This window comes from Eubacterium multiforme (assembly GCF_030813415.1).
Classification (GTDB): Bacteria; Bacillota; Clostridia; order Clostridiales; family Clostridiaceae; genus Clostridium; species Clostridium multiforme.
In genome coordinates this window covers 57,672-115,342 of sequence record NZ_JAUSUF010000004.1, presented here as the reverse complement: position 1 = coordinate 115,342, position 57,671 = coordinate 57,672, and the positions used below count along the sequence as shown (strand labels likewise).

The 57,671-nt window shown below is 23.6% G+C and carries 62 protein-coding genes (1 of these 62 only partly in view); 8 read left to right on the top strand and 54 right to left on the bottom strand.

Annotation, left to right across the window (positions count from 1 at the left end; translation table 11 throughout):
- Window positions 1-1,792: the 3' portion of an ABC-F family ATP-binding cassette domain-containing protein gene (locus J2S18_RS07915; RefSeq protein WP_307485429.1), read on the top strand. The gene continues 140 nt to the left of window position 1, outside the view; the window shows 1,792 of its 1,932 coding nt (coding positions 141-1,932); its start codon lies off the left edge, out of view; it ends in the stop codon at window positions 1,790-1,792.
- A gap of 28 nt (window positions 1,793-1,820) precedes the next feature.
- Here J2S18_RS07915 and dut read toward each other — a convergent pair whose 3' ends face one another.
- The 3 genes from dut to J2S18_RS07900 form a co-directional block, all read right to left on the bottom strand.
- Window positions 1,821-2,258, bottom strand: coding sequence for a dUTP diphosphatase (gene dut, locus J2S18_RS07910; RefSeq protein WP_307485426.1), 438 nt, complete (start codon window positions 2,256-2,258; stop codon window positions 1,821-1,823).
- 92 nt (window positions 2,259-2,350) lie between these two features.
- Entirely contained in the window at window positions 2,351-2,725 is a 375-nt protein-coding gene (locus tag J2S18_RS07905) for a SpaA isopeptide-forming pilin-related protein (protein WP_307485424.1), read from the bottom strand.
- Window positions 2,726-2,842: 117 nt separating this feature from the next.
- Window positions 2,843-4,120: a uracil-xanthine permease family protein gene (locus J2S18_RS07900; protein WP_307485421.1), complete on the bottom strand. Its 1,278-nt coding sequence runs from the start codon at window positions 4,118-4,120 to the stop codon at window positions 2,843-2,845.
- A 355-nt stretch (window positions 4,121-4,475) separates the two neighbouring features.
- On the opposite strand from J2S18_RS07900, the gene J2S18_RS07895 reads away from it, so the two are divergent.
- Window positions 4,476-5,177, top strand: a complete 702-nt coding sequence (locus J2S18_RS07895; protein ID WP_370873781.1) for a polysaccharide deacetylase family protein — start codon at window positions 4,476-4,478, stop codon at window positions 5,175-5,177.
- 101 nt (window positions 5,178-5,278) lie between these two features.
- On the opposite strand, the gene J2S18_RS07890 is transcribed toward J2S18_RS07895, so the two are convergent.
- The 3 genes from J2S18_RS07890 to J2S18_RS07880 all read right to left on the bottom strand — a co-directional run bounded on the left by J2S18_RS07890 (window position 5,279) and on the right by J2S18_RS07880 (window position 7,504).
- Window positions 5,279-7,039, bottom strand: coding sequence for a putative bifunctional diguanylate cyclase/phosphodiesterase (locus J2S18_RS07890; protein WP_307485419.1), 1,761 nt, complete (start codon window positions 7,037-7,039; stop codon window positions 5,279-5,281).
- A gap of 21 nt (window positions 7,040-7,060) precedes the next feature.
- Window positions 7,061-7,183, bottom strand: a complete 123-nt coding sequence (locus J2S18_RS07885; protein ID WP_307485417.1) for a hypothetical protein — start codon at window positions 7,181-7,183, stop codon at window positions 7,061-7,063.
- Window positions 7,184-7,309: 126 nt separating this feature from the next.
- The gene (locus tag J2S18_RS07880) at window positions 7,310-7,504 is read right to left on the bottom strand and encodes a DUF4250 domain-containing protein (protein WP_307485415.1); all 195 of its coding nucleotides are present in this window, start codon (window positions 7,502-7,504) and stop codon (window positions 7,310-7,312) included.
- 229 nt (window positions 7,505-7,733) lie between these two features.
- On the opposite strand from J2S18_RS07880, the gene J2S18_RS07875 reads away from it, so the two are divergent.
- Window positions 7,734-8,603 carry a Cof-type HAD-IIB family hydrolase gene (locus J2S18_RS07875; RefSeq protein ID WP_307485413.1) on the top strand — a complete coding sequence of 290 codons (870 nt, stop codon included), beginning with the start codon at window positions 7,734-7,736 and terminating at the stop codon, window positions 8,601-8,603.
- Window positions 8,604-8,663: 60 nt separating this feature from the next.
- Here J2S18_RS07875 and J2S18_RS07870 read toward each other — a convergent pair whose 3' ends face one another.
- The 3 genes from J2S18_RS07870 to J2S18_RS07860 form a co-directional block, all read right to left on the bottom strand.
- Window positions 8,664-9,530 carry a tRNA 2-thiocytidine biosynthesis TtcA family protein gene (locus J2S18_RS07870; RefSeq protein ID WP_307485410.1) on the bottom strand — a complete coding sequence of 289 codons (867 nt, stop codon included), beginning with the start codon at window positions 9,528-9,530 and terminating at the stop codon, window positions 8,664-8,666.
- A gap of 88 nt (window positions 9,531-9,618) precedes the next feature.
- Window positions 9,619-10,185: a DUF3867 domain-containing protein gene (locus J2S18_RS07865; protein ID WP_307485408.1), complete on the bottom strand. Its 567-nt coding sequence runs from the start codon at window positions 10,183-10,185 to the stop codon at window positions 9,619-9,621.
- A 646-nt stretch (window positions 10,186-10,831) separates the two neighbouring features.
- Window positions 10,832-12,163 (bottom strand): IS110 family RNA-guided transposase, encoded by a 1,332-nt coding sequence (locus tag J2S18_RS07860; RefSeq protein WP_307485406.1) that lies wholly within the window; start codon window positions 12,161-12,163, stop codon window positions 10,832-10,834.
- 772 nt (window positions 12,164-12,935) lie between these two features.
- On the opposite strand from J2S18_RS07860, the gene J2S18_RS07855 reads away from it, so the two are divergent.
- The 4 genes from J2S18_RS07855 (at window position 12,936) to J2S18_RS07840 (ending at window position 15,562) form a co-directional block, all read left to right on the top strand.
- Window positions 12,936-13,166: a hypothetical protein gene (locus J2S18_RS07855; protein WP_307485404.1), complete on the top strand. Its 231-nt coding sequence runs from the start codon at window positions 12,936-12,938 to the stop codon at window positions 13,164-13,166.
- Window position 13,167: 1 nt separating this feature from the next.
- Complete coding sequence (locus tag J2S18_RS07850) at window positions 13,168-13,443, top strand: hypothetical protein (RefSeq protein WP_307485401.1); 276 nt, start codon at window positions 13,168-13,170, stop codon at window positions 13,441-13,443.
- Between the two features lie 68 nt (window positions 13,444-13,511).
- Window positions 13,512-14,273 carry a ParA family protein gene (locus J2S18_RS07845; RefSeq protein WP_307485399.1) on the top strand — a complete coding sequence of 254 codons (762 nt, stop codon included), beginning with the start codon at window positions 13,512-13,514 and terminating at the stop codon, window positions 14,271-14,273.
- Between the two features lie 92 nt (window positions 14,274-14,365).
- The gene (locus J2S18_RS07840; RefSeq protein WP_307485398.1) at window positions 14,366-15,562 is read left to right on the top strand and encodes a ParB/RepB/Spo0J family partition protein; all 1,197 of its coding nucleotides are present in this window, start codon (window positions 14,366-14,368) and stop codon (window positions 15,560-15,562) included.
- 909 nt (window positions 15,563-16,471) lie between these two features.
- Here the strand turns inward: J2S18_RS07840 and yqeK are convergent.
- The 8 genes from yqeK to J2S18_RS07800 form a co-directional block, all read right to left on the bottom strand.
- Complete coding sequence (gene yqeK, locus J2S18_RS07835; protein WP_307485396.1) at window positions 16,472-17,341, bottom strand: bis(5'-nucleosyl)-tetraphosphatase (symmetrical) YqeK; 870 nt, start codon at window positions 17,339-17,341, stop codon at window positions 16,472-16,474.
- 788 nt (window positions 17,342-18,129) lie between these two features.
- On the bottom strand, window positions 18,130-18,984 hold the full coding sequence (gene dapF / locus J2S18_RS07830; protein ID WP_307485393.1) for a diaminopimelate epimerase: 855 nt from the start codon (window positions 18,982-18,984) through the stop codon (window positions 18,130-18,132).
- Complete coding sequence (locus J2S18_RS07825; protein ID WP_307485391.1) at window positions 18,981-20,195, bottom strand: MFS transporter; 1,215 nt, start codon at window positions 20,193-20,195, stop codon at window positions 18,981-18,983. Before J2S18_RS07825 ends, dapF begins: the two co-directional genes overlap by 4 nt.
- Window positions 20,196-20,226: 31 nt before the next feature.
- Window positions 20,227-21,444 (bottom strand): ATP-grasp domain-containing protein, encoded by a 1,218-nt coding sequence (locus tag J2S18_RS07820; protein WP_307485388.1) that lies wholly within the window; start codon window positions 21,442-21,444, stop codon window positions 20,227-20,229.
- Window positions 21,445-21,473: 29 nt separating this feature from the next.
- Window positions 21,474-22,427 (bottom strand): ATP-grasp domain-containing protein, encoded by a 954-nt coding sequence (locus tag J2S18_RS07815; protein WP_307485386.1) that lies wholly within the window; start codon window positions 22,425-22,427, stop codon window positions 21,474-21,476.
- Between the two features lie 28 nt (window positions 22,428-22,455).
- Window positions 22,456-23,349 (bottom strand): NAD(P)-dependent oxidoreductase, encoded by an 894-nt coding sequence (locus J2S18_RS07810; protein WP_307485385.1) that lies wholly within the window; start codon window positions 23,347-23,349, stop codon window positions 22,456-22,458.
- Between the two features lie 27 nt (window positions 23,350-23,376).
- On the bottom strand, window positions 23,377-24,366 hold the full coding sequence (locus J2S18_RS07805; protein ID WP_307485383.1) for a radical SAM protein: 990 nt from the start codon (window positions 24,364-24,366) through the stop codon (window positions 23,377-23,379).
- Window positions 24,367-24,736: 370 nt separating this feature from the next.
- Complete coding sequence (locus J2S18_RS07800) at window positions 24,737-25,132, bottom strand: hypothetical protein (protein WP_307485380.1); 396 nt, start codon at window positions 25,130-25,132, stop codon at window positions 24,737-24,739.
- 600 nt (window positions 25,133-25,732) lie between these two features.
- On the opposite strand from J2S18_RS07800, the gene J2S18_RS07795 reads away from it, so the two are divergent.
- Complete coding sequence (locus J2S18_RS07795; RefSeq protein ID WP_307485378.1) at window positions 25,733-26,446, top strand: hypothetical protein; 714 nt, start codon at window positions 25,733-25,735, stop codon at window positions 26,444-26,446.
- 1,147 nt (window positions 26,447-27,593) lie between these two features.
- Here the strand turns inward: J2S18_RS07795 and J2S18_RS07790 are convergent.
- The 37 genes from J2S18_RS07790 to J2S18_RS07615 form a co-directional block, all read right to left on the bottom strand.
- Window positions 27,594-28,382 carry an ABC-2 transporter permease family protein gene (locus J2S18_RS07790; RefSeq protein ID WP_307485376.1) on the bottom strand — a complete coding sequence of 263 codons (789 nt, stop codon included), beginning with the start codon at window positions 28,380-28,382 and terminating at the stop codon, window positions 27,594-27,596.
- Entirely contained in the window at window positions 28,366-29,241 is an 876-nt protein-coding gene (locus J2S18_RS07785; protein ID WP_307485373.1) for an ATP-binding cassette domain-containing protein, read from the bottom strand. Before J2S18_RS07785 ends, J2S18_RS07790 begins: the two co-directional genes overlap by 17 nt.
- Window positions 29,242-29,245: 4 nt before the next feature.
- Window positions 29,246-29,482 carry a helix-turn-helix transcriptional regulator gene (locus tag J2S18_RS07780; RefSeq protein WP_307485372.1) on the bottom strand — a complete coding sequence of 79 codons (237 nt, stop codon included), beginning with the start codon at window positions 29,480-29,482 and terminating at the stop codon, window positions 29,246-29,248.
- An 8-nt stretch (window positions 29,483-29,490) separates the two neighbouring features.
- Window positions 29,491-29,802, bottom strand: coding sequence for a DUF6442 family protein (locus J2S18_RS07775; protein ID WP_307485369.1), 312 nt, complete (start codon window positions 29,800-29,802; stop codon window positions 29,491-29,493).
- 24 nt (window positions 29,803-29,826) lie between these two features.
- A complete protein-coding gene (locus J2S18_RS16400; protein WP_370873783.1) occupies window positions 29,827-30,555 on the bottom strand; it encodes a CPBP family intramembrane glutamic endopeptidase in 729 nt (242 codons plus the stop codon).
- Window positions 30,556-30,987: 432 nt separating this feature from the next.
- Window positions 30,988-32,025: a site-2 protease family protein gene (locus J2S18_RS07770; RefSeq protein ID WP_307485368.1), complete on the bottom strand. Its 1,038-nt coding sequence runs from the start codon at window positions 32,023-32,025 to the stop codon at window positions 30,988-30,990.
- Window positions 32,026-32,119: 94 nt separating this feature from the next.
- Window positions 32,120-32,308 (bottom strand): hypothetical protein, encoded by a 189-nt coding sequence (locus J2S18_RS07765; RefSeq protein WP_307485365.1) that lies wholly within the window; start codon window positions 32,306-32,308, stop codon window positions 32,120-32,122.
- A 78-nt stretch (window positions 32,309-32,386) separates the two neighbouring features.
- Window positions 32,387-32,542: a hypothetical protein gene (locus J2S18_RS07760; protein WP_307485362.1), complete on the bottom strand. Its 156-nt coding sequence runs from the start codon at window positions 32,540-32,542 to the stop codon at window positions 32,387-32,389.
- 60 nt (window positions 32,543-32,602) lie between these two features.
- On the bottom strand, window positions 32,603-34,447 hold the full coding sequence (locus tag J2S18_RS07755) for a YcaO-like family protein (protein ID WP_307485360.1): 1,845 nt from the start codon (window positions 34,445-34,447) through the stop codon (window positions 32,603-32,605).
- Between the two features lie 260 nt (window positions 34,448-34,707).
- Window positions 34,708-34,830 carry a hypothetical protein gene (locus J2S18_RS07750; protein ID WP_307485358.1) on the bottom strand — a complete coding sequence of 41 codons (123 nt, stop codon included), beginning with the start codon at window positions 34,828-34,830 and terminating at the stop codon, window positions 34,708-34,710.
- 183 nt (window positions 34,831-35,013) lie between these two features.
- A complete protein-coding gene (locus J2S18_RS07745; RefSeq protein ID WP_307485355.1) occupies window positions 35,014-35,646 on the bottom strand; it encodes an HNH endonuclease in 633 nt (210 codons plus the stop codon).
- Window positions 35,636-36,235: a hypothetical protein gene (locus tag J2S18_RS07740; protein WP_307485352.1), complete on the bottom strand. Its 600-nt coding sequence runs from the start codon at window positions 36,233-36,235 to the stop codon at window positions 35,636-35,638. Before J2S18_RS07740 ends, J2S18_RS07745 begins: the two co-directional genes overlap by 11 nt.
- Window positions 36,228-38,387 (bottom strand): ATP-binding protein, encoded by a 2,160-nt coding sequence (locus J2S18_RS07735; RefSeq protein WP_307485349.1) that lies wholly within the window; start codon window positions 38,385-38,387, stop codon window positions 36,228-36,230. The genes J2S18_RS07740 and J2S18_RS07735 overlap by 8 nt, the downstream gene beginning before the upstream one ends.
- 40 nt (window positions 38,388-38,427) lie before the next feature.
- On the bottom strand, window positions 38,428-39,843 hold the full coding sequence (locus tag J2S18_RS07730; RefSeq protein WP_307485347.1) for an HsdM family class I SAM-dependent methyltransferase: 1,416 nt from the start codon (window positions 39,841-39,843) through the stop codon (window positions 38,428-38,430).
- Window positions 39,844-40,235: 392 nt separating this feature from the next.
- A complete protein-coding gene (locus J2S18_RS07725) occupies window positions 40,236-40,541 on the bottom strand; it encodes a hypothetical protein (RefSeq protein WP_307485344.1) in 306 nt (101 codons plus the stop codon).
- A 59-nt stretch (window positions 40,542-40,600) separates the two neighbouring features.
- Window positions 40,601-40,759, bottom strand: a complete 159-nt coding sequence (locus J2S18_RS07720) for a hypothetical protein (protein ID WP_307485342.1) — start codon at window positions 40,757-40,759, stop codon at window positions 40,601-40,603.
- A gap of 66 nt (window positions 40,760-40,825) precedes the next feature.
- Window positions 40,826-41,230, bottom strand: coding sequence for a pentapeptide repeat-containing protein (locus J2S18_RS07715; RefSeq protein ID WP_307485340.1), 405 nt, complete (start codon window positions 41,228-41,230; stop codon window positions 40,826-40,828).
- Window positions 41,231-41,260: 30 nt separating this feature from the next.
- Window positions 41,261-42,247 (bottom strand): ImmA/IrrE family metallo-endopeptidase, encoded by a 987-nt coding sequence (locus J2S18_RS07710; protein WP_307485338.1) that lies wholly within the window; start codon window positions 42,245-42,247, stop codon window positions 41,261-41,263.
- 107 nt (window positions 42,248-42,354) lie between these two features.
- Window positions 42,355-42,588, bottom strand: coding sequence for a hypothetical protein (locus J2S18_RS07705; protein WP_307485335.1), 234 nt, complete (start codon window positions 42,586-42,588; stop codon window positions 42,355-42,357).
- A 24-nt stretch (window positions 42,589-42,612) separates the two neighbouring features.
- Window positions 42,613-42,909 carry a hypothetical protein gene (locus J2S18_RS07700; RefSeq protein WP_307485333.1) on the bottom strand — a complete coding sequence of 99 codons (297 nt, stop codon included), beginning with the start codon at window positions 42,907-42,909 and terminating at the stop codon, window positions 42,613-42,615.
- A gap of 52 nt (window positions 42,910-42,961) precedes the next feature.
- Complete coding sequence (mobP2, locus tag J2S18_RS07695) at window positions 42,962-44,134, bottom strand: MobP2 family relaxase (protein WP_307485332.1); 1,173 nt, start codon at window positions 44,132-44,134, stop codon at window positions 42,962-42,964.
- Between the two features lie 2 nt (window positions 44,135-44,136).
- Complete coding sequence (locus J2S18_RS07690; protein WP_307485330.1) at window positions 44,137-44,544, bottom strand: hypothetical protein; 408 nt, start codon at window positions 44,542-44,544, stop codon at window positions 44,137-44,139.
- A 20-nt stretch (window positions 44,545-44,564) separates the two neighbouring features.
- Window positions 44,565-44,834: a hypothetical protein gene (locus tag J2S18_RS07685; protein ID WP_307485328.1), complete on the bottom strand. Its 270-nt coding sequence runs from the start codon at window positions 44,832-44,834 to the stop codon at window positions 44,565-44,567.
- A 248-nt stretch (window positions 44,835-45,082) separates the two neighbouring features.
- The gene (locus tag J2S18_RS07680) at window positions 45,083-45,916 is read right to left on the bottom strand and encodes a hypothetical protein (protein WP_307485327.1); all 834 of its coding nucleotides are present in this window, start codon (window positions 45,914-45,916) and stop codon (window positions 45,083-45,085) included.
- Window positions 45,917-45,980: 64 nt separating this feature from the next.
- Window positions 45,981-47,123, bottom strand: a complete 1,143-nt coding sequence (locus J2S18_RS07675) for a C40 family peptidase (protein WP_307485326.1) — start codon at window positions 47,121-47,123, stop codon at window positions 45,981-45,983.
- Window positions 47,124-47,216: 93 nt separating this feature from the next.
- Window positions 47,217-47,822: a hypothetical protein gene (locus J2S18_RS07670; protein ID WP_307485323.1), complete on the bottom strand. Its 606-nt coding sequence runs from the start codon at window positions 47,820-47,822 to the stop codon at window positions 47,217-47,219.
- A gap of 44 nt (window positions 47,823-47,866) precedes the next feature.
- The gene (locus J2S18_RS07665; RefSeq protein ID WP_307485321.1) at window positions 47,867-49,768 is read right to left on the bottom strand and encodes a VirB4 family type IV secretion system protein; all 1,902 of its coding nucleotides are present in this window, start codon (window positions 49,766-49,768) and stop codon (window positions 47,867-47,869) included.
- Window positions 49,769-50,083: 315 nt separating this feature from the next.
- Entirely contained in the window at window positions 50,084-50,761 is a 678-nt protein-coding gene (locus J2S18_RS07660) for a TraC-like domain-containing protein (RefSeq protein ID WP_307485319.1), read from the bottom strand.
- A gap of 11 nt (window positions 50,762-50,772) precedes the next feature.
- Window positions 50,773-50,928 carry a hypothetical protein gene (locus J2S18_RS07655; RefSeq protein WP_307485317.1) on the bottom strand — a complete coding sequence of 52 codons (156 nt, stop codon included), beginning with the start codon at window positions 50,926-50,928 and terminating at the stop codon, window positions 50,773-50,775.
- A gap of 48 nt (window positions 50,929-50,976) precedes the next feature.
- Window positions 50,977-51,261: a DUF5592 family protein gene (locus J2S18_RS07650; RefSeq protein WP_307485315.1), complete on the bottom strand. Its 285-nt coding sequence runs from the start codon at window positions 51,259-51,261 to the stop codon at window positions 50,977-50,979.
- A complete protein-coding gene (locus tag J2S18_RS07645; RefSeq protein ID WP_307485313.1) occupies window positions 51,251-53,059 on the bottom strand; it encodes a pLS20_p028 family conjugation system transmembrane protein in 1,809 nt (602 codons plus the stop codon). The genes J2S18_RS07650 and J2S18_RS07645 overlap by 11 nt, the downstream gene beginning before the upstream one ends.
- A 55-nt stretch (window positions 53,060-53,114) precedes the next feature.
- Complete coding sequence (locus J2S18_RS07640) at window positions 53,115-55,559, bottom strand: type IV secretory system conjugative DNA transfer family protein (RefSeq protein WP_307485311.1); 2,445 nt, start codon at window positions 55,557-55,559, stop codon at window positions 53,115-53,117.
- Window positions 55,560-55,627: 68 nt separating this feature from the next.
- Entirely contained in the window at window positions 55,628-55,864 is a 237-nt protein-coding gene (locus tag J2S18_RS07635) for a hypothetical protein (RefSeq protein ID WP_307485308.1), read from the bottom strand.
- Window positions 55,865-55,869: 5 nt separating this feature from the next.
- On the bottom strand, window positions 55,870-56,055 hold the full coding sequence (locus tag J2S18_RS07630; RefSeq protein ID WP_307485306.1) for a hypothetical protein: 186 nt from the start codon (window positions 56,053-56,055) through the stop codon (window positions 55,870-55,872).
- Window positions 56,056-56,131: 76 nt separating this feature from the next.
- Complete coding sequence (locus J2S18_RS07625) at window positions 56,132-56,506, bottom strand: YxeA family protein (RefSeq protein ID WP_307485304.1); 375 nt, start codon at window positions 56,504-56,506, stop codon at window positions 56,132-56,134.
- A gap of 320 nt (window positions 56,507-56,826) precedes the next feature.
- Window positions 56,827-57,198 (bottom strand): hypothetical protein, encoded by a 372-nt coding sequence (locus tag J2S18_RS07620; protein ID WP_307485302.1) that lies wholly within the window; start codon window positions 57,196-57,198, stop codon window positions 56,827-56,829.
- Window positions 57,199-57,204: 6 nt separating this feature from the next.
- On the bottom strand, window positions 57,205-57,570 hold the full coding sequence (locus J2S18_RS07615; RefSeq protein WP_307485300.1) for a hypothetical protein: 366 nt from the start codon (window positions 57,568-57,570) through the stop codon (window positions 57,205-57,207).
- Window positions 57,571-57,671 lie beyond the last annotated feature (101 nt).

Below are 57,671 nucleotides of genomic sequence, written 5' to 3'. Positions count from 1 at the left end.
AATTTTATCCAAAAATATTTCTCCAGACTCTGGAGAGATTTTTATTGATAAAAATAAAACAGTAGGATATCTTTCACAGCATTTAAATCTTGATTTAAATAAAACTATTTACGAAGAAGCCTGTAATGTTTTTAAAAATTTAATAGATTTAGAAAATAAAATCGCTTCTTTAGAAATAAAAATGAAAGAACCCTATGATGAAAATAATGCAGCATATCATGAAAAATTAATAAAAGATTATACTACATGCCAAGAACTCTATACTAATAGAGGTGGTTATACTTATAAAGGTGAAATTGCAAGAGTATTAAAGGGACTTGGATTTTTAGAAGATGACTTTAATAATGTAATTAACACATTAAGCGGCGGTCAAAAAACTCGTGTTGCCCTTTGTAAGCTTTTACTTCAATCCCCTGACATATTGCTTTTAGATGAGCCTACAAACCATCTTGATTTAGAGGCTATTGAATGGCTTGAAGAATTTTTAAATACATATAAAGGAACTTTACTTGTAATATCCCATGATAGATATTTCTTAGATGCTGTTACTAACAAAACATTTCAAGTTATAAATGGTCATGTTAATTGTTATAATGCTCCTTATACTAAGTATTTAGAACTTAAGGAAAAAGACTATAAGTCGAAACTTAAGGCTTATAACCTTCAGCAAGCTGAAATTAAAAGACAGGAAGAAATAATTCAAAGATTTAGATCATTTAATAGAGAAAAAAGTATAAGAAAGGCTGAAAGTAGAGAAAAAGCCTTAGAAAAAATGGATAAGTTAGATGCTCCAGATAAGGAAAAAGGTACTTCTAAAATTGCCTTTGAAACATTAGTTAAAAGTGGGTATGATGTACTTCATGTTGAAAACCTTGCAAAATCCTATGGGGATACAAAACTTTTTAGTAATGTTTCCTTTGACTTAAAAAGAGGCGAAAAAATTGCTCTAATAGGTGAAAATGGAAGAGGTAAAACTACTTTATTAAATATTATAATGGGCAAAATTAAAAGTGATTCTGGTAAAGCAATTTTAGGTGCTAATGTTAATATTGGATATTATGACCAAGAACAATCTGATTTAGATTACAATAAAACTATATTAGATGAAATTTGGGATGCTTTTCCTGAATTAACTACAACTAAAATACGTACAGCTTTAGGATCATTCCTATTTACTGGTGATGATGTATTTAAAAAGATTGAAACATTAAGTGGTGGTGAAAAATGTAGAATTAACATTTTAAAACTTATGCTTTCAAAGGCTAATTTTCTTCTTCTAGATGAGCCTACTAACCACTTAGATATTCCTTCAAGGGAAGCACTAGAAGATGCAATTTTAAATTATGATGGAAGTATGCTTATAGTATCCCATGATAGATACTTCTTAAATAAAGTTATAAATAAAATAGTTGAACTTAAAGAAAATGAAATGGATGAATACCTAGGAAATTATAGCTATTATATAGAAAAGAAAAAAAATCCAACTCGTTTTGAAGAATATGAAGAAATACAAAATGGCAAAACTAAAACTCAAATAAAAGAAGAGAAGAAAAAAGTAAAACTTGCTCAAAAAGAAATACGAAGTAAAAAAGTAAGACTTAGAGAAGTTGAAAGTGATATATCCTCTTCTGAAGAACTTTTAGAAAAGCTTAATAATGATTTATGTTTAGAAGAAATTTATTCAGATCCTAAAGAAGCAGAAAGAGTTAATAAAGAAATTTCAGAAACGGAATCTAAAATAGAATCTTTATATGAGGAATGGGAAACTTTAAGTGAAGAATTAAATAGTTAAAAAAAGACTCCTTTAAAGGAGTCTTTTTTTAAAGTCCAGTTGAACCAAAACCATCTTCTCCTCTTTCACTACCTGAAAGACTTGAAACTTCCTCTACATCTACTCTCCAAACTGGTTTAACAATCATTTGGGCAATTTTCATTCCCTCTTCAACTACAAATTCTTTTTTGCTATGGTTTATTAATATTATATTTATTTCCCCTCTATAGCCTTCGTCTACAGTTCCTGGAGTATTTAGTACTGTAATACCATGCTTTAAAGCTAAGCCGCTTCTTGGCCTTACTTGAGCCTCTGTATTTTTAGGTAATTCTATTTTAATACCAGTATGTACAAATCCACTTTCACCTGGCTTTAATATAAGTTCTTCAATAGAATATAAATCTAATCCTGCATCTCCTTCATGAGCATAATTAGGTAACTTTGCCTTTTCATTTATTCTTTCAACTTTAAGTTTAAATCTTTCCATTTAAAATTCTCCTTATTTATAAATCTAATACATTAAATTATATCATATAAAATAAATATAACGAATCCAAAATAAATGGATTCGCTATATTCTTAACTTTTATATACATTTCTCTTTTTATTTATAATATATATTGTCTCTTCCTTACAATAGCTTGAAATATTTATTTCATTCCACCTTATATAAGTTGGTTTTTCATATACTTTCTTATCAATAATTTCAATTATTCTATAATTTCCATCATCTATGTTTAAAAATTCTACTTTACCATTTTCATCACTATATTTACTCATTAATAAAAATGGTGAAACTCCATTTATTATATATAAATTAACTTTTATCCCCTTTAATTTTTTCCCATTTAAATCATTCATTAATGTATAAACAATTATTTTTCCCTTTTCAACTATAGATTTTGCCTTTAACTCATAAACATTTTCCTTTTTTCTTTTCATTTCATTTTTCAAAGAAAAACCTCCTAAATTAATTTATACTACAAACTATGATTAATAGGTTAAGGTTGTGATTGCTAATATAAAAGCTAGAGAAAAATCTATTAAAATTCTTCTCTAGCTTTACAAAAATTATTTACTTTCTTCTTTTTTATTAAATCCATTTAATATTAAGTTTAATAAAACTCCAACTATTGCTGCAAAACTTAATCCTGATATTGTAACAGTTTCACTTACCTTTATTCCTATTATAAATCCAAAGTTTTGATCTAACATTGGATTTATATATGGTGCTATTAATCCTACGAATAATATAGAACCTATAACTAAAGCATTTTTCCAGTTAAATTTAATATTTCCAGTCTTTATTGTTTTGCATCCTATAAATGTTATCATACTAAATAACATTATACTAATTCCACCCATTACTGATTGTGGTATTGTTCTAATAGCTACCCCAAACTTTGATATAAATCCAAGGCATATTGCAAATATTGATGTTAATCTAAGTAATGATGGATCATAATTTTTAGTTATTGCAAGAACTCCTGTATTTTCTCCATAAGTTGTTTCTGCAGGTCCTCCAAGTAATGCTGCCACCATTGTTGCTAGTCCATCTCCTAAAAATGTTCTATTTAAGCCTGGGTCTTCAATAAAGTTTTTACCTACTACAGTTCCATTTGTTGTTATATCACCTATATGTTCCATAAATACTGCAAGAACAACTGGTGATATTATAGCTATTGCACCTATATTAAACTTTGGTAATGTAAAGTTTGGAATTGAGAAAAATGCTGCATCTCTTATAGCATTAACATCTACGAATCCAGTACTTAGTGCTACTATATATCCTACTACTACCCCAACTAATATTGCTATTTGTTTAAAAAATCCTCTACCAAAAAATCTTACTAATAAAGTTGTACCTAAAGTTACAACTGCTAAAACAACATTTTCACTTCCCATTTTTAATGCTGTTGGAATTAAAGTAAGTCCAATTACCATAATCATTGGTCCAACAACTTGAGCTGGTAATAATTTTTTTACTTTATCTGCACCAATTTTTTTAATTACAATTGCTGCTAATATGTACATAAGTCCTGCTACAAATATTCCACCTTGAGCATATCTTAAATCACCATATTGTGACTTTACTACATTTATTACTGCAATGAAAGCAAAGGATGAACCTAAAAATACTGGAACCTTTCCTTTAGTGCATAAATGAAATATTAAAGTTCCAAGTCCTGCTGTAAACAACGCTACTGAAGGATCTAATCCTGTAAGCATTGGCACTAATATTGTTGCTCCAAACATTGCTATTAAATGTTGAAGTGCTAATATACACCTTGTAACTTTAACCTTTAAACTTTTCTCTGCTCTTACCTCATATGTTTCAAATAATTGCATAAAATATCACTCCCTACTATTTATCAGGAGAAATTTATTAAACCTCTCCCTTTTTCAGCCTCTCTGGACTGCCTTTAAAAGGTAAAAAAAATCTTCTTACAAATACTGCAAGAAGATATAATATCTCTAAATTTATCTACACAAATATAATTTATGTAGTTTTAAAATTATTTTCCTTCTTACTAGCATCTCTGTACTAATTTAAAGATTATTTTTTATTTATTAAATTATAGCACAATTTAAAAATTTATAAAAGCTTTATTATAAATTTTTATAAATTATCTAAACTTGTATATATTTAAACACTTATGCTTAATATATATTTATTGATTAATTTTTAAAGAAGGTGATATAGTTGAAAAAATTATTTCTAAATATTTTAATTTTAATATTATTAGTGTCTTTAATCCCCGCCTTAAAAACCTTTGGTAATGAACCTAAAGAGGAAAAAGTAATTTATTTAACCTTTGATGATGGTCCTTCTACTAAAGTACTTCCTAGTATTTTAGATACTTTAAAAAAGGAAAATGTTAAAGGAACCTTTTTTATAATTGGTAATGAAATAAAAGGAAGAGAAGATGTACTAAAAAGGGTTTATAATGAGGGGCATTCACTAGGTCTTCATAGTTTTACCCATGAAAAAAGAAACCTTTATTCTTCAAATGAAGGCTTCCTAAATGAAATGCTTAAAACTCAAGCTCTTATAAATGAAATAGTTAATATAAAGCCAACAATTTTAAGATTTCCCTTTGGATGTAATAATACATCATACAAACTTAAACCCTCTTTAATTAATTTACTTCATAAAAACAATCTTAAAATTTATAATTGGAATGTTGATAGTGGTGATGGAGCAAATCACAATGCAAGTCCCAATTCTTACATTAAAAATTCTAAAAGTAATAAAGATTCAGTAATACTTTTAATGCATTGTGGAACAATGAATAAAAATTCCGCTAAAGCACTACCTAAAATAATATCTTATTATAAATCTAAAGGGTACGTCTTTAAAAAAATTACTCCCTCCACACCAGAATGTTTTAATTACATAAAATAAAAATAGCCAATTTAAAAGTGTACCTTTAATATTAACTAGAGGTACACTTGCCATGGCGTTTCACAAAAAAATTAAATGTATTCCTTATCATTTCATAATCTTTAGTTAATTAAAAATTCTTTATCAAATAATTCCTTAATATTTGAAAATTCATCTGGCTTACTAAAATAATACCCTTGTATGCTATCACAATTTATACTTTTTAAATAAATTACTTGTTCTAATTCTTCCACACCTTCAGCAATTACACTAATTCCTAATTCGTGGGAAAGGTTTATAATATTTTCAACTATACATCTACTTTTATAATTTTTCATTAAATCTACAACAAAACTTCTATCAATTTTTAAAATATCAATAGGTAACTTAGTTAAATAATTTAAAGAGGAATACCCCGTCCCAAAATCATCCAATGCAATACTTACCCCTAAATCTCTTATCCTATTTAGAACTTTAATATTTTTATCAAATGATTTCATTAAAATACTTTCTGTAATTTCTACTTCTATATATTTTAATGGTATATTATATTTTTTTATAAGATATTCAAAATCATTTATAATAGTGTTATATCTTAATTGCATTTCTGATAAATTAATTGCAATTTTAAAATCTTTATATCCATCTTCTAATAACTGCTTTGTTTTTTTAAATACTTCTTCAAGGACAAAGGTTCCAATAGATAAAATTAACCTAGTAGATTCAGCCACTGGTATTATTTCATCTGGGCTTACAAGACCTAGTTCTTTACTATTCCATCTAAGAAGTGCTTCCATTCCGTGCATTTTTGAATCTTTTAACGATATATTTGGCTGGAAAAGTAAAAATAACTCACCATTTGATATAGCATTTTTTAAATATCTTTGAATGCTATAAACTCTTTCAATCTCAATTGAAAGATTATTACTAAATATTTTATATCCATTCTTACCATTTCTTTTAGCACAGTAAACAGCAGTATCTGCCGTTCTTAAAAGTTCATTAAAATCTCTTCCATTATGGGGATAAAAGGAAATTCCAATACTGGCAGTTATATTTAGTTGATCTCCCCTAACTATTACTGGTTCTTCAAGGGTATCTATAATTTTTTTAGCAAAATCCTCTGCTTCCTTTACACCATTAATATTAGGCTTAAATATTATAAATTCATCTCCACTATATCTACATATAATATCATATTCATTTAAAATTGATGTTAATTTATCAGCTATTAAAAATAATAATATGTCTCCTACTTCATGGTCAAAGATATCATTTATAAGTTTAAAATTATCTAAATCTATTAGTAAAAATGCTCCTGTTTCCTCATATTCTTCACATTTTAAAAGATAATTGTCTACAACATCCTTCATAAAATATTTATTTGGTACTTTAGTTGTTATATCATATTCAATTATTTTGCTATATTCTCTATGCCGTAATATTTCACTAGTTACATCATTTAATACTCCAACATGTGAAAAACTTTCTTCATTCTCAACTACCCTTTGTAAAATACATTTAAGCCAAACTGTAGCATTATCCTTATCTTTTCCTCTTAATATAAATTCGTTAGTTTCAAAATTATCTTTATCATTAATTATATTTTCAAATGCTACCCTACTAGTTTCTTCTAAATTCAACATAAATTCATTTTTATTTATCTCATTTATACCTTTTTTTAAATTAAATATATTTCCAATGGGGCCACCTAATAATTGAATTTTATCTTCTTTTAAATTTAATTTTATAAAGGTGTCCTTTGTATATTTTGAAATTTCCTTTATAGAATTCCAATTATCCATAAAAAATTTTTTATCTTTAGGTAATTCCTTATCCGAAACTACATTTATGTTTTTGATATCCCTATCATGATTTTCCATTGTCCGTACCCTTAAGCTAAATTATTCATTATCATCCTTATTTAAGCTTTCCTCTTTTCTTTTTTTATCATTTACTAATGTTGCAACTAAAGCTGTAGCTGCTGCAACTAACACTGCAAATTTACCTGTTTTTTTAATATTCATAAAAAAGACCACCTTTCCATCTTTTAAATTCTTTCCTATATTATACCCCATACCGGGACATCTATTCCATAGAAAATATAAATTTCAACTGAAAAAGAATATCATTTTATTTATAATAACAATACCTTATAAATTTTTAAATTGATTTAAAGTTGAGTTATATTTATAGTTTCCACTACCTAATTTTTCTATAAGAATATCTTTACTAATATCCATGTCATAACATAGCTGGTCTAAATTTTTGTAAAAATCTCTAAGTTTTAAATTAATAATACTTACAAGTATATTTACATCCATATTTTTTAATTCTTCTACTGTCATAAATTCTCCTTTCATTTAAAATATTTTTGTAAAAGTTTCCATTAGTTATATTTAAAGCATATTTACATTACTTATTTATATTTTAACTTATAAATTTCAATATATTTTGATTATATCACTATATTAATTTATCCTTCAATTTTTAATTAAATATTTATATTAAGTTGTACTTTTTTAAAGTTTATTAGTAAAATAATACTAATTATATATTTATTTTTAGGAGGATTTTATGAGATTAATTGCAACAGATTTAGATGGAACATTATTAAATTCAAAACGTGGTATAAGTAAAGAAAATATTTTAGCAATACTTGAAGCTCAAAAACAAGGAATAGAAGTAATTATTTCTACTGGAAGAACCTTCAATAGTGCTAGAAACATAATAAAGAATGCTGGTATAGACACTCCTTATATTATTTCAAGCAACGGTTCTCAAATTCATACAATTTGTGGAAATGAACTTAAATCTTATCCTATAACTATATCTGCACTTAATAAAATTTTACCATATTTACACTACAATAATTTTTACTATGCTATTTCAACTGATGAAAATATTCTAGAACCTATAGATGGAAGGGAAAGATTAATTGCAGATTTTTATAAATCTAAGGAAACTAATAGTTCTTTAAAGGAAGAAATCCTTGATAATGTTCTTGAAATATTCTATAACTCTCCTGATTCTGCAGAAATACAAAGAGTAAATTCAATAAATGAAATGATTAATAAACCTTGTTATAACATTGCTGTGGTATCACATGATAAAGAAAAACTTTTAAAAGGAAGACAAGCTCTTAAAGACATTAAAGATATATCCATTGTTTCCTCTCATGAAAACAATTTTGAAATAGTTAGCAACTATTCCTCAAAAGGAAATGCTGTTGAATATATTGCAAATTCTCTTAATATACCTTTAGATGAAGTTATGGCTATTGGAGATAATTTTAATGATCTTTCTATGTTTAAAAAAGTAAAATATAGTGTTGCTATGGGTAATGCAGATAATAAAATAAAAAAAGAATGCAGCTTTGTAACCTTAAAAAATGATGAAAATGGTGTTGCCTACGCTATAAAAGAACATATAAAAAACTTAGCATAAAAAACACCCAAAATGTTATTATTATCTGACATTTTGGGTGCACTTTATTTAATTTACTTTTTATTCTTCATCATAAAATTCTAAATAAGAATGTTTAACTCCATCCTTTTCCCAGCCTAATATAGAATCCATATTTACATTTTCAGCTGCCTTAAATATTGACTTATCTACTCCATAAAAGTTTTTCTTAAGATTTTCTATTAAATCTTTTATTTCGTACCTTTTGTTACCAACCTTCTTAGCTGCAACCATACAAGCACAATTAAGTGGCCATATTCCACTATATTTAATAAATCTCTTAATATAATCCTCTTCTATAAAGTACATAGGTCTTATAAGTTCAAGTCCTTCAAAATTTGTTGACTTAAGCTTTGGAAGCATTGTTTTAAAGTTACCTGAATAAAGAATATTTAAAAGAGTTGTTTCTATAACATCATTATAATGATGTCCTAATGCTAGTTTATTACATCCCATTGATTGGGCCTTTGCATATAAAGAACCTCTTCTCATTCTTGCACAAAGATAGCAAGGATACTCACTAGCTTTCTCATCAATAACTTTAAAAATTCCTGACTCATAAATATGTACTGGTATATTTAAATAGTTACAGTTATCTATTAAAAGTTCTTTTATTTGCTTATGATATCCTGGATCCATAGCAATAAATTCTAAATCAAACTTTATTTGTCCATGTCTTTGAAGCTCTTGAAATAATTTTGCCATAAGAAGGGAGTCTTTTCCTCCTGAAATTGCAACAGCAATCTTATCTCCTTCTTCAACTAAATTATATTTTTTAACAGCCTTAACAAATTTAGACCAAATATGTTTTCTATATCTTTTTACTATACTTCTCTCTATATCTTTTAAAGGTTTCTTATCCTCTTCTGGGATTATTCTTTCACAACCTTGTCCTGCTATACCGCTCATTTTATCACCTCATCTATCAAAATATTATATCATTTTTCTACTAAAAGTAAAATAAAAAAAGCCAAAGCTTAAAGCTCTGGCTTAAGTTTTAATAATCATACACATTACTATTTTTACAAATAGTAACTTTTAAAGTATCCCCTTCTACCATCTTCTTGTAGGAACATAAAAACTCATTTAATTCATTATCATTTAAATCTATGTCTCTTTCACTTATTAATACTACATTTTCTTTATCTAAAATAATTTTAACTTTATTGTTAGCATTTTCTATAAAATATTCATCCATAGGTTTTGATACAACCTTTTGATTATATTTTTCCTGAAATGATGCCTTTTTTCTTAGCATTTCATAGTTATTTTCAAGGTCTACTGAATCTAAATCAATGCCCATTCCTTTTAGACTATCTTCCATTCCAGATGGGTCAAATCCATACCTTTCCATAACTTTCTTTTGTATTTCAAAAAGTTTCTTTTGAGATATATTATTTTCTGCCATATAGCTTGAAATATTTGAGGAAAATTCTCCTAGGCTCATTTGGCCAGTCTGTGTTTTATAAAGTAAATCATACATATATTCTTCGAACTTATCTATATCTTTTTCATTAACTCTATTTTTTAATTCATTAAAATCAATCACTCTTTTATCACTCATAAATTTCAGCTCCTTTAATTAATTTTTTATCCTCTTATTAACATATTATATCATAATACTCATCACATTAAATCACTATAGATATAAAATACTCTATTTTCCTTTTAATTACTCCCATTTACTATTTTTATTTGACTTTTCTATTGACTTTTCTTTTATTTTTAATCATTTTTTTGCACGACTAATATACCTTTATATTATTGTCAAAAAAATAATGTAAAAGCCTAATATCAAAAATATGAATTAATGACATATGCTTTTACATTACCATTTTCTTTGATTATCGCTAATACTCATCATCCGTATTTACATACTAAAACAACTCTCCCGCATATAATCAAGTAATGCGACTAATTCTATTATTCCGCATCAAAAAGTGCTAAGTATTATGATCCGTCTGCATCATGTCATTAATTTTATACTAATTTTAATTTATTTTCAAATCCGATTACGTTAAAATTCCCCTATTCTAATTTTTTTATAATTTCTAATCTATACTCTCTTATTATCTAATATACATATTATTATAAATTTTAATATTATATATTTATGTTTTTTTATTTATTACATAAGCATTGATATATATAAGTTTCAAGCTACTTTTTTTCAGTCACTTTTTCAGTCACTTTTTCAATCACTCTTATTTTCACTTCCTGTTTCTTTCATTATTTTTATCTATTACTTTTTCTATATTTTTATTATTTATTATACTGTTGAATTTCTCCATATTACATTTCGAGAAATCTAAATTTTCAAATACTATACGAGTATCAAATTCTATATTATTTTTAATTGATCCATATATACATCTTAACAATTTACACATTGTAGCTACCCACATTTGTATTTTTTTATTTTCATTATCTCTTTTTTTAGATAAATAATAAGCATATAATTTTTTAACATCCTCATTATGAATGATTAAACTCCTTGTAATAAGATACATATTTTTTCTCATTCTTTTATTACCTTTTTTAGTTATACTGCTTTCACCCATTCTAGTAGATGATGAATATGATTTCATTGACAATCCAACATAACTTTGCAATTGTCTTGCAGTTTTAAATAATCTTACATCACCAATCTCTGATAAAAATGATGACAGATTAGTATTTGACATTCCTTTTATTTTTACTAAAGCTTCATAGTTTTTCCCATATAATATTATTGATAATTTTTCAATTTCTTCTTCAAGCTCTTTAATTTCTCTTTCTATATTTCTATAATTTTTTATATATGTTTTAATTTCACTTCTTAAAAATTCACTAGATTCTATAATATATTCTTTCCATTCTTCTACTTCTTCTTTATATAAGGTTATTTGCCTTCTATCAAGCTTTGGGTTTTCTTTTGCAAGATTATTTATTAGATTGGTTGTGCTTATTTTTAAAACATCTTTAGGTAATGGATATTTTTCTATTAATATAAGACCTGTTCTAGTTAATTTATTATCAAAAATATTACAATAAAATATATTATTAATATCTATCCAAACATGAATTTTATTTTTTATGCTGGTTTGTGATTTTAATAAATCATACCTTAATCTAGCCATATTTTTAAGAGAACTTGCTTCAATAGATTTATCAGCAATATCGATATAATATCCATCTCTTATACAAAGCGAAATTGCTTTACTATCTATCTTATCATTTTTTCCTGTTTGAGGAGCTATTAAATCTCTCATACTTTTCACAGAATTTCCTTGAACCATTACAACTCTTATTCCAATTCTAGTTAAAAATATTTTTAAATTAATCCAATAATGCCCTGTAGATTCGATACCAACTAATACATCATCATATCCATTTAGTTTCAAATCAAATACTAAAATATCTATTATCTCTTTTAATTTTTGGAAGCCACAATAATTGTTTTTTATATTTATATTTTTTCTTGCTGCCTTCCCATTTTCTTTTGTAAAAGCAGTCACATTATCTTTTTTACCAATATCAATACCAATATACAACTTATCCATAATATCCTCCTTAGTTAAATAATATTAATATGATTGTTTTAATTCTTATAAATTTCTTGTAATAAATCCATATTAATTTTCAATCAATATTAATTACTATCAAATAATAAATAGTTGTAATATCTATTATATAAGAAATATTAAATTGTATACTATCAACTTTTTCTAAACATATAAAAAAAGAACTAGCCATAAGCTAGTTCAAGGTCTAATTTCATCAAACTAAATAATATAAAATTATACAGTTTTATCCTTTTTACTTTTAGAACACATTAATGATATTGCAATTGAAGCTACTATTGGACTTAATATAACTAAAATTTCAATTATATTTTCCATAAAAATAACTTCCTTTCCTTTTAAAATTTATATTCTAAGTAAACTATTATTAATATAATTATACCATATAAAGAGCTTTTATAAATTATTTTTAATGTATTATTAAATATTTAGATATATTATCAAAAATCTAAGTAATTATTCTCATTAATTCTTTTTATATACCAATAAGGATAGAAATGTTATCACACTTCTTAAAAATCTTGTTTTTTTGAGGCACTAGCCTATCATATTTCCGTTAAAATAGTAAAGCCATTCCACAAATTTTTTTATCAGCTACTCCACTTCTCTACTTTTCTTTCCATAGCAGCTAAAAAATTTTGCTCCATTTTCCTTTACAATTCACTCCAATATGTAGTCTTCGGCTCAACAAAAAAACAACAACACGAAGTGCTTAATTAAAGTTTTATATCAATATTAAGGAGTGATTTCAATGCTAAAAGATTACAATTTATTTCTTTCCCCTTTAGATACTAAATTACAAAACAAATCTAAATTAAGAGTTGATTTAATTGGAAATATGAAAATATCAGAAATTAAAGAACTTAGTAAATTTAATATCTTATATATGGGTTGTGGTTTTGAAGATTTTATTAAAATTAAAGGTTCTTTGGTTAAAAGAAAAGTTAGGTACATACAAATTTTTGATAAGGCTGGTGAGTAAAATGTTTAACTTAGGAAATATAGTAATTACACTTGGAATTAAGGAAGCTATAAATGAAAATTTATTAACTAATGAAGATTTATATAAATTTTTAGGACTTCATATTCAAAATATTAGTGAATGTTCTGAAAATGATAAAAAATATAATTTAGAAGATATTAAAAATAAAGAAGGTCGTGTTCTTAATAAATATACTATTTGTAATAAAAAAATATTTATAGATACACATTTAGGACAAGTAAATCAAACAACTATTATGTTTGCTAATGAATATTAATAAAAGGTGTCCCCCGGGGACACCAAATAATAAATATATAATTTAAAATATGGAAGGAATGATTTTTTATGAAAAAAACAGAAATAATAAGTTTATTTAATATTAAAGGTGGAGTTGCTAAAACTACTTCCACAGCTAATTTAGGAGCTTGTTTAAGCCAATATAACAAAAAAGTATTACTAATAGACCTAGACCCTCAAAGCAATCTTACAAAGCTATTTAAAGCTTATAATATAGACGATTTAAGCGTTGCTAATGCTCTACTAGATAAAACAGTTGATATAAATAACATTATAAAATCAACTGACTTTGAAAATATAGATATTATACCTAGTAACATTAAACTAGCATTTGCCGAAAGAGAAATTCTTTTAGATGTGAGTAGAAGTCAACAAAATAGATTATCAAGGGCAATAAGGACTTTATCTAAAGATTATGATTACATACTTATAGACTGCCCTCCTGCTTTAAATATGATAACTATTAATGCTTTATGTGCTAGTACAGATATTCTAGTTCCTATTAAAATTGATAAGTTCGCACTAGACGGATTTGAATATCTAATGGATAGTATTGAACAAATAAAAGATGAATTTAATCCCGATTTAAATTTTAAAGGTTGCTTCATAACAATGGATACTGCAACAACTGTAAATAAAACAATAAAAAAAGAATTAAAATTAGATTTAAAAGATAAATTATTCAATACTACTATAAAGCAAAATGTTAAAGTTATTGAAAGTACCTTTGAAGAAAGTCCAGTTGTCTTTTCTTCTAAAAAAGCTAGGGCTAGTATTAACTATAAAGATTTAGTTAAAGAATTATTTTAATAAATTAAAAGGTGTCCCCCGGGGACACCAACACAAAATATTAATTAATGAAAATTATATAAAATAAATTTTAATAAAGGAAGGTAGTCATTATGAGTAAATTTAGTATAAGTGAAGGTATGTTAAATTCAATTTCAAAAAATGTACAAAAAGCTGGAGAACTTGAAGCTAAAGATAATTTCAAAATGCAATATATAGATATAAATAATATCAACAGGAGTAAAAAGAACTTCTATGAAATAATAAATATAGATGAATTAGCCGAGGATATAAAATTGAATGGATTAAATCATAATCTAGTAGTTAGAAAATTAGATAACGGACAATTTGAACTATTAAGCGGTGAGCGTAGATATACTGCCCTTACTAAATTAGTTAATGAAGGTAATGAAACTTTTGCTTTAGTTCCTTGTAAAGTTGTTAATGTTAATGATACTGATGCCGAAATAATTCTTATTCAATCAAATGCACAAACTAGGGAACTAAGCGATATCGAAAAGTTAAAGCAAATCGAAAGGCTTAAAGAATTATATAATGATAAAAAGAAAAATGGTGAGAAAATACCAGGTAAAATTAGAGATATTATAGCAAATGATTTAAAGCTATCTCCTACCCAAGTTGGAAGATATGAAAAGATAAATAATAAATTAATTCCAGAACTTAAAGAAGTTTTAGAAAATGGAAATCTTACAATTCATAATGCTAGTGAATTTTCTTCATTAAGTGAAACTAATCAAAAAGCTATTTTAGATATTATTAATTCAAAAGTTAATTTTTCTAAAGAAGAAGCTTCAAGTTTAAAAAATAGATTAAAAAGACTTGAAATTGAAAAAGAACTTGAAATTGAGAATAATAAAACTCTTATTAAAGAAAATAGAGATTTAAAAAAGAAAGTAACTTCTGATGAAAATAAAAATGATGATAATGAAATTAAAGAGTTAGAAGGTCAAATTAAAATTAAATTAGAAAAAGAATTAGAACAAAAATATTCTTCTCGAATAGAAGAAGTAAAAAAAGAAGTTATAAATAATCAAAAGGAAAAAGAAGAACTTAAAAATCAGTTATCAAAATTAAAGGCTTCTGCTCCTAAAGAAATTTCTAAAGAGTTTCAAGAAAATATAAAATTAATGCAAGATTTAAAAGCAGTAAAATCAAGTTTAATTTCTATAAGTAAGCAATATAGAAAGATGAAAAATAATGATGTTAATATATCTGATGAAACTTTAAATCTTCTTAAAGATACCTTAGATGTTTCTTACATATTAACTTCAATGAATATTTCTAAATAATGGTTCTAAGGGGTTTAACCTAAAGCCCCTTTCCAAAACAAATTTAAAAAAAGTTTGATAAACACCAAAAATGTAATAACTAAAAAATAGTTATACTATTTGTTTTTGAAGCAATAGCCTATCATATTTCAATTAAAATTGTAAAGCCATTCCACAATTTTTTTATCAGCTACTCTACTTCTCTACTTTTCTTTCCATAGCTGCTAAAAAATTTTGCTTCATTTTCCTTTACAATTCATTTTAATATGCAGTCTTTGGCTCAAGAAAAACAAACAACACGAAGTGATTAAATTAAAGTTTTATATCAGTATTAAAGTTTAAGGAGGAATTTATATGTTATATATTACACTATTTATATCATCTATAGGTTTTTATATTTCTAACTTTGGGAAAACAATCAGATTTATTTTTAGTTTACTTGTACTAAAAAGATTTTTTATTGAACCTTTGGTTATTTATATTTCTTATAATTCTTAACTTACCTATTATATTTAAACTTTCTTCTACTATTATTAAAAATTTTATTATAAAAAATATATAATATTTTTTATTTAGATTTTTAGTAGCTCATTTATAAATAAATTATATTTATAATACACTTGCTAAATTATTTATATTAATTACTATAACAATTATCAATTGGGAAAAATAAAAAAGCTGGTTCATATTTATTATAAAAATCAGCTTTTAATATCTTAACTCTATTTATTAATATCAAGTCTATTTATTTTTCAACTATTTTTTATCAATACCAACTTAAACCTATAAGAGTTTCTCCATTTACTGGTCTATAATATTCAGTAACATACAAAGCTTTCATTCCGCCCTCATTGTATGCTTGATTAACCGTATTTGCAGTTTTTTGTATTACTGAAAAATAATTTTTAGATATATATTCACATCAAGATGTTAATTATTTTTTGACTTAAATAATGGTTCCCATCTTAATCCTAATATTTTTAGTACTATTATGGTTAAAATTAAACCTAATATAAAACCATTAAAATTAGGCATAAGTAGATATGGAAAAATAATTATGCCTAATAAGCTTATAATAAAATTCCCTAAGTAAGATAGCTTCTTGTGTTTATCAAAGAATTTTTTTATTTTTTTCATAAATTTTTTATCATATACTTTTTTTATTTGAACAATACTTTGTGGTCCAATTATTATTTTTATATCTTTTGAAATATTATCTTCTAAACTTTTTTTAGCTTCTTTTAACCATGGATGTAATACCTTAATATCCCATTTAATAATAAAATTAATATAATATAGACAAGCATCTTCCAATGAATCACTTAACTTTTCTAGTAACATTTCAATATACGGAGGTTTTCCATTTCTATCCCATTCAATTTTATCAGCTAAAAATAATATCATATCTATTGTAGAGTAATCTTTTCTTAAAGTTGTATGACATTCTATAGCATTAAGTATTTCTTTATTTTCAATTTTAAACACTATCTCAGCTAATTTTTTAGAAATTTTTTGATGTATAATTAAAGGGAATTCTTTTTCTTCTTCTAATATTTTTATTTTAAAATCTTCTGCAACTTTTATTCTTTCTCTATTAGGATAAATCCCTCCTATATCATGTAGCATTCCACATATAAAACCAATTTCTTTATCAAGACCATATGTTTCGCATAATTCTTCTGCTTTTTTAGCTACTTTTATCGAATGCTTGTATAATTCCAAACATTCATTCTCATAAAAAAAGACTTTTACTCTTTTTATAAAATCATATTTATCTTTAAAATAACTTTCTTCAAACATAATTTCGCCTCTTTATTTTTTGAATTTTCCGACCATTTCTTTGACTATATTTTATCATATTTTTTTTATAATAAAATTTTATATTTTTATTAATTATTTTTTATATCTTATTAGTAAATATTACCCCATATTCACTATAAATTTTAATCAAAAGTTAATCCCTTTTATTAGCTATTTTATTTAACAAAGTCATTCTTTAACTTTGTTCATGAATATCCTCCCTATATAGAAAATTTTTAAAAACAAATTTTTCATATAGGAAAGATAATTATATTATCTCGCAATAAATTGCTATGTATATCAATCTTGCTTAGGTCTGGTCTTATCAAGCATATTACCATATAAGTCAATATGAAACTTCACCAGGACAGGCACTCCACTTCTAAACCTTTTTTAGAAGGTCGTCTAAGTATTAAAAGTCTCCTTCTAACGGATATATTATCATTGGTGAAACGATCAGTTTTTTATAGTGTTATTCCTTTAACCACTCACCTAAGCTCTAGGATTTTTCATCTTTAATTTTAATATTTAAAATTGTTATTGGGTACTATGTTTTATTTTTTCAATTATATTGTAATCAAATTATTTGCAAAATAAAACCTAAGTAGTTTGAACGACCAATCTAAATTAATATTACTCTTTCTTTAAAAAGTCATATACCTATAATTCATACTTGAAATTAACTATATATACTAAGTATATAGTTAACTATCCTCAATGAAGAAAAAAGCACTAATTTTATTTATTAGTGCTTTTTTCTTCATTTAATTTATATATTAATAACATTTTTATATACTCTCTAAAAATTCATTATCAATAATTCCATCACAAATTTTTCTAACTTCCCCTATTAATTTTATATTATAATTTTCGTCTAATTTTATATTTAAATTTCCCCCAATCATATTTACCTTTACTTCATTTTCCACTAAGCCTAATTTTTTTAATACACTTACAACCGCACATGATGAAGTACCTGATGCTAATGTAAATCCAGCACCTCTTTCCCATATTAATATTTCAACTTCTTTTCTTGATATAATCTTTACAAATTGAACATTTATTCTATTAGGAAATTTGCTATGATTTTCTATTAACTTCCCATATTTTTTAACTTTATCTATACTCAATTCATTTTCTATAATGACACAATGCGGATTTCCTATAGAAACACAATTGACTAAAAATTCTCTATCCTTAACTATAATTTTTTCCCCAAGTGAAATTTTCTCTTCAAAATCTGTTGGAATAAGCTTAGAATCAAACTCGGCTTTTCCCATATCAATACTAATTATTCTTGCTTTTTCATTTTCGCTTTTAATTACTTCCGCTTTAACAATTCCTCCATCTGTCTCAACTAAAAATTTATTATCTTTAACATATTTATAATCATATAAATATTTACAAAAAATCCTTAATCCATTACCACTTTTTTCAGCAATAGATCCATCTGGATTAAAAATTTTCAATCCAAATTTTAAATTTTTAGATTTAATTTTTAATAATACTCCATCACTGCCTATTCCCCAATTCGTGTTACAAACTTTTTTAATGAATTTCTCATTTACTTTAAAATTAATTTTTTCTTCATCAAATACTAAATAATCATTTCCTAATCCTTGCATTTTAACAAAATCATTCATTTTGATACACTCCTCTTAATATAAATATTTAATATAAATAATATAATAGATGCTACCAAAGCAATTACAAAAATCAAATTCCAAAAGTTTGATATTCCAAATGAATTGATATATTTAGCAGCTAAAAAAGTTCCTAAAATAACCCCAACATTCATACAGAAACTTCCTAATGAATTTATTCTTGCTTTAAATTTACTAGGACTGTTATTAGCTAAAAATACATTTAAATTTGTACTTATCAAAATTTCTCCTATACTCCATAATAATGTTGATATTAAGAAAAAAAACTTTTTTGATATTATTCCTATAAAACCAAAACCAAATGCATAAAACATTCCAGCTATAGCTATATTTGTTATTGAATTGAATTTATTTGTAATTTTATTTATAAAAATAGTAAATAAAATTACCGAAATGGCATTTATACTCATCAAAACCCCATAAAATTGAACACTACTATCTCCAAACTTATAATTTAAAGTTATTGGTAATGAAAATTTATACTGGCAATAAACAAAACTATATATTGTATATATAATTAATACAACTTTAATACTATATTTGTTTTTTAATATATTTAAAAGATTCTGTTCACTATCTTCCTTATTTGTCTTAACATACTTAAAGGTATCTTTATTAATATTTGCATTACCAATATTAAAAAACACTAAAACAACTGCTATTAATGATGTTAATGCATCTCCTAAAAATATTAAAGATAAATAATTATTAAATAAAAACCCCCCAACTATAGGTCCAATTGCTACTCCTAAATTTATTCCTATATATTGTAATGAAAAAGCTATTTTTCTTTCTTTTTCATTTGTAGATTCTATTATAATTCCATTAATAGAAGGTCTTGCAGCATTATTAAAAAAAGTTGAAATTATAATAAATAATATCTTTAAATATTTATTGTTAATTATTGGTATTACAAATAAGAATATTGATGAAATTGATTGAAAAATTATATAAATTTTTTTATGTCCTATAACATCTGAAAGTTTCCCCCCCAAAAAAAATGCTGGTAAAGATATTAATGATATTAATGTTATTAATATACCTACAACATTTATAGGTAAATTTAGTTTCTCTGTGAAAAACAAAGTTAAAAATGGCACTACAAAATCGCCAAAACGATTAATTAATTGAACAATAAATATAATATATATATCTTTTGATAGTTTCTTATAATCTTCTAAAATCAACATATAGTTCTCCTAATATTTTATTTATATTAAATTAATTAATAACAATATCAAGTTTACTTATAGCATTTAATACTAGGCATTCAGCATCTAATTCATCTTTTCCTAATGCTATTACATTTCCTATTCTATCACCGCTACACTCTAATTTATTTATCTTATCTCCAATTTTTTTTTCAATCTCTATATCGTAAATATTGTTACATTTTCTTATATTATCAATCCCACTAATACTTTTTAAAATTCCAGGTTTTCCTATAATAAATTTTATAGCTGCAACTAAATTTTTTTTTCTATTTATTTTAGGTTTTTCTCCTAATGCTATCGATATTGCAGAATTAAATAAATCTATACCAGTAGATAATTCAACTAATTCAGGTATCCTATCGCCTCCTGGTCTAGCAGCTACCTCAACTATTTTAAATCCACCATTAGTAAGTTTTATTTCAGTATGTGTTACTCCTTGATTAATTCCTAGTGCTTTTATTGCATCACAGGTTATATTTTTTATTGAATGTTCCAGCTTTTTAGAAAGTTTTATTGGTGTAGTATGTCCTATTTCAACAAAATTTTCATTTCCATTAATGTATTTCTTTGTTATTGCAATAACATTTGTTTCTCCATCATATGTTATTGACTCAACACTAAACTCTTGGCCATACATATATTCTTCAATCAGTATATAATTTTCTCTTTTTACACCAAAAGGAGGATAGGCATTTTTTAGCACATTAAAATTTTTGTATAATTCATTTTCATCATTATTTATAAATATATTTCTACTAGCACACATATTTACAGGTTTTATTATATTAGGAAAGCCATATGAAGATATAAATTCATTTATATCTTCATATGAATTTACTTTTTTAAATTTAGGAATAGAAATATTTCTTTTTAACAGTGCTTCTCTCATAAAAAATTTATTTCTCACATTAATAGCATTTAAATAATTAATTCTAGGTAAGTTCAATTTTTCTGCTATTTGAGCTACTAAAGGAACATTGTAATCTAAAAATGTTACAACTCCATCAATTTTATTTACTTCATTCAATTCAATACATTTTTTTATTACACTTTGAACATTATTTATATCTATATTTATTATCTTATCTAAGTATTTTTCATCAGATTTAGTAATTTTTTTATATTTATTTGAACCTATATATATAACATATAATCCTCTTTCTTTTGCTTTTTTTAATGCTAAAGACCCAGATGGATTTTTTTCTACAATTAACAATGTTTTCACTCTAAACTCAACTCCTATAAATTTATTTATTATGATAATCTTTTAATCCCAGCATTAAGTATAGCTAATACAGTTTCATCATATGACATACCACAATTTTTTTCACATGCTATCGGAAAATAACTTCTACCTTTTGTCATTCCAGGAACCATATTTATTTCTATAAAACTAGCATTATTATTTGAATCAAACTTTATATCTATTCTTGCAAAATCTCTTGCTTTTAATATATTAAAAGATTTTCTTGCTAATTTTACTACTTCTTTTTTTATATTAATATTAGAAATTCTTTCTTTATTTTCTATATCTGATACTTTTATTGATCTAGTTAAAAATTTATTTTTTTTATCATTTATACTACTTGATAATTCAATTGGCATTACCCTCAAGTCATCCCCATTACCTATTATTGCAACAGTAAACTCTCTTCCTGGTAAAAATTCTTCTACAAGTGATTGTTGATTAAATTTCATATATATGTCAGAAACTTTTGTTTTTAACTCATTAAAATTTTTAACTAACGATTTATTGTCGATTCCAAAGCTACATGCAGCATCAATAGGTTTTACAAAAAGCGGAAATTTCAATTCTTCAATTTCAGTTTTTTCTACTTCCGGATTAACAATTTTATATTTTGGTGTATTAATACTATTCATTATTAATTTATCTTTTGCCTTTATTTTATTAGAATCATAATATAAATTTTTCATATTAGTTCCAATAAAATTTATATTATTTTTTTCAAAATAATCACTCATCCAAATTTTTTTATTACCATCAATAATATATTTAAACCCAAATATTACCAATTCAGGTTTCCTATTAACTATTTTTTCTAAGTCATTTTTAGTTTTCACTATATTAAAAATTGTTTTTGAATATACTTTTTTTATTGCTTTATAAACATTAAAACAACTCTCTATAGAGCCAAATCCTGTTTCATTAAAGTTTGATACTTCTGTAGCAATAACCTCTATTTTCATTGAAATCATCTCTCTTATAAAGAATTTATTATTTATTTTTTAAAATGAATTTTTCTAATTTTTCTATACAACTATTTGTTCTATTTATTATTGTTTCTTGTGTATGAAATGCTATATGAGGTGTTATATTAACATTAATTAAATCATCAAATTTTTCATCATTTTTATTAACATCAAAATCTAAATATGATTTAACATCTTCCCTTTGTTTTAAAAACAAATATAAATCTTTATTATTAAAAACTTCTCTTATAGATATAGATATCAATATAGAATCCTTTTTTATTTTATTTAATAAATTTATATCTATCATATTTTTTGATGACTCATTTAAACTACAACAAATAACAATAACATCTGAATACTTAAATATATCATTTTTTGATGAATAATTTGCATAATTTGATTTAAATTTTTTTCTTGAATTAGCTAAAACATTGCATCCATATGCATTTAATATTTTAGCTAATTTCTTTCCTATAACTCCATATCCTAATATACCAACTGTTAACCCTTCAATTCCTTTTGATTGATATTTAAAAATATTTTTTCTTGAAAAAGTGTTAGAATAATATTCATTCCAAGGTCTTATTTCTTTTAATATATTATAAATAATATATTGAGTTACTGCATCACATGAATAAGTTTCTAAATTACATATATTTATATTATTTTTTCTTGATTTATTTATATCTATATTAACTATTCCTGTTTCAGCCATAATAACAATTTTAGAATTTTTTAAAAAGTCAATATATGGTGTAAGATTAAAATTGCAACAAAAAATATAATCAGCTGATTCTATAATACCAGTTACACCCTCAACTTTATTTCTACAATATACAATATCATCGACCAATTCTTTTAATTTTTTTTCTTGATTACTTGTAATAGTTAAATCTCCTAAAATTAATAACCTCATAACATCCTCCTAATAACTACAAAAAAATTATTTTCTTAAATTGATTCCCATACAATTGATTCCATTATCATAAGCTTCACGATTAAAATTTTTTAATAAAACATTAGTTAATGCAACTCCATCACATATACTAACTGTTATGTTATTATCTAAACATTTTATATATTGTTTTATATCATTATATATATTAAACATATATTCTTCATTAGGTTTATATCTTTTTATCCTCTTATTTTCATTAGGAACTTTCCATATATTCTCTGTTGAATTTTTATCCATATACAAATTATTAAAATGTTCCCTACATTCAGGTATTAAATTTAGAACTTTATTATAACTATCAAATGAAAGCTCTAGCATATCCAATCTAAAATGATTTATTCCAATCCTAGAATACATATCAATTTTTCTTTTTATATAATCAATATTTTCAAATGGAAAAATTGGTGAGAATGAAATTGTAGTATAAATATCATTGTCTAAACAAAATTTAACTAAGTTATATCTTTCTTCTAATGTAGCAGTATTAGGTTCAAGAATAGCTCTATATTTTTCATCAGGCATGGTATCATTAACAATTACTTGTCCAAATTTTTTAGTTTTAATCAATAAATCTTTTATTTGAGAGTTTGGTAATTTTCCTTTAGTTAATATAAAATATTTTAAATTATATTTTAAAAATATTTCTAATATACTACTAGTAATTCCTGTTGAAATCAATATATCCTGAAAACAATCTGATTCAAAAGATAAGAAAAAATAATAGTCTTTTACAACATCAATATTATCTTGTATATATTTTTCAAGCATATCAGCATAATCTTCATATACTATAATTTTTGAAAATTTATTTTCTTCTTCTTGTGTATATACACAACAATATTGACACTGAAACTCACAACCTATTGCTGGATTTACTTCTAATATTTTTTGATTACAAAATTTTGAATTACAATGTGGACGAATTTTTATATTATCATCCTCACATTTTTTGAAAATGATATTTTGTTTATTCATAATATATCCCTCTAATCTTAATTTAATATATTTTTTATAACGATTTCATGTTATATTTTTTCACAAAAACAGTCAAATAAATTAGCATTTAAATATTAATATTAATTTAATATTTAAATGCTAATTATTAATTCTATTAAAATATTTTATTTTACCTTAAAGTATTTTTCCTTTAAATATATAATTTTTTCTTATTTTAAAATAGTACTTAATATTATTTCACACTCTGTTAAAATTTTATCTATCTATCATTTTAAATTTATAAAGACTTTTTTATATTATATAATTAATATTTACAGTATTATCACTTTGATAACTTACATAAAATTTCGAGCTTTAAAGTCAACAAACTTAGGTATAATTCTTTTAATTAATTCTTTTTTTCTTCATTTAATAATACTTCTTTTAATTTATTTCTATACTCCTTTATATCTTCATATTTATTAGCTTTCTCTTTATATATTAATTCCTTTTCTTCAATAACTTCCTTAAAACATTTTTCTTTTTTAACTCTCTCAAATTCTCTTTTAGCATATAACATTTCTTCATATGCTCTTTTAGTTTTCATTGAATATTCTTCGTATATGCTAGGTTTAAAATCTGATACTAATTTTTCTAATTTACTCTTTTGTCTTTCTATATTATGAAGTTCATTTTTATATTTACTTTGTATTATAGTTCCATTTAGCATTTCTAAAAATATTTCAACTTCTTTCGCAAATTTATAAACTTCTTCTTTTAAAAACCTATCTCCAGTTTTTTCCATAAATTTCGCTTCCTATTTTTTGCAGCTATTCTAGGCTAAATCTTTTAGCCTAGTTAATTTAAAAAGGTGTCCCCGGGGAACACCTTTTATTTATTCGCTCTTACATTTCAAGTTCATAATCATTATTTTTTTCTTTGCTTTTTTCTTTATTCTTATTTGTTTTTAAAATTGCATTAGCTTCATTATGCAAACTTAATTCTTCTTTTATCTGTATATTAATTCTTTATAATTCCTTTGCATCAATTTTCATTCCTTTTATATTTGAACCTATAAATTCTACATTATCTATCTTGCTGCCTTCAAAATTTGCAAAAATATTTGAAAAAAATATATAAATAAATATTTATAAATATATTTAAAGCTCAATTATATATCACTTACTTTATCTTATATAATAGGCCTTTTACTATAACTTTTATCAAATAATCAAAAACAATAATATAAATAAAAAGTTCATTTTAAATTAGGTAAAAACTATCTATTTAGTAAATAAATATTAAATTTTTCAAAATAATTGTTAACGTTTTTATTGAACCATTTTAATTATGTCTTTCGTTAGCTATAATTAAATAAAAAAGCTATATTCAAGGAGGTTTTAAAATGAAGAAAAAACTTATTTCTTTAACTTTACTTTTCACCCTTGGACTATCATCACTAGGCTTTACACCAGTATATGCTTCAGAATTAAATAAAAACACTTCAAAAACATTGACGAATGAAATATTATCAAAAAAAACTGAACAATTATCTCAGGATACAATATCAAAAGCAAATCCGTATGTTAAATTGAAAAATAATCAATTCTATTTATCTAATGAAGCCAAACTTAACTTAACAGAAAACGAGTATAATACAGTAAAACAATATATAAATAATACTAATAATGAACTTAAAAATATAAATAAAATAAAAAATAATCCTAATATACTTGTATATAATTCTAAAAATTCTATAAAAGTATCTGTCTACGAAAATATAAATAAAAATCCAAATAATAAATTTATGATGCTTATTTCAACAAGTAAATATATTGACATTGAATATACATGGTGGGGTGCAAAAGTCTTCTTCTCTCACAAAGCAGTAGGAGATCTTAATGATGCATTTACTATTGGTGGCTTAACAGCAGGAACTGCTGGAAAATCAATTGGTAAATTTTTAGCCAAACATGGAGTATCTCTATCAACAAAATTTTTAGGACCAATATCTTTATATGGAACTGCAATTTTTTGGGCAATGAGTAAAGTTGATAAAGGACGTGGCGTATTCTTAAATTGCGTTTTATACATTCCAGCAACAATAACTCCAGCTTAAAGAAAAAAATACTTAGTCTAAAATTAGACTAAGTATTTTTTTATTATTTTATTAGAAATATATCTTAAAATAAATAAAAATACTATTAAAATATAATTAATAGTTCTATCATTAAAATTATTAAATATATACATAAAGATAAACAAGATATCAATAACTAAAATTGTTTGAACAGCAATTAAAATATTTAAATATTTATAATTTAAATTATTTTTTTCTTTTAAAATATCTATATTATCTTTGGTCAGAAATAAATACATACTTAAAGAATTAAATTTATGTTTAAAAAATAGTATCATTCCAAATAAAAAATAAATTATCAAAAAAATTATTATTATTAAAAGAAGTATATTAAAAAATAGTTTTGTATCTATCATTACATATTCACCTCACTTAATATTAAATTTATACTTATATTTTAATATAATTTTTAATTTAAAACTATTTCAAATTGAAATAATTAACAAATTTTTAAATATTATTTTATCTTTTAAATTATTTAATTAAATTTTAAATCTATCTATTTCTTTTTCTATCTTACTTATATAATTTTTTTCTAATAAAACTTTCTTATATAGTTAACATATCTTATTTTTGTAAATACTTAAAATATAATATAAGAAATTTTAAGAAAAAGAGAATATTATAATAGAATAAGAAAATAATTAGGGTAATATCTATAATTATAGGTAAATTTTTGTCCAAATGGCTTTTAAGTGTGTAATTTATTTTTAGTTTACTTATAAAAAAATACTTTTTTGTATTCTTATTATAGATTTTTTATTGAGTTTTGGGTTATTTATCAGCTACTATTTTATATTAATTTCCAATGCATTCAATTTATTTCATATTCATTAACTTACTTATTAGTTTTTATTTAAAATCATCATTAATACGAAGAAATTTATTCTATAAATAAAATATTTTTTCATACTATTTATATATAATTTGAAATAAAATATACTTAGAATAATTAGTATAATCCTCAAATAACAATATTAGTCTAATTACTATCTTATTTATAATATTTTTTAGCTCTCTTGAAAATAAATATAGCGAAACTAATACAATTTTCTATAATATTTCAAAGCAAATAATTTTTTGTAATTCACTCTATCTATCAAAAAAAGATTTAAAAATTTAATTATTATTCAATTTTTAAATCTTTTTTTGATATAACTATACTAGCTATTAAAATAAATATGCATAAAAATACTGATCCTACAATAATACTTCTTAAATATTCATTATTACTAGAATCAATACGTAAATTAGTTATATTTCCCAAAAGCATATAATTATCTATTTTAAATTTATATGTTTTAAAAAGATTATTTATAAAAGAGTATAACATATCTGAAAAAAACATTAAATATACTATTCCTATAGATAATGCTATATTAACCTTTTTAAAAATAACAGTTGTACATAAAACTCCAACACCAAAAACGAAGTTTAAAAAAAGTTGTGTTAACATAAATTTAAAATACAATTGAAAATCTCCTAATTTATTATAATCTAAAAAAAATAATCTTCCAATTATAACTGAAACCACTGTTGTTATAATTAATAAAATTACAAATCCTAAAATAATTATATATTTAGGTATTAACAATTTATATTTTTCTTTTACTAATCCATAAATATTTTTTATATACCCACTACTATACTCTTGTCCTTGAACTAATGTAACAAATATCAATATAAATAATGTTAAAAAATTTCCTGTTAATAGATCTGTACAACATTGTATAAATGTTGGATTATTTCTATTAAAGTTGACCTGAGTCATAATTGATTTCATAGTACTTGATTCATTTGACTTAAATGATATATATAGCGATATAATAGACATTATTATTACAAAAGTAGGTATTATCCAAGTTGCTTTATTTTTTTTAGTAATAAAAAAATCCATTTTAATAAGATTTTTCATTATGGTCACCTCCTATAATACGCAAATATACTTCTTCTAATGTTTCTTTTTTTAGTACCTTTAATCTATATTCATATTTCAAATTTGCGTCTAATACTTTTTCTATATTTTCATTTGTAGCTATTTTTATAGTATCATTATTAAACTCTATATTTTCTTTAAAAAATATTTTCTTTATAGTATCTTTTTCTTTTGATAAAATTTCATATTTTGTTATACATCTATTTTGTAATTTGCTTTTACTCTCACTTATCATTAATTTTCCATTATTTATAATTCCATAATCAGTTACTATTTTGGATAATTCCTCTAAAATATGACTAGATATTATTATGGTCATATGTTTTTCTTTATTTAATCTAATTAATAGATTTCTCACTTCAACAATACCTTGTGGATCTAGCCCATTTATAGGTTCATCTAAAACTAATATATCTGGATTACCAACTAATGCTAATGCAATACCAAGTCTCTGTTTCATTCCAAGCGAAAATTGTTTTATCTTTATATCTTTTGCATATTTTAATCCAATTAAGTTTAATAAATCTTCTATATAATGTGTATCATCAATACCATATGCTATACATTTAATTTTTATGTTATCAAAAGCTGTTAAATTAGGTAATAGCCCTGGATTTTCTATTAATGATCCAATCCTAAGATCATTATCTAATTTAACAATTCCACTACTTACTTTAATTAACCCACATATTATTTTTAATAATGTAGTTTTTCCAGCACCATTTTTCCCAATAAGTCCATATATGCTTTCCCTATCAATTTTTAATGTTATATTTTTTAATATATTTTTATTTTTATATATTTTAGTTACATTTTTAATTTCAATAATATTTTCCATAACGTTATGCATCTCCTTCATCATAAAAAAAATAAAACAACTCTTCAATTTTTTTATCTAATGCTAAACCTAGTAAAAGTGATAGTTTTATTGATGGATAAAATTTACATTGTTCTATATAAACAATCGTCTGTCGAGAAACCCCTACTAACTCAGCCAATTCTTTTTGAGTAATATTTCTTTCAACTCTAGCTAATTTTATTCTGTTTTTTATAATTAAGTTGTCCTTTTTCTTGCTCATTACGCCACCTATCCTTTTATACAATATCCTATAAAACATATTACAGTAGCTATTGTTGCAATAATAGCTGGAATTAAATAAAACATTATTTTTTTGCACTTACTAAACATATAAAAATTTTGAACAGCAATTGCTCCTGGAAAAATAACACATAAATCAAGTATATTTTCATGTCGTATAATTCTTACTATACCAATCAAACAACTTAATATAAATATAGCAATTACCATTACTATCCCTGATTTTTCTTTTTCTCTTACTTCATATTCATCTTTTTTATCTTTTGATTTATTTTTTTTTAATATTTCTTCTTTATTCATATCTCCACCTCTTTCTACAATATATTATACTACTTTTTTACTTTTTGTATAGTTTTTTTTACTTTTTGTATAGTTTTTTTTACTTTTTATTTTATTTTTTAATATTGATATCATTAAAATTGGTATTATAATATAAAAAATAATCCTATACATTATAGATAAATATAAATATTTATAACACAAATTTGGCAAAATAAATAATGATATATTCGATAAAGAATGTAAAAAAAATGTATATTTCAAATTATTTGTTTTTAAAATTACATGGCACCATACTATTGATAACATAAATGTATATATTGCTTCTATACAACCTTGTGATACTATATGTACAATTGAAAATAATATAGATGTAATTAATACTCCTTGTCTCTTACCAAATATAATGGCTTTAGACAATATATACTTTCTAAAAATAATCTCTTCAAAAAACGGTGCAATTAGTATTAATTGGATATAATATATCAAGTTAAAACCTTTTATATTTAAACCTTTATAATATCCTAACTTAAACAATATTATATTACCTATACTTAATATAATAATTCCTATACCAGTCTGAATAATAAAATATTTAATAAATTCTGAAAAACTTAATTTATGATACTTTAATCTAATTTTACAAATATTTTTTGTAAATAAATATAAAATCAGAAAACCTGGTCCATATAATATAGCATATGAAATCAAATCTTTATTTTTTAAATTTATAGATAACACATAATATTTAAATAACCAATATAGTCCAAACATTATACTAAACCCTAATAACAAATTAAATAAGTTTTTCTTCATGCAATTATTCATAATCTTTCACCTAATTTAATTTTTTTTAATAAATATGATAAAATAATATTAAAAATAGAGAATATACTTATGATAAGAAATCCTATTTCGTATACTAAACAGAGAGAAATCAAACCAAGTTTTGTTTTTAATATACCAAAAACACCTACGATACCTATTAGTATAATTCCCATAATCATAGAATATAAAAATGTCAATTTAGTTGTTTCATACAAAGGTTTCTTAGCAATAAGGCTCATTAAATTACAAATAATAATCATTAAAGTAATAGCTATAATATATCTTCCATTTAAATAAATTATTGAGGAAATTATTGAAGAAATTATTACTAAAAAAAACCTAATAAATATATTATTTTTTAACATCTCTCTCTCCTTTCTATTTGTTTATAAAATATTTAAAAATAGATAATACAATAAAAATTATCAGAATATATTCGCATACTGATGAAATAGAAGAATATAAAATATACATTAATTTTTTTTCATTAGATATTTTTATAAATGATTTTCCTTTTATAATATTCTTAATAAATTTGTCTGAATTTTCTTTTAATTTATATTCTTCCAATAATTCTTGTAATATATAGTAAAAATCAAATTTATAAAATATAGATATATTGCTTAAAATAGGTATAATGTTTGATAATATTAATGAAATCAATATTATATTTTCATATCCTTTTGGTAATATTTTAATTAAAAACATTGTTATTCCTAATAAAAATAAATTCACTTCTATTCCAGCTAATAATATTTCTATTTTTTTTTTCTTTTTTAAAATTTGAGTTCCACAAACAGTTGTATAGGCAACTGGTAACAAATAATAAAGCATTATTCCTATTTCAGGTACATATGCCCCATTATTTTTTGCAACAATAGCATGACCTAATTCATGTAATGCTACTACTATAATCATAAATACAAAAGAAATTATACCTGATTCTATTAGTGAAAAATGTTTTATTGCTTTATAAAAATTTTCAAAGTCAAATTTATATATACCACATATAAAAATTGGTAAACTTACATATTTAATTATATTTGAAAAGACTTTTATTATATTTTTAATTTCATCCATTTTTTTGTCTGGGCAAAATAAAGGAATTTTTATATTACTTATTTTTATTTTTTCATAATCATCCTCTTCTTCATTTAAGATTCCTAATTTATGAAATTCTATTATTAAACTACATATATCATCAATTGTATAGTAATTACATTCTTTTTGTAACTGATTTATACTTCTTCTTCCATCTAATTTTTTAAATACTTTAAATTCTTCCGTTCCCAAAATATATGATTTTTTTTTATTCTTATTAAATATTATTCCTTTATTTTCTTCAGAATCAAATTCTATAATATGTCTTCCTTTAATAGGACAATAATTATGCACATTTATATCTTCTTTATTCATTTGTATCCCCTCATTTTACTTAACTATTCTATTTAATAATAAAACATTCTCATATTTATAAGAAATAATGAGAATGTTTCACCATTAAATAAACCTATACAACTGCTGCTGCTGCTGCTGGAAGCCATACTGCTGCTGCACTTCCAGCAGCAAGTGCTGCTTTTGCTCCAGTTCTCCAATTAACTCCAGTTGGATCTATAATATCTTCTTCAGTTATATTAAATTTAGATGATTTTTTTACCTCATCATCCGTCATTAATCCTAATTTTTTGGAATTTTCCACCAAATCACTCCTTTCTTAAACCTAACAATTATATAACTAAAACTCGCAAAATACTTTTATATTTTAATTATTTTTCAATTATAAAAATACTGATGCAACCCCACCTGCTGCTAAAACAGTTTTTAATACATTAGACCATACAGGAGATGTCATATCCATTTCCTCTTCCTTAAGTACAGAAAATTTTGAAATATCTTCTTCTTCCATTAATCCTAAATTTTCTAAATTATTCATTATAAATCACTTCCTTTCACTAATATAATAAATTAATGCGAGTAGCTACCTTTATTTAATTTAACTAAATATTAACTCTTTCACATCTGACTGCTTAATATAGTTATTTATTTGCCTTCTTCTTAATTCTTTTAATGCTTCCAACATAACTCTTTCTGACTTAAAATTTTCATTTTCTCTCCAATTCGTACAATCAGGATATTGACTTATAAAAAGTTCTGTTTTATTTGAAAACAATCTATCTATATATTGGCACCAATCATTATCATACCAATTTTTTAAGTAATTAATTACTTTATTATGATCTTTAATTTGATCCATTGCAGCTAAATATTTTGACATAATATCTAATTTAATTCTCTCATTAGGCTCAGCACCAAATTTTATAGCATTTTGAAGTGTTAATCTTATATTTTTATAAGCTTCATTATATTCTTCTAATAACACATAACACATAGCCGAAAAATATAATATACCACTATAATATTTTTCAGACGGTAATTCTAAATTTTCAACTTCAGGATAATAAGATTTTAAAGTATTATTCATTGTATTATTAGCAAAATATCCAAAGCAAGCTATTATATATTTACAATTTTTTTTATTTATCAATCTAGGTTCCATTAACAATGAAGTAACAAACGCTCTTGTATTCATTGCTCTAAGTTCAGAATCAGTTCCTAAACGTAATTCTGATAATCCCGGAATAATTATATGAAATGATGGAAATCCTAAATTAGATGAATTCCTAATTAAAACATGATATCCTTCTTTCTTAATCTCATAAATTATACTTTTAAGTAATGATTTGTTATCTATATCTTCAAAATTATTCATAGGAGTAAATTTATAAGAACAATTTTTTCCAAATAATTCATATGGGTATTGTGCTAATCCTGTTTTAAAACTATTTTCAATATTTTTTTCATTATCAACTATTGTATTATAAAAATCTAGTTCACTTCTATTCGCGTATTCAGTTATATCATTTCCTTGGGCAGATTCTGTAAATGCTCGCTCCATTGCTATGCCATAATTAGGATGGCACCCAAGTTTAACTCCATACTTACCAGTATTTTTATTAATTACTACTAATGCTGCTGCAGGATACTTTCCTCCAAATGAACAATCCTTAATAATTGCTCTATATCCTTTTAATTCATTTATTTTTAAAAACATATCATATATATTAGGATATTCTTTTAAATATTTAATTGGAATATCAGGTAAAGTAGGTCTTTCATTGAAAATCCTTTTTTGAGCTATTCTTTCTATAATTTCAGAGAATCCTTGTACTAATGCTTCAGCAACTGTATTACCTGCTGCCATACCATTACTTCCATAAAAATTAAAATATATATGTTTAGGTAAATAATAAATTTTATCATTATAGCAATCATAAAAAGGTAAACACAAGAACTTATTTTCTTTTCCAGTAAGCATATATTCAAATTTATTTATATTTTTAAAATTTTTAACCTTATCATTATATGTACTATTTTCCATTCCTCTTATTGAAAAATAATATTCAATAAATGGATCTTCCTGATTTATTATTTCTTCAGCTGTTAAATATTTAGAATCTGGCTCAATACATATATTTACTTCTTCTTGATTGCTATCATCATCCTGTAATTTTATATAAAAATTTGTGAGCATATTGTTTTGATATCTTTCAAAAAATTCAGCATATGCACTAGCTCTAGCATATTCTTTATTTACTCCTTTTCCATTAGTTCCAATATCAGTGCCTTTAAATGTCAATCTTAAAGAATATGTCCCTATTGAACTTTCTTTTTCCCAATGTTCTTCTAACTCTATATTTATATCACTTAAAATTCCTAGTAATTTCTCTATAGTTTTATCCGGAGTAATTTCTTTAAAATGTTGTTCGTATAATCCCATATAATCAAACCTTTCTTTAAATATACCTAGAGTATATATCTTTTCAAATTTAATTCAACGTTTACATTTAGATGTTAAATAAATTTTTGTATCTGTATATTGAATAATATACTAAACAACTCATTTTATATTACATATTTTTTTAAATATATTACATATTTTTTTGATATCAATAAATATTTATAATATTTTACTTTTAACGCACAAGTTATATTTTTCACCATTAATTAATATAATTTTTATTTTTTTAATTTACTCTTTTATCTTTCTATATCATCAAGTTCATTTTTATATTTACTTTGTATTGTAGTTCTATTTAGTATTTCTAAAAATATTTCAACTTCTTCTGCAAATTTATAAACTTCTTCTTCCAAATTTTTCATTTATTTCCATAATTCTACTCCATATTTTTTATAGTTGTTTCTAGGCTAGATTTTTTAAATTAGTTAATTTAAAAAGGTGTCCCTAGGGAACACCTTTTATTTCTATTTTGTATATTATAATTTAATACCATGAAAATCTAAAATTTCAACCTTTTCAGCCAAATGCTTGTCCACTAATATAAATTACTTACAACTAGTCAAATTTCTCTTTTCTTCTAATTTTATTAATATTTCTTTTATCTTTTCTGACTCCGCATGTCCACTAATTTCTTTACATAAACCTCTAAGATTCATTAGTAAAAAATCTAGCCTTCTAGTTTGATATCCTAACTTTAACTGTTTATAAAATACATTAATAAAGTCATCTTTTATATATCCTTCTGTAATATTTATATAATAATTTTCATCTCTAAAAAAAACTTCTTTTATCTTTTCTAAATCTGGATTCAATAATTCTTTATATTTATTTTTAATAACTAATCCTTTTTTGTTTCTGTTACAATCATAGCAAGCTAACACTAAATCATCTAATTTTCCAGCTAATTCCATAGAGTTAAAAGATGATTCACATATGTAATGATCTACCTCAAAAAGATTATAATCCAAATTATTTATCGAGTTTCCACAATAACTACATTTGTAATTATAAATGTTCATAAATTCTCTTTTGTAATTCCCCTTATTTTCTCTAACTTTATTGTATATTATTTTTACTCTTGGATGCTCTTTTTTTATTCTATTATCCAAGCAACTCTTTTTCACAACTACATCCTTTAATTTTGGACAGTATATAGTGTTCCTATAATCATCTTTCATTTATATCCCTCTGCAATTCTTTAAAAGCTTCAATGATATTATCTATATCATTTTTTGTTAATTCATCATATTTTGAGTCTCCATCTAATGAATTCACTATTTTTTCAATTAAAACCTTATCTATACCTTCATTGCTTTTTAATTTGTTAGCAATATTTCTATATATAAATACGTTATTAGCAGCAGTATCTAATTCTTTTTTCAAATTATCAGAATAATACTTATCTGCACTTATATCCACATCAAACTTATATTTAGAAACAGTACCATATTCTTCTTTTAATTCATTTTGTGTTATAACTATTACCTCAATAAAAGGAAAGACTTTTTTTAAAATCATTTTAAATTCCTCTCCTGAGAATTTTCCATTACTAACTCTATCATTTTCAAACAACTTAGAATCAATTAAAATTATATTTGCTTCTTTTACTAGTTTATCATTTAATAAACTTTCATATCCTTTCTTTGCTTCAAATGTAATTTCATTATATACTTTTTCAAACCTCTTATAATTATACGTTGTTCCAATGTATTTTGATATATTAGCATCTAATTCATCATCAACGTAAATTATATTTATTTTATTCATTCCAATTTCCTCCTACAGTAAATATAATCTTGAACCCATTTTTTCCATCTATATTAATTATCTCACCTCCTGTCATATTTATTGTATTGCTAACAATCCACATTCCAAGACCATGACCATGTTTTCTAGATGTCTCATGCACTTCTAAAATTTTTGTAGGCTTATCAAGATATTTTTTTTCTAATCCTATTCCATTATCTTGATAAGATAGATTTAAAACATTATTAATTAATATAATTTCTATATCTATATATAATTTACTGCTATTTTCATTTTGCTGTATACTATTTAATATCAAATTATCAAATATAACTCTTAGAACATCTTTAGGTATTTTATATATAATTGTTTTTTCTATATTTAAACGTATTCTAATCCAAGAAAAATCTCTTTCCCAAACTTTTTTTATTTCATTTAATAATTCAAATACATTATATTCTTCTGATAAAAATTGCTTTTTCTCAACTTCATCAAGCATAGTATCCATAAAAGAAATTATTTTTTTATTTACTTTCCTATTTTTTTCGATTAATTCTGGAATATTGGAATAAGCATACTTAGTCTTATCTTCAGCATTAATTAAATCCCAAATTTCATATGCTTTCATGGCTTCTATTATAAAATCACAATTTTGTGCTATCTTATTTCTATCATTTTGCATTTCATGTGCTATTGATGTTGCTTTTAATCCAGATGTAGCTAAAACATTTAATATTCTCACATCATATTTATATCTTTTTTCACTGTCAATCATTTCTTTTTTGAAATTTAAATTTTCCTTTTTAAACTCTTTAATTTCAACTATAAATTTATCTACTTCTTCTTTTGATAGATCTTTAATTTTATTTGGATTTCTTATTATTCCTTCTGTCAACTTTCTTTCTTTATTTAAATTTTTATTTAAATTTTTTTTATTAATTTCTCGTATTATATTTTGTCTAAAACCTTCAAACTCAGAAATCCCCACACGCAAAATTTTTGTAAATATTTCATAATATTCATTTTCATTCAATCCTTGTCTATTAGACAAATCTTCTAATACACTATTTTCCCGCTTATCAATGTTTACTATTCCAGCTAATTGATTTTCTCTTACTCTCCATGAACCAGTTGGATGAGTTGCAGCTGCTGGTGATTGTCTTGAACGTTTTCCTAATTCAAGCCAATCTTTTGTCCCATCATAAGATGAAATACTAAATGAATTTCTATATAATATAATACCTTCTTCATATTTTCCTAAAAGATTTTTATATTTATAAAGAAATTTTTCCATTTCAAATTGAGTTGATCCTTTTAACGCAAAGAAAAATTCTGCTGAAAAATCTCCTAATTCAATTAAATGGTTTTTCAATTCATTGTTAGATAAATTTAAATTTTTAACATTTTCTAATTCATCTAATATACTAATACTAGATTCATAACTAGATATATTAACTCCTCCTAAAAATTCAACAGCTTCATCTTTAAATTCATCTGAATCTATTACACATAATAACATCTGTTTTCTAGCCAAATATTTCAAACTTATTTTACTAGTACAATTATATCCTAATATAGGATTTGAAAAATATCTTTTTATAAAATTAGATTCTCCTTGAAAAATTATATTTATTTTCATTAGTTCATCATTATATGTTCTAGATAAATATTTTGCCAATTTATCAATACTAATCTTATTCCATTTATCCCTTAAGTTTTTAATTATTATTTTAGTTCCATAATTTTTGTATGATTTTTCTATATGCAAAGTACTTTCATTCCAATCAGTAATCCATAATATTGCATTATCATAATTATTATTTTTTTGGGAATATAATTCTACATTTTCGCCTAATCTAGATAACGCAAATCTTCCTATTCCTTTTGAACCAGCCAAAATTCTTTTATTATTATCATCATCTAAAATATCATATTTTTTATCACTTTTTCCTACATGCATCCAATGTCGTTTTATATCTTCTGCATTCATTCCATTACCATCATCTTTAATTATTAAGTTACTTCCTTCAAAAATTATATCTATTTGTTTTGCTTTAGCATCAAAAGCATTTTTAACCAACTCAAGAACTGCAGATTCTTTATTAGTAAAATTTTGGATTCCTAATAATTCTGCAATTGTACTATCCTCTATAATATATTTTAACTTTTCCATACAATATTTCATCTCCAATCTAAATTACTCTTGTTAATATTTACAATAATCCATATTCACTCTTAACAAACTTAAATCTATTAATATCATTTGCAGTTATTCTCAGTGAACTTCCACTAGCTGGAGTTCCTATTCTCTTTATATATTCAAAAAACTTATCACTTTCTAATATTTTTTTTGCAATCTCTAAACTATATTCTCCATTCGAAATAATATATATTCCAGAGTATGGTATATCATTGCTTTTTAAATTATAAACATTTACCTTATTGGTTATTACCGTAGAAATTACTAACTTTTTTTTATTCATATTTGAAATTGCCTGGTTACGTCCATACTCAAACCAATTACTATTTAAGTCTGATTTTCTTTTTTGTAAATCTACTTTATTTTCTAAAAGATATTTATATAAGTTCTTATATTTATTTTTTAATTCACTTTCAGAAAATCTTTGTAATTTATTATTCTCAAACTTATATGGAAATATTATATACTCTTTTTTACCAAAAATCATATTTCTTGGACTTATAGCATTTCTTAATATATCGTCTTCTAAATGTAATTTCTCTTTTTTATCATAATTAACTACAAACACATCATTTTTTTGAGTCGCAATAGTTACCCTTGCTTTAAATAATTCTTCAAATTCAATTAAATTTTCAAATGAATCATAATCTCTACTTTCTTCAAATATCCATTTATAACTTAAATTTTCTTTTATAATATTATAGTTTGTTTTATTAGTCATATCTTTATAAATGAAATTATCATTTTTTTTGTTTTTATCAATTAATATTATTGAAGATGATGTTAATGCGTTTTTAAATAATTTTTTGTTTGGATAATCTAATACTTCAACTAAATTTTCAATCATCATATCTCTTAAAGTTTTTCCAAATACGTTCTTAAAAATACTACTAGGAATTAAATACACCATTTTTCCTATGTCATTTAATTTATTTATTGCACTTTCAATAAAAGCATAGCAATAATCAGGTTTTCCCAATTTACAAGTTTCAAAGTTTGTTTTTAAAAAATTTCTCTTCTCTTTATCTAAATTTTTATATGAAATATATGGTGGATTTCCAATAACATAATCAAATTTAATAATAAAATCATATTTTAAACTATCTTCATTAACTATATTCCAGTCAATATTATTAAGACCATGTCTATTTGTAAGATCATTCAAATTATTAATACATATATCATATGTTTCTTTTATCAACTCAACTCCATAAATATCATTTTCTAATCCATTTTTTATCTCCTCATTAGAATATCCTTTTAATTTAGAATCTAAAATATATCTTTCAACTATTGATAATAATATATTTCCCTCACCACAAGAATTTTCTAAGATTTTTTTACCATATAAATTTTTTTTATATCCTAAAATATCTAACATTATATTCACTATTGCATTAGGGGTAAACTGTTGACATCTAAAGTCCATATTCTTCCTCCAACCTTACAAAATTAATTTAATTATAACATATCATCTTTTCTTGATAAAAGCCACCATATTCAACTGGTGTTTTTTTACTAATTCAGGAACATTTTCAATAATAAATGTTAATATTGAAATCTTAATTTTAAAAATCAACTTTCAAAAAAGTACTAAATGTATAAACTATTTTCACTCTAAAATCACCTTATAAGTACTATAACTAAATTGAAACTAAAAAACTTTTTTATATTTTAATATATTTCAAGCACTTTTATTTTCATTTAATATTACATTCATAAAATTACAACTCAACTTCATAACTATTTTCTTTATTTTAAATATTGAATTAGATTCATTATGCAGACTTAATTCTTCTTTTATTTGTATATTAATTTTTTCTAATTCCTTTGCATAAATTTTATTTCCTTTATATTTGACTCTATAAATTCTACATTTTCTATTTTGATACCTTCAAAATCTGAACCATCTAAATTAGTAAAAATAGTAGTGTCTTTTATTATTGTATTTTTAAAATTTACATTTAATTCTTCTGCTATATCTGTTATATCATTTTTGAATTGTTCTTTATCTTCTTCTTTTTTATCCATAATAAAATTTATTTTCTTTATAATTGATTCTTGTTTTACTTTATCTATAGCATTTATAACAATATCATCTTTTATATAATCTTTATCCAATACCACAGAATTATTATATTCTCCTTCAACGCCCGACCATAATGAAAAACCTTTTAAATCTTCTGCTACTTTTCTATTCTTAATTTCTCTATTTTATTATTAATTTTTTCTATATCAAAAGTATTTTTAAAAAACTTTCTAATATTTTCTCCTTTTAGTGAAGCTAAATTCTCTATACTACTTTCTAACTCTTTTATTAGATTTTCCTTATCTATATTTTTCATAAAATAATCTATCCTTTAAATTTTATATTTTAAAAGATATCCATGTGCGGCACCTTTTATTTATTCTTACATCTTAAGTTCGTAATCATTACTTTTTTCTTTATTATTATTTGTTTTTAAACTTACATTAGCTTCATTATGCAGACTTAATTCTTCTTTTATCTGTATATTAATCCTTTCTAATTCTTTTGTATCAATTTTCATTCCTTTTATATTTGAACCTATAAATTCTACATTATCTATTTTGCTGCCTTCAAAATTTGCACCCTCCAAATTTGCAAAAATAGCAGTATCTTTGATTATTGTATTTTTAAAATTAGCTTCTTTTAAGTTTAAATTTAATAATCTTATACCATTTAATTCTTTTCCTTCTAAATTTAATTTCTTTCCACTTTTACCGTTTGTATCAATCCATTCTTCATGATCTCTAGCCATTTTATTTATTTCTCTTTGCTTTATTTCCTTACTCATTGTTTTTCATCTCCCTTTTTATAATCTAAATCATTCTTCAGGAATAAAAAAAGAATTATCAGATTTATTTAATTCACCTGATAATTCCTTTTCAAATGTTTTTTCTATTATTTTTATAAATTCTTTTGCAGCTTCTTTAATTTCTCCTAATAATCTTTTTTTGTTATCTAATGTAATATTTTTACTCCAATTTCTAATATACCTTAAAGAATCATCTTCTCTATCTATATTAAAATAACTTGTTACTGCATAAGCCGTCATTTCAGCTTGATATTCTCTTTCTGGTCTTGTGTGTTCATTTAAATTATCCATTCTATGAAATTTTGAGTGAGCTAATTCATGTATCAATGTTTTTATATTTTGAACTTGACTATTTCTAGGATTTAAATCAACTTCTTTAGTCATTTTGTAAGTAATACCTTTTGCTACTCCAATTTCATTTTTAGGTTCTATTATTTTACTTCCTATTTCTTTTGATATATTTTCTAACGCTTTATAAAATACATTATAATTTTCTATTTCTCCATTTAAAAATTTATTTGGAAATATTTTAGGTAAATCTTTTTCACTTGCATTAGTCTGAGATATATCAAAAACATATCCTTTTTGATACATTAATTTACCTTCAAAAATTTCTATCTTATCATTTTTTATTAATTCATTTTCTTCTTTATTAGCTTTATATATTGCTTTCTCTTTACCATTACTATCTATAAAATAATTACTTAATTTTTTAGGTACTAAAATTCCAATTCCTTTTTCACATTTATTTACTGTAAAACCTTTTTCTTTCCAAAAAGCATATGATCCAACTGCTATTGCTCCCGGAAATTGTTCTTGAATTAAAATTGTATTTCTAAAAGAATAATTATAAAACTTTGACATAAAAGAAAGATACTCCTTTACATCACCAGGAATATCAAAAATATTATCTATTTTTTTATTAGCTTTATTTATTAATTCATCAACTTCTTTTTGCTTTTCTTCTTCACTTTTTTTCTTATATAATCCTGCCATAAAATTATCCTCCTTAATTTTAAATTTACTACAAATAATAAAAACTACCTTAATTTATTTCCTTTAGGTAGTTTTCAAACTATATTTTTAAATTTTTCTTTCATATTTTATTGTATAAATTCTTCTACTCCTTCATCTTCTAAAACAATTACTCCATCTAATGTTTTATTTTTAATATTATATGGAACTATTACAGTTTCTTCTGTTTCAAACATATCCTTTAGTCCAACAATATCTCCTTTACTAGCAGTTAATACTATATTTTCTTTTGTATCTAATGTATAAACTTTAATTTCTGTATCACTAATTATTTCTAAAACTAATGCTAATCCATCAAACATATTTTTCACTCCTTTATTTAATTCTTATTTTATTCCATATATATAACAGTTATCTAATATATAAGGCTCTTTTAATTTATTATTTAATATATTTAATATATTTAATATTTTAGGTATATAATAGTAATTCTTACCATTATCTATACTAATTAATATTTTACTTTTTACTGCCACTTTTCTTTTATAAAATATCTTATTTAAAAATATATTTTTATCTAAAATATATTTTAGTATTTCGTCAGAATCATTCCATACTATATAAATAGTTTTAGTTTCATTATATATTTTCCATAATGACAACTTTTTTAATCTATCCCTCATAGCAACTCTCCCCTTTATTAAAATATAAAAAGTGTCCCCTGGGGACATCTTTTTATAAGTTTAATTCATACTCAATATCATTAGTTTTTTCATTTAAATTATATCTTTCATTCTCAATTTTTTCATGTTCTATTTGATTTTTTATACTATTAAAATCTTTTTTTAAACTTTTCTTAAAAGTATTTAATGCCTTTTGAGTAATAATAGGTTTACTAATTTTATTATCTTTTATATATTTTTTCTTTTCTTCTTCATAAACATATTTTTTTATATTACTTAATGTTGCATTTCCCATTCTTGTATAAAGGTCTTTTATTTTTGTTTCTCTGTAGTTTTTATAATATTCTTTTTTACCTTCACCATATATTTCTTTTAAGTTTTTTTCTTGATTATCTAATAATTTATTTAACTCTTTAAATTCTTCTTTAAAGTTTTCTTCAATAAATTTTGTTGTTATATTATCTAGTAATGGTCTTACTTCATATAAAGTATTGTAATTATAGTACCATTGTTTCTTATCTTTAGGTAGCATCTTTACAATTTTTTTAATATTATTTTTTAATTCTTTATCTTTTTTCAAATCATAGTTTCTAGTTTTATAAACTAATTTTCCTCTTATTACTTCATTTATTTTTTGATATTCTTTATTAAAATCTACTAAAGAATTAGTAAAACTACTTTTCATTGCATTGACTGCACTTAGTTTTCTTTTTCCTCTTTCATCAACTTTATCTAATTGAACACTTCCTACATGAACATGAATATGTTTAGTATTATAGTGAATACTTGATGACCAAAAATATTTTTTGCCACTCTTTTTCTCTAAAGTATCCATAGCTTTTCTTACTGCAATTTGTATTTTTTCTTCATCTAATACTTTTGTTTTACTATCATATAGTCCTTGCTTTTCTAACCACTCATTATCAAAAGAAAAAACATCTTGCCATAAATTACTCTTTTTATCTTGTGCAACTTTAAATATTTTTTTTACTTCTTTTATTTCCTCATCATTTAAACTATCTTTATCTTTAGTAAAAAGAGAACCATCTTTATTTGGGTTTCCCATATAATCATTATATCCTGCATATTCTTCTTTATTTTCTTTTCTTGCTTCTTCTCTATCCATATAATCTACATAATCGTTATAACTTACAACTTCTCCATTTTTCATAACCTTATTTGATAAGACATAATTAGAAGTTAAAATTATTGCTGGTATACTCATAATTAATATTCCTTATATAATTTTTTAGTTCTTTTATTTTTTATAGATCCTTCAATAAATTTCTTAGCAATTTTTACTCCTTCAGTTTCATCTGTATCAGTAGTACATATAAACCCATAATCTTCTTTTAAATATATTCCATTTAGTAATTCTAAGATTATCTTTGAATTTTTATCAGCTTCTCTTGAAGCATATTTTATTCCTACAAGTTCCTTTGAAAATTCTAAAGCAATTTCTTTTGCAAAGAACTTTGCTCTTTCTTCTATAGTTAATGTTTCATTTTCACTATGCTCTCTTATTATTGTTTCTAATGCTTCACTAGGATATTTTAAATGCCTTTCATTTTTAATTTTTTCTATATAATCTAAATTTTCCTTTGTCATTCTATAATGTTTATCTGCCCTAACCATTTTTCATTCCTCCTTATAATTTATTTTTTTATAATAGTTTCAATATCTTCTGATAAAACTTCTTCTGCTAATACCCCCATTACTTTTGAATTATATTCAATAACTTTACTTAACCTATTGATTAAATAAATATAATTATTCTCCATCTTTTTTAGTGGAGCTAACGAAACCATTAACTCCAATTGCTTATTTAGATACTCATTTCTACTTTTATAATTTTGATTTTTCCAATCTTCATCTATCTTTGATATTATATGTTCTGGTACATTTCTAATTAAAATATCATTCATTTTAAATTTAACCTCCTTTTTGTAATCTATAATTAATATAAAATTGAAATTAAAAATACTTACTGGAAATATACCAGTAAGTATTTAGTTAAGAGCATAAGGAAAAACTGCTATCACACAAGGTTATAGGCTAGGCAAAGCCTAGCGTTTAAGTGATATCAAAATAATTTCCATATATACACCTTTGCGACACAACATTACCACAACATCACCACAGAATATACAAGTTATTACCACATAATTTATTGCTATTTTTCTAAGTCTGATTTCTTTTGTTGTAATTTCTCTATCCTTTTTTGTTGTTCTTCTAGTGATTTTAGTAAATTTTCTATATCTATTTTTGTATTATCTATTGTATTATTGTTTTGAGTTATTTTACCTTCTGTATTTTTTATTTCATCTTCAGTTTGATATTTTTCATCACTCTTTTGCTTATCATTATCTGATAAAAGGTTCATTATTAATTTCTTTTTAGTATCTATTTGTCCATTTATATATTTAATTTTATTATTAATATCTTTTATTTCTAAGTCAGTTATTTCAACATTATATCCATTTAAGTTTTCTTCTTTTAACTTACTATCTTCTACAACATCTGATTTATTATTATATATACTTATATTTTTATTCTCATTATTTGAATTACTTTCACTTACTACTAATGCAACTGTATTCCAATTTTTTTTTAAATTGGTAGTTAATATATAATAATTATCACTAACTTTTATTAGTTTACTTTGTATAATCTTTTGAGGATCAGTATCTACTTTAACTTTAACATTTATTGAATCATCACTATTTAATTCATCATTACTAACATATAATATAGCTTGAAATAATCCTGTATCTTTATTATATTTTCTGCTTACTAAATCAATTGTTACACTTTCAAGTGTCATCTTTTGATTTAATTCTGTACTTTTTACATTTATAAAATTCTTATTGAGTAGATAATTAGACGATAAAAAAAAGCCTAATCCAAATATCATTACAACTGTAATTAAATAATATTTAGCAGACTGGCTTTTAAATCTTTTATTTTTAAATTTTTCTATTTTTTCTTTAATATTTTCAACACTCAATTTAACACCTCCATATCGAAATTACTATAAATATTTCTTTAAACAATCTAAATATTTTTTATTTTTAATTTATTATTCTTCTTACCTTTCCATTAAAAACTGATTTATAATATGCACTATTTAAATCAGAAATAGTTACTCCTTTACTAGAACTATCGTGCATAAACTTTCCATAACCTAAGTACAATCCAACATGAGTATCATTACCTACTGTATCAAAAAATATAATATCTCCTCGCTTCATATCTTTCTTATTTACTGACTTTCCTTGTTTTAATAAACTCCAAGTTGTAACACCAGACATATCACCTAATTTAATCCCGGCTTGTGAATAACAATAATAAACGAATGAACTACAATCAAATCTTCCTTTCTTCACATCAGATTCTGTTCTTCCACCACCCCAAACATAAGGTGATTTACCTACCCATTTTTCTCCTGCCTTTATTGCATTTTCTATTGTTTTATTATCTCCCTTTTGACCTGTTCCACTAAGTCCATTACCCCTAAATTCCATTGCATATTGAAAAACTTGATTAGGATAATTGTTCTGTGCATTATTAAAATCTACATTCATACCATAACTCGGACCACCATTATAACAAGCAAATATTCTTTTTAACACTTCAACAAACTTACTATCACTTTCATTTGCATTCCAATTTATTAACTTCATATTCTCAACACTATTATAATTTAAAGACTTTGCTATGCCCTTTTTAAATAAAACATAGTTTGTATAATACAAAGTTTCATATGCTCCAGATAGTATTTGAGCCTTTGGGTCTTTTAAAAATTTGTTCCACATATCGTCAGAAGAAGAAAAACTATATCCAGCTTTTTTATAAAAATCTCCAAGTCCATCTCTCATATAACTTGCCCATAAATCTATTGAACCTTCTGATTTTTGCATTTGCATAATACCATAAGCTCCACCATATTCATCTTTAGGATTAAAATTACTTTCTTGTTTTGCTATAGCTGCCAATACCCAATTAGGAATTCCACTTAATTTTGAAGCTTCATTAAAGTATTCAATATATTCTGTTGGAACACCATTTAATTCTGAATAGCTATTATTATTACTTTTATTTCCTTGTATTGCTCCAATTATAGTAGCGATAAAAGTCAAAAAAAGTATTCCTCCAATTACATTACTTATTCCTAAAATAGCAACTATTCTCTTTAGTAGTTTTTTATAGTCCAATTAATCACCACCTTTAAAGTAGTTTTTTGCAACAAAAAAGAACTAATAGAATTTCTATTAGTTCTTTAATAACTATTTATTTTTTGAAATTATTTATATAACTCTAAAACTTGTGACCTTATATTCACCATTTACTTTTAATAATTGTATTACATATGATGTAGAATCATCTCTTTTTTGATTATGCTTATCTATAACTGTATATATGGGTGTTACTTTTATATATATATATCCATTATCTTCACTATTAACTCTTTCTTCACTTCTTATTCTCAAAATATTTTTTTCTTTTATATCACTATCTTTATCTTTTCCTTTGGTTATAAACATTCCTTGTACATCATTATATATATCCTTTGATACGCAACTTAATGCTTCTTTTTCTCCTTCTTTTGGATTGTTTGAATTATATTCTGTTATTGCTTTTGCAAATTTTCTAGCTACTTCTGAAGCTTCTGATCTATCTTTAACTGGTACTTTACTATCTTTAAGAAGTAAATACTTTTTCATAAGTTCCTGGTCTGACAATCCATTTATTGATTTACTAATATCATTTTTATTTAAACTTTCAGTTTGTTTTTGTTGTTCTACTTTAATATTATTAGCTTCTTTATCTCTATTTGATTTTACTACTGAATAACCTATAGCTCCTAAAATTATAACTACTATAATTCCACCCATTATTACTTTTTTCTTCATAACTTCACTTCCCTTATTATCTTTAGTAGTGCCTTTATTATATTTTATACACCACCTGCAAACAATTTTTCTTCTTCTTTTGATATTTCTATATTAAATCTTATATTACCAATTCCATTTATAATTAGCATACATTCTCCTTCATCATAAAGTGGTATATCTTCTATTTCACTTTCTGTAAGTTGATTTTTAAATGTTTTTTCCATAGCTTCTTTTACATTATTATCTTGTTGCATTATAAATTTATATTGAGTAAGTTCAAAAAGAGTTGCTATTTTTTCTGTAATATTTTTAACCATATCACCATTCCCTTTAGGTACTAAATCACCTAATGTATGTGTTGCATAAATTAAACCAGCAAAATATTTTCTAGCTTCTCTTACAAAGTTAATAAAATAATCTACTGCATATTCATTATTGGAATTAATATATTTATGTGCTTCATCTACAAATGCTAAAAACTTTTTCGCTTCCCATAAAGTTACTTCTCCATTATCATATTTTCTTTTTTCTATTACACCTTGTTTTAATGCTTCATTCCAAATCATAGTTAATACATTAAAAATCTGTGCATTAAAAACATTGGATTTAAGTTGAGATAAATTTCTTACTTCATAACTTATTATTTGTTCTGATGATACATCTTCAAGTGTTGAGTGACCATTAAATAAACTTCCATATCCATCTATTGTAGCAGTTATAGTTGTAATTATAGTTTCTATTTTTTCTATTCTTGATTGACTAAGATTATTTTTTAATATTTTATTTTTTACATCATCATACAATTCTCTTTCTAAAAAATCTAAAAAATCTTCCATTATTGGATATTCATTTGCCTTAAAAGATGTACAACTATCTTTTGTTATTCCATTATTTCTATAAAATTCATTTACTAATCTTTCAAATTCACTTATTATAGCATTATCATAATTATTAGATAAGAATTGATACATCATAGTAAGCTTACTTAATTGAAACATATAACTTAATTCTTCTAAAACCTCATTTGTTTCAGTATCAACCATAGTAGCAAATACTTGAAATGGATTTATCATACCTTCTGTTCCATCTAATTTTATAACCTTTCCCCCTCGTTTAAGAACAAGTTTTCTAAATTCTCCAGATAAATCTAATACTCTTATTGTATTTCCGATAATAGCATTATCATCTAATAATTTTTTTAATGTAGTTGATTTACCAGCTCCAGTAAGTCCAACTAATAAAGCATTAAATGATTTTCTTTTATTATTTTTAGTAAACAAATCAAATATTACATTTCCACCTGTTTTAGTGTAACCTAAATATCTTCCAGTCGGATCACATAATTCAACAAAATGAAAAGGATAGCCACCTGCTAGTGAATATCCTTGAATTGGTTGTTCAATAATTTTATTTTTAAGTTTATTTTGTAATGAAATTGACAAAAATAAAGATTTCCATTCTTCTTCTTGTTCATTTAAAAATACTGCTCCTTTAAATGTTAAAGTTTCTAGCTGATTCAAAATCCCCTTAACTTTGTCATCTAATTCTTTTAGTGTTTTTGCATAAACATAATATCTAACAATAATATATTTAACTACTTCATTATGCTTTACAATATCATTTGTTAATTCTGCTAAGTCCTGAACTTTACCTGTAGCTTTTATTGCTTCAACATTATCTTTTTCATCCTGCCTTTGTCTATTTTCAGCAAGTGCTTTATTTAATTTAGAATTTATTTTTGACATATCAGCAGTTCTAATATCAACTGTAGTAACTACATCATTGCTAATATTAGATAGTGCATTAAGCCAAAAATCTTCGCAAGTTGTTGGAAAATCATAAACGTGTATACACGCTTCGTATCCATCACCCTTCTTTATATAATTTTCTTTAAAACTAATTCCACCGCAAGGTTGTACTAAATTTATAAAATGTGGATTATATTTATATTTTATTTTCTCCATATACAAAATTCCTTTCTTAATTAAATTTATCTAAAAAGGTGTCCCCCGGGGACACTCTTTAATATTTAAACTATTATACAAAATACGCCTATTAAAACCAATGAATAAAATATTTTACTAAATATACTTTTTTCTTTCTCACTAAACCTTTCTTCATTTTTAAGAAATATACAATATATAATACTTGTTATTATCCCAATATATCCGCTTAAATCCCCCCATATACAAGTATTAATAATAAATATATAATTATCGTTATTATTTTTTTTAAATCAAATTTATTTTCCTCCATAAATTCATCCTCTAATAACATTATTACATTAACTTTGAATTAAGATTATGCAATTTACATAGTATTTTTAATTTCTTTTCTAAATCTAATTCTATTAAATTAAAGTTTCTTTTTAAACATTGTTCAAGTGAATTTCTTTCTACTTCTAAATTTGCATTATCATCATAAAAAGTTTCTAAATAATATTCTGTATTTGTTTTATCTTTTTCTAGTATTTTAAGTTCTTCTAACTTTCTTTCTAGCTGCTCTTTAAATAATTTGTTTTTACAATTATTTATTTTTTCTAATAAGTTTTGTTGCTGCACTGCTGTACTAACCGGGAAATTCATAATTACTATTTTATAATCTTTATTATATGCTCTTATAAAAGAAGAAAAATCATTTATTATTCTTAATTGTTCAATATCATTTAAAGCAATTATATTTATTCCAACTATTTGATATAAATTCAAATATCCATTTTTAGTTTTAATGAAATTATCGCCTTGCACTTCATCTGTTACATCTAAAACTTGCATTTCTTCAAGTACATTTGAAGGTATCTTTTTTAACAATTCTTTTTCTTTCTTTTCTTCTGCTTTTAGTTTTTTTCTTTCTGCTTTTAACTCCTTTTTCTCTATCTTGCTTAATTTTTTCTTTTTCTCTTTTGTATTTTCTATGTTATTTTTTATTTTTATATCTTCAAATTTTTTAAAAGCCATCTCGTTCACCTTCAATCTTTTTTATTTTTACTCATTTCATAACTACTAAGTTTTTCTAACAACTTAATATATTTTAATGATTTTATATATTTATCTAGTAAAACTATTATCACAATAGTTTCGAATATAACTGCTATAAATAATGCACTAATTAATCCATATATCATTATTCTTTATTTCTCCCTTATAAAAAAGATGTCCCCCGGGGACACCTTTTATTCATAAAATCTTCTATATACATATCTATTTCTCGATATTGCATAATATATAGATTGTAAGTTCCTTCTTTTTGGATTTGTTCTACTTTTGCCAGTTAAATATACTAATGAAAAAAAACAGAATATAAAATAAGCAGCCTTAAATATCAATGTATCATATACTAAAAAACTAAATATAACCGCTATAACCATTCCTATTCCAATAAACCCTAAATCAAATAAAGTTATATTAGTCATAAATAATGGTTCATGGTTCAAATCCTTAATTATTTTATATTGCATTATTTTTATTCCCCTTTCCTTTTATATTCCATTTATTTTGATTTCCAATATTATAATTTTTATTTTTAACATTATTAATATTAGGTGAATTACTACCTTTTATATTAAAATTATTTCTACTATTTATATTTGAATTACCTGGTGTTGATTTGCTAGTAACATTATTATTAATGTTGCTATTACTAGCTTTATTTCCTTGATTACTAGATTCATTTGCCTTATTATTAAAATCTTTCTTTAAATTTGCAGTATTAGGTGACTTTGAATTATCATGTATCGGAGTTCCTTTATTTGTATTTATATTATTATTTGAATTATCATATACGCCTTTACCAGTATTGTTGTTATTTCCATTATTATTGTTATTATTAATATTTTGATTATTACTTACATTATCTCCAGCTTTATTATATATACCATTGTTTCTACTAGTATTTTCACTCTTATTATTACTTTTATTTGTACTGCTATTATTATTCATATTAGTGCCATTATTTTTATTATTAGATGTTGAATTATTACTATTTTGACTTGTGGTATTGTTTGTATTACTGTTATTTTCGCTATTCTCATTTCCATAAATACCACCATTATTTGATGAATCTTTTCCTTTATCAGATAAACTTCTAAAAGCGTTTTTACCATTTGCAAATCCCTTTTTAGCTAATCTTCCAGCACCCATTAAAGCTCTACCTGCACCTTTAACTCCTTCATATCCAGCTAAAACTGAAGCCCAATTAGATTTAACACCAGCATCTATTCCAAGTATCCTTTCAACTATATCTGGAGCATCAATTACTTTCCATGAAACACCTGCCAGTACAACTAAATTTAAAATACTATAACTTTCAAGTTTATTACCTAAAAATGCTACAAAAACAACATACATTTTAAGTAATACTGATGTTACCATTAAAACTGCAAATGATGATACTATATCCATTATTATAGCTTTTAGTTTCCTTCCATCACTAATATCTGCCATTGCTAATAATGTAGCAAATATCTTTTTAAATCCAAGTTCAAATATTATTCCAGCAACCTTTAAAGCTATACATAAAAGTGTTATTCCTGTTATTGCTAAAGAAAATATTATAATTAGAAAATTTGCATTATATCTATAATATCCTTCCTCAAACATTCCAAAGAAACCTTTATCTAAATCTACAAGTTTTTCATTTCCCTTTTCATCTCTACTTAATTTTTGTTTAAATACATCTTTAAAATCTTTATTATTTATTTTACTAGCATCTAATTGTTCATTTATATCTATATTCATTATATCTTTTACTGGAATATCATTCTTTTTATTACCTATTTTAAAGTCTGCTCTATCTAAATAATATAGATCACTTACATTATCCTTTACTATTCCCTTAGCACTTGACTGCTGCTCTGATATATTATAGCTTACAAACATTTGTGTTAAATCTCCAAGCTTTGTCATAAAAAGCGGTAATGCTATTATAACCATTGCTGATATTAAAATATTCGTTGGTATTTCGCTTCTATCCTTTTTCTTCTGTAGCATTATAGAATATCCTAAAAATAATAGTGCTAAAACAAGTATTCCAAATATAAGTGGTTTATAAGCATTTAATAAATCATTAACTCCTTTTGAATCAAAGAAATCATTAAAACTATATACTTTAGTTGCTACCTTTTCTAATCCATCAACTAAAGATACAAGTCCACTTATTATCCACCAACCAATCTTTCTTAATCCATCTGCAAATACTCCCATAGGTGATAACACATGATTTTCTATAAGCATTTTTATAAATTCTATATCTGTCAATATTCTAAACCTCCTTTTATTTTTGTATTATAAAAGGTGTCCCCCGGGGACACCTTTACATTTCTTTTATTCTTTCAATTCCTATATCTAACCAGTTTTTTAAATTTTCTCTAGGTTTAATATTATATATATTTTCTAATTCTTTAAAATCACTTTTATAAGTAATTTTTTCATATTGTTTACTTGAATAGCTCTTTTTAAGTTCTATAATTATTTTTTTGTATTCTTTTGGAGAAAATATTTCTCTTATCTCAAATATTTTTATTTTATTAGTAGTATTATTATTTTTTAAATTTTCTTTTTTATTGTCCTTCTTCTCTTTAAGAACTTCTTCTATATCTTTTACTATTACTTTATATTCTTTTATTCCATCTTTACTTTCTTTATCTTTTACTTTAACTAAATATTCACCAGGAGTTTTTACATCTACATCACTATAAAGAACTTGATTGTCAAGGTTAAATAATATTAAATCTTCTAACTTAACATCATTATGAATACATTTAATATCAATATCCTTAACTCTTTTTGTATTATCAAAATATTTTCCTAGATATTCATATCGATATTTCATTCTAGTTTCACCATAATTATGAATTGGATTAGGTACTATTAAATCACCTTTTTTATTTCGTCTTTTTAGTGTTCTTATAACTACTGTTTCTCCTTCTTTAAATAACATTAGTTTATTAGCATCTATAAGTTTTTGTGAATCAACACTTTCGGTATGATGTTTTGTTGTATCCATAAACTCACCACTTCTTGATACTGTAGTTATTGTTTTATCTCCTAAAAGTTCTGATATTTCTCTAGCGGTGTCCTTATCTGTTGTAATAATATATATTTTATTTGCACAACTACTTATTATAGTTTTTGAAGCGTCCTTACCATATTTAGCTTCTATTTGAGATAATTCTTGTACAACTAAAGTAAAGAAAATTCTTCTACCTAATCCTACTGTAAGTAATGTTTCTAAATCTTCTATTGGTGGAACATTACCAGCTTCATCTATAAGATATACTATATCTCTGTCACACTCACCACTACATTCTTCAGCATTTTTTGCTGATACATAATATAATTGTCTTATAAACATTGAAGATATTATATAATCCGATTTATCATAATCCGGCAATATAATAAATATTGCTACCGGTCTATTGTCTTTTTCATTATAAAAACCTACATCTAATAAATCTATTGAATTTTTTGATGTTAGTTTTGCTATCTTTTCCATAGTAAACTTTTGTAGTTCTGACATAGCAACAGAAAATATACTTCCCCTTGCTGTCCCTTTAGCAAAATTACTTGTAGCATATTGTATTTTAGCTATATTATTCACATCTAAACTTTGAAAATATTTATCTAATTCATTATTTCCTTTTTCATCATAAACAGAACCTAATGTTGATAACATTTGAGCTACTGTATACAATGTTATTTTTTCCTTATTTTTTTCTTTTTCTTTAAGTTCTTTTTTTACTTCTTCTATTCTTTCTTTATTCTTTTTTAAAAGAGCTTCATCAGTATTCTCCTTTATAAAATCTTCTCTTTTATTTAGTTCATCTTTTAAAGGATTAATCTCTTTAAATACTTTATCTATTACTGCAAGTATTAGAGCATTAACTAAGCTCATTGCACTTTCATTCCAAAAAGGGTCTTTAACATTTGGCTTATAATACATTGCATATGTTAATGTCTTGCATAACTTCTGTGCTTCTCCTAAATCACCTTTTTCATAAGCATTAATTATTAGTTGTAGCGGATTATAAGACATAGATTTTTCAGGATTTATTAAATTTAATACTTCTATTCTATATCCCCTTTTTTCTAAGGTTTCTTTACTTCCGCCGAGCAATTCTCCTTTTGGATCATTTATAACTAAACTAGCTTTTTCTTTTGCTCTACTATAAGCATCTATAGTAGGAAATAAAAATAATTCTCCTTTCCCACTTCTAGTAGTTCCTATAACTAAATTATTTGATTTACTATCATCTATGTAAACTTTCTTTCCTAATCTACTTATAACAACTCCACCCTTACCTTCATATCCACCTTTTTTTGTTTCTTCATCAGTTTCCACTTCGGGAATAGATTTATATTGTTCATCTACTTCTTTTATAGTGCAAAATTTACTTGTACCCTTTTGACCTTCATTTATACTTCTAAAACTTGTTTTTAATCTAAATTGAAGTTTAACTATAATCAATAAAAGTATTATAAATACTATTAAATAAATAAACCAAAATTCACTTGAAAATGAAAATATACCTTTTAAAAAATTAAAGACTAATTTTTTATTTTTAATTCTATTAAAAGCAAATTCTATTGTATATAACATTATATTTATAAATAATCCTCCTAAGATGAAAATAATCAACGATAATGATAAAATAAATTTATTACTTGCTAATATCTTTGCTCTTTTTATCTCTTTATTAGCTTCATCTTCACTTAAATAAATTTTAATTTTAAATAAAATCGTTTTAATAAATTCCATAGTTCCTCCTTTACTAAGCCTTATTAAAAAGGTGTCCCCCAGGAACACCTTTTAATATATTTAAATATTTAAAAATAAAGCTTTGTTTTTAAATAACTAGCAATTGCTATAGAACCTACAACTAATACAAATCCTACAATTCCTGCAATTATTGTTCCTTTAGCAGCTCTAAATCCTTCTGCTCCATGTACAAAATATTGTATTCCAGCCTTTAAAAGTGAATAAGCAAGTAATCCAAACCCTACTATTTGTGCTGCTTTTACTAAATCTATAATCATTGAATTCATTCTTCCAAATACGTCCATACTCTTTATTCGCCTCCAATTTCTTCTAATGTATCTAATCCTTTTAGTATTTGTTGTTGATTTTCTTTATTATCTAAAAATTCTTTATGTTGTTCTTCTAACCAATCTTCATAACTTACTCCCTTCATTTCTAATATTTTTAAAACTAACTTTTTATAAAAACTATCTTCTTTAGTTTTTTTAACTGCCATATATAATCACCTTCTTTCTTAAAAATTTATATAAAAAAAGAACCCAATCAATTGATTGAGTTCTGAATTTAACTTATTAATTTAATTCTTTCTTAGCCTTTTCAGGAATTTCTGATTGTTTTACTTCTTCATATCCTTTTATCTCATTTGTCTCTTTATCAGAAGGATTTTTTACATCTACCTGTAAATAAGCATCTTTCCTAATTTCTTTATCTTCTATAGTATTTATGTTTACCAATATTTTTTTACCTTCTTTATCATATGCTTGTATATTTGTGTATGTATAATAATAACTAATTTTTCCATCATTACTATTAGATTTTTCCCTTTCACCACCTTTAACAATTTTCACATAATACTTTTCTGTACCTATTTTATTAATCTTTACACATCCTGATAATGCAAATATCATTGATACTAATAAAAAAGATACTATTCCAATTTTTTTCATAAAATCTCCTCCTAAATCTTTTTTTAAAAATATCATATAATAATTAATTTATTATTAAATAATAATTTATTATTCATTAATTTATATTTCTTCTCTAACAAATCGTAAGTTTTTCCATTAATAGTTGTCCTAATTGCAAATTTATTAAAATCGTAGTCCTTTTATTTCTTCTCATCCTACTTCTATATATTCTATACTGAAATTAATTTGTATAAGTGGGAGTATTATATTTATTATTTAAATGAACAAATACTAAACATATTATTACATCTAATGCAACTAATATATAAAATACTATAATAAATATCTTAAATGTATCTTCATTTATATATCCTATAAATACACGTAATAAAGTTCCTATAATCATTAGTTTTTTTATTATTTTCAATTTTAACCTTTACTTCTTTTCCTATTTTATTTACTGCTTCATAATATATACCTTTATTATTAGATACCATTATTTCATCATCTACCTTAATAGCTGTTTCATATTCAATATGCCCTTCAAGTAATCCATTGATATTTTCTTTAGAACTATCAATTATTTTTCCTGTTTTAAATTCAACTGTAGTATTTTCCCTTGCAGTGTCTTTTACTACTTTGTATGTAAAATTTAGTGAAACTATTAAAATCGAAACCATTATAATAGTACAAACAAGATAAAAAATATCTCTAATTAATCCATGCCTCACTATTCTTTATTTTCTCCTTAATATTTTTGATTCTTTCAACTTAAAACTTCTTCCTTCTCCTAACCTTCCTATACTCTCCATATATTCTCTTTTTTTATTTTTTATAAATTTATTAATTATTATTCTTTTATTTTCGATTGTTTTACCAATGTATAATTCATCTTCTTTTTCTATAACTTCTTCTGTAATATAGCTTGTACTTTGAGCTGGTTTAATTATATATTCTAATAATTCATTAAGTGCTGCTTGATGTATCATTCTATCATTTTCATTTATATCATTTTTTATCAAATGCTCTAAAGCTCTTATTTGCATGTTTAACTTTTCTTCACTTTTAGGAATAATTATTTGAGGAATCCCTATTTTAGCCATAATATCATTTCTCCTTGCAATTAATTATTTTTCTTATAAGGTATTTTTATAATTTTTATTTTCTGCTATAATAAACGAAGTATTTATAATCTTTTGTTCTA

Coding starts and splice junctions, on each gene's coding strand:
- dut (WP_307485426.1), bottom strand. CDS start 2,258: ATGGAAAGATTTAAACTTAAAGTTGAAAGAATAAATGAAAAGGCAAAG.
- J2S18_RS07900 (WP_307485421.1), bottom strand. CDS start 4,120: ATGCAATTATTTGAAACATATGAGGTAAGAGCAGAGAAAAGTTTAAAG.
- J2S18_RS07890 (WP_307485419.1), bottom strand. CDS start 7,039: ATGGAAAATCATGATAGGGATATCAAAAACATAAATGTAGTTTCGGAT.
- J2S18_RS07885 (WP_307485417.1), bottom strand. CDS start 7,183: ATGAATATTAAAAAAACAGGTAAATTTGCAGTGTTAGTTGCAGCAGCT.
- J2S18_RS07880 (WP_307485415.1), bottom strand. CDS start 7,504: ATGACAGTAGAAGAATTAAAAAATATGGATGTAAATATACTTGTAAGT.
- J2S18_RS07875 (WP_307485413.1), top strand. CDS start 7,734: ATGAGATTAATTGCAACAGATTTAGATGGAACATTATTAAATTCAAAA.
- J2S18_RS07870 (WP_307485410.1), bottom strand. CDS start 9,530: ATGAGCGGTATAGCAGGACAAGGTTGTGAAAGAATAATCCCAGAAGAG.
- J2S18_RS07865 (WP_307485408.1), bottom strand. CDS start 10,185: ATGAGTGATAAAAGAGTGATTGATTTTAATGAATTAAAAAATAGAGTT.
- J2S18_RS07860 (WP_307485406.1), bottom strand. CDS start 12,163: ATGGATAAGTTGTATATTGGTATTGATATTGGTAAAAAAGATAATGTG.
- J2S18_RS07855 (WP_307485404.1), top strand. CDS start 12,936: ATGCTAAAAGATTACAATTTATTTCTTTCCCCTTTAGATACTAAATTA.
- J2S18_RS07850 (WP_307485401.1), top strand. CDS start 13,168: ATGTTTAACTTAGGAAATATAGTAATTACACTTGGAATTAAGGAAGCT.
- J2S18_RS07845 (WP_307485399.1), top strand. CDS start 13,512: ATGAAAAAAACAGAAATAATAAGTTTATTTAATATTAAAGGTGGAGTT.
- J2S18_RS07840 (WP_307485398.1), top strand. CDS start 14,366: ATGAGTAAATTTAGTATAAGTGAAGGTATGTTAAATTCAATTTCAAAA.
- yqeK (WP_307485396.1), bottom strand. CDS start 17,341: ATGTTTGAAGAAAGTTATTTTAAAGATAAATATGATTTTATAAAAAGA.
- dapF (WP_307485393.1), bottom strand. CDS start 18,984: ATGAATGATTTTGTTAAAATGCAAGGATTAGGAAATGATTATTTAGTA.
- J2S18_RS07825 (WP_307485391.1), bottom strand. CDS start 20,195: ATGTTGATTTTAGAAGATTATAAGAAACTATCAAAAGATATATATATT.
- J2S18_RS07815 (WP_307485386.1), bottom strand. CDS start 22,427: ATGAAAATAGAGGTTATTGCTACAGAAGTATCAAACTTTAATGAAACA.
- J2S18_RS07810 (WP_307485385.1), bottom strand. CDS start 23,349: ATGAGGTTATTAATTTTAGGAGATTTAACTATTACAAGTAATCAAGAA.
- J2S18_RS07805 (WP_307485383.1), bottom strand. CDS start 24,366: ATGAATAAACAAAATATCATTTTCAAAAAATGTGAGGATGATAATATA.
- J2S18_RS07800 (WP_307485380.1), bottom strand. CDS start 25,132: ATGGAAAAAACTGGAGATAGGTTTTTAAAAGAAGAAGTTTATAAATTT.
- J2S18_RS07795 (WP_307485378.1), top strand. CDS start 25,733: ATGAAGAAAAAACTTATTTCTTTAACTTTACTTTTCACCCTTGGACTA.
- J2S18_RS07790 (WP_307485376.1), bottom strand. CDS start 28,382: ATGAAAAATCTTATTAAAATGGATTTTTTTATTACTAAAAAAAATAAA.
- J2S18_RS07785 (WP_307485373.1), bottom strand. CDS start 29,241: ATGGAAAATATTATTGAAATTAAAAATGTAACTAAAATATATAAAAAT.
- J2S18_RS07780 (WP_307485372.1), bottom strand. CDS start 29,482: ATGAGCAAGAAAAAGGACAACTTAATTATAAAAAACAGAATAAAATTA.
- J2S18_RS07775 (WP_307485369.1), bottom strand. CDS start 29,802: ATGAATAAAGAAGAAATATTAAAAAAAAATAAATCAAAAGATAAAAAA.
- J2S18_RS16400 (WP_370873783.1), bottom strand. CDS start 30,555: ATGTTTGGACTATATTGGTTATTTAAATATTATGTGTTATCTATAAAT.
- J2S18_RS07770 (WP_307485368.1), bottom strand. CDS start 32,025: ATGAATAAAGAAGATATAAATGTGCATAATTATTGTCCTATTAAAGGA.
- J2S18_RS07760 (WP_307485362.1), bottom strand. CDS start 32,542: ATGAATAATTTAGAAAATTTAGGATTAATGGAAGAAGAAGATATTTCA.
- J2S18_RS07755 (WP_307485360.1), bottom strand. CDS start 34,447: ATGGGATTATACGAACAACATTTTAAAGAAATTACTCCGGATAAAACT.
- J2S18_RS07750 (WP_307485358.1), bottom strand. CDS start 34,830: ATGAAAAATTTGGAAGAAGAAGTTTATAAATTTGCAGAAGAAGTTGAA.
- J2S18_RS07745 (WP_307485355.1), bottom strand. CDS start 35,646: ATGAAAGATGATTATAGGAACACTATATACTGTCCAAAATTAAAGGAT.
- J2S18_RS07740 (WP_307485352.1), bottom strand. CDS start 36,235: ATGAATAAAATAAATATAATTTACGTTGATGATGAATTAGATGCTAAT.
- J2S18_RS07735 (WP_307485349.1), bottom strand. CDS start 38,387: ATGGAAAAGTTAAAATATATTATAGAGGATAGTACAATTGCAGAATTA.
- J2S18_RS07730 (WP_307485347.1), bottom strand. CDS start 39,843: ATGGACTTTAGATGTCAACAGTTTACCCCTAATGCAATAGTGAATATA.
- J2S18_RS07720 (WP_307485342.1), bottom strand. CDS start 40,759: ATGAAAAATATAGATAAGGAAAATCTAATAAAAGAGTTAGAAAGTAGT.
- J2S18_RS07715 (WP_307485340.1), bottom strand. CDS start 41,230: ATGAGTAAGGAAATAAAGCAAAGAGAAATAAATAAAATGGCTAGAGAT.
- J2S18_RS07710 (WP_307485338.1), bottom strand. CDS start 42,247: ATGGCAGGATTATATAAGAAAAAAAGTGAAGAAGAAAAGCAAAAAGAA.
- J2S18_RS07705 (WP_307485335.1), bottom strand. CDS start 42,588: ATGTTTGATGGATTAGCATTAGTTTTAGAAATAATTAGTGATACAGAA.
- J2S18_RS07700 (WP_307485333.1), bottom strand. CDS start 42,909: ATGAGGGATAGATTAAAAAAGTTGTCATTATGGAAAATATATAATGAA.
- mobP2 (WP_307485332.1), bottom strand. CDS start 44,134: ATGAGTATACCAGCAATAATTTTAACTTCTAATTATGTCTTATCAAAT.
- J2S18_RS07690 (WP_307485330.1), bottom strand. CDS start 44,544: ATGGTTAGGGCAGATAAACATTATAGAATGACAAAGGAAAATTTAGAT.
- J2S18_RS07685 (WP_307485328.1), bottom strand. CDS start 44,834: ATGAATGATATTTTAATTAGAAATGTACCAGAACATATAATATCAAAG.
- J2S18_RS07670 (WP_307485323.1), bottom strand. CDS start 47,822: ATGAAGAAAAAAGTAATAATGGGTGGAATTATAGTAGTTATAATTTTA.
- J2S18_RS07665 (WP_307485321.1), bottom strand. CDS start 49,768: ATGGAGAAAATAAAATATAAATATAATCCACATTTTATAAATTTAGTA.
- J2S18_RS07660 (WP_307485319.1), bottom strand. CDS start 50,761: ATGGCTTTTAAAAAATTTGAAGATATAAAAATAAAAAATAACATAGAA.
- J2S18_RS07655 (WP_307485317.1), bottom strand. CDS start 50,928: ATGATATATGGATTAATTAGTGCATTATTTATAGCAGTTATATTCGAA.
- J2S18_RS07650 (WP_307485315.1), bottom strand. CDS start 51,261: ATGCAATATAAAATAATTAAGGATTTGAACCATGAACCATTATTTATG.
- J2S18_RS07640 (WP_307485311.1), bottom strand. CDS start 55,559: ATGGAATTTATTAAAACGATTTTATTTAAAATTAAAATTTATTTAAGT.
- J2S18_RS07635 (WP_307485308.1), bottom strand. CDS start 55,864: ATGGACGTATTTGGAAGAATGAATTCAATGATTATAGATTTAGTAAAA.
- J2S18_RS07630 (WP_307485306.1), bottom strand. CDS start 56,055: ATGGCAGTTAAAAAAACTAAAGAAGATAGTTTTTATAAAAAGTTAGTT.
- J2S18_RS07625 (WP_307485304.1), bottom strand. CDS start 56,506: ATGAAAAAAATTGGAATAGTATCTTTTTTATTAGTATCAATGATATTT.
- J2S18_RS07615 (WP_307485300.1), bottom strand. CDS start 57,570: ATGGCTAAAATAGGGATTCCTCAAATAATTATTCCTAAAAGTGAAGAA.